The organism is Streptomyces thermovulgaris (assembly GCF_002155915.1).
Taxonomy (GTDB): Bacteria; Actinomycetota; Actinomycetes; order Streptomycetales; family Streptomycetaceae; genus Streptomyces; species Streptomyces thermovulgaris.
Window position 1 is genome coordinate 1 of the sequence record NZ_MUME01000126.1, and the last position, 57,671, is coordinate 57,671.

Sequence of the window (57,671 nt, forward strand, 5' to 3'; positions counted from 1 at the left end):
CGCCCGCCAACTACGCCCAGCGTTCGGGCCGTGCGGGCCGCAGCGGCCAGCCCGCGCTGGTGACGACGTACTGTGCGACGGGCAACAGCCACGACCAGTACTACTTCCGCCGCTCGGAGCGCATGGTCGCGGGCGCGGTGGCCCCACCGCGCCNNGGCCTGAAGCTGGGCCGCGCGATACCCGAGGTCCTGGACGTGTCGTACCCGGACACCGGCGACCGTCCCAACCCGGCGCTCAAGCTGCTGCCCGACATTCTCGCCGCCTCCCTGGACGAGAGCGCGCAGGACCGCACGGTGGACGCGGCGCTGCGGGTGCTCGGCCCGCTGCTGCCGGAGTTCGCCGAGACGACGTGGTGGCACGACGACTGGATCCAGGATCAGGTGCGCACGGTGCCGGAGCGCTTCGACCGCGCCTTCGACCGGTGGCGGCAGCTGTTCCGTGCCGCACTCGAGGACCAGTACATCCAGAACAAGCGGCGCCTGGACTACAGCCTCACCGAAAGCGAGCGCAACCGCGCCAACACCCGCCGCCGCGAGGCGGAGACGCAGCTGACCCTGCTGATGAACGAGAGCGTCGACAGCAAGTCGGTCCTCTCCGACTTCAACCCCTATCGCTACCTCGCCTCCGAGGGCTTCCTGCCCGGGTACAGCTTCCCGCGTCTGCCGCTGGCCGCCTACATCCCGACCGTCGGCCGTCGCCGCGGCGACGGCGACTACCTCCAGCGGCCCCGCTTCCTCGCGATCCGCGAGTTCGGCCCCGGAGCGCTGATCTATCACGAGGGCGCCCGCTACCAGGTGACCCGTATCCAGCTGCCGCCGGACTCCTCCGGCGACCTGGCCACCAGCGAGGCCCGCCGCTGCGCCCAGTGCGGCTACCACCACGACCCGGCCGAGCGCCAGGACCGCTGCCAGATGTGCGACGAGCCGCTGGGCCCGGCCACGCACGGCCTGCTCCAGCTGCACACCGTCTACACCACCCGCCGGGAGCGGATCTCCTCCGACGAGGAGGAACGGCGCCGGGCCGGCTTCCGCCTGCAGACGTCGTACCGCTTCCAGGACCACGGCGCCCGCAAGGGCCGTCTCAACGCGTCCGTCAAGGATTCCTCGGGCGCGCCGCTCGCCGACCTCGCGTACGGCGACTCGGCGACCGTCCGCATCACCAACATCGGCCGGGTGCGCGCCAAGCGGGACGAGCCGCCGGGCTACTGGCTCGACCTCGCCGACGGCCGCTGGATGAACGACAAGGACGCCGCCGAGGCCTCCGGCGACTCCAGCGAGCTGCCGCTGGTCGACGAGGACGGCAAGGAGCGGCGCCGCAAGAAGCGGGTCATCCCCTACGTGGAGGACCGCCGCAACATCCTCGTCGTCACCCTCGACGAGCCGCTGCCCGAGCCGGAGGCGCTGTCCCTGATGTACGCGCTGGAACGGGGCATCGAGGCCGCGTTCGAGCTGGAGGACGCCGAGCTGTCCAGTGAGCTGCTGCCGCCGGACGAGGGCCCCCGCAAGCGGTTCCTGTTCACGGAGGCGGCCGAGGGCGGAGCGGGCGTACTGCGTCGCCTCCAGGCGGAGAAGGACGCGCTGGCGAAGGCGGCCCGGTACGCACTGTCGATCTGCCACTTCGACGAGGACGGCAACGATCTCGGCGGCCCGCACCCGGACCGGCCGTGCGCCCGCGGCTGCTACGAGTGCCTGCTGACGTACGGCAACCAGCTCGACCACGCACTGATCAACCGTCACTCGGCGCGGGAGTTGCTGGTGCGATTCGCCTCGGCGACGGCGGAGCGCGAGGCGCGTGGGGAATCACGGTCGGAGCAGTACCGCCGCCTGCTCGACCAGGTCTCTGCGGAGCCGACCGCGGTCGAGTCGTCGACCGCCGCCGAACTGGCCGCGCGCGGCGACTTCCTGGGCTGGGTGAAGACGAAGGGCCTGCGCCTCCCGGACGAGGCGAGCCCGTTCCTCACCGAGGCCAACGCGATGCCGGACTTCGTGTACCGGCTGCCCGGCGCGAACGTGGCCGTGTTCGTGGACACACCCGACAAGGAAGACAGCACCCTCCGGGACGAAAGCGCCGAGGAGCGGCTGTTCGACGCCAGTTGGGACGTCGTCCGCTTCCCTCACGACGGGGACTGGGACGCCATCGCCGCCGCCAACGCCCGCTACTTCGGCTCTCCGGCCGCCAACTGAGCACTGTCACCCTTCACTCTCCCTGAGGACTCGAAGACACACATGGCACTCACGTACTCCGCCGGTTCCCTGGTGAAGGCCCGCGGCCGGGAATGGGTGGTACTTCCCGAGAGCGAGCCCGACCTGCTCGTCCTGCGCCCGCTCGGCGGCTCGGACGACGACATCGCCGCCGTGTTCCCGGCGCTCGAGACGGTCGAGGAGGCGAGGTTCGCCCCACCGGAGCCGAGCGACCTCGGCGACCAGCGGGCGGCCGGCCTGCTGCGCACCGCCCTGCGCATCGGCTTCCGCTCGGGCGCGGGCCCGTTCCGCTCGCTCGCCGGCATCGCGGTGGAACCGCGCGCATACCAGCTCGTGCCCCTGCTGATGGCGCTGCGGCAGAAGACGGTCCGCATGCTGATCTCCGACGACGTCGGCATCGGCAAGACCGTCGAGGCGGGCCTGATCGCGAGCGAACTGCTCGCCCAGGGCGATGCGTCGGGCCTGGCGGTGCTGTGCTCGCCCGCTCTGGCGGAGCAGTGGCAGCAGGAGCTGCGCGGCAAGTTCGGCATCGACGCGGAGCTGGTGCTGGCGTCGACGGTCAGCCGTCTGGAGCGCGGACTGGACCTGGGCCAGTCCCTCTTCGACCGCTACCCGAACGTCATCGTCTCCACGGACTTCATCAAGTCCCCGCGCCACCGCGACGACTTCGTACGCCACTGTCCCGACCTGGTGATCGTCGACGAGGCGCACACGTGCGTGGCCGCCGATGACGCAAGGGCCGGCTCGCAGAGCCAGCTCCGCTACGAGCTGCTGCGCCGTGTCGCCGACGACGCCGACCGGCACCTGCTGCTGGTGACGGCCACTCCGCACAGCGGCAAGGAGTCCGCGTTCCGCAACCTGCTGGGGCTGATCAAGCCCGAACTGGCCCATGTGGACCTGGAGACGGAGGCGGGCAGGAAGCTGCTCGCCCAGCACTTCGTGGCCCGCAAGCGCGCGGACGTACGCCAGTACCTCACCAAGGAGGACGGCCTGGCCGACGACTCGCTCGCCGAGCGCACCGCGTTCCCCTCGGACCGCTACTTCAAGGACGAGACGTACAAGCTGTCCCCGGAGTACCGGGCTCTGCTGGACGACGCGCTCGCGTACGCGAGCGAGCGGGTGAAGGAGGCGGACAACCAGGGCCAGCGGGAGTACCGCATAGCCTGGTGGTCGGCGATCGCCCTGCTGCGCTCACTGGTGTCCTCGCCACGCGCCGCCGCCCAGACGCTGCGGACGCGGTCGGCGGCGGCGGTCGCGTCCTCGGCGGAGGAGGCCGACAGGCTGGGCGCACCGCTGAACAGCGACGCGGCCGACAGCGACGCGATGGAGGGCATGGACGTAGCGCCGGGCGCGGAGATCGCGGAGAACGACCCGCGCTCGCGCCTCGCCGAACTCGCCGACCGTGCCGAGAAGCTGGAGGGGCCGGAGAAGGACCTCAAGCTGAAGGCACTGATCAAGCACCTCAAGGCGCTGCTCGCCGACGGCTACAACCCGATCGTCTTCTGCCGCTACATCCCGACGGCCAAGTACCTGGCCGAGCAACTGGCGAACGACCCGGAGACGAAGAAGCGCAGCCCCCTCGGCGCCAAGACCGTCGTCAAGGCGGTCACCGGCGAGCTCTCACCGCAGCAGCGCATCGACAACATCGAGGCGCTGGCCACGGAGGCCGGCGAGGACACCGCCGCACGCCGCGTCCTGATCGCCACGGACTGCCTGTCAGAGGGCGTGAACCTCCAGTACCACTTCGACGCCGTGATCCACTACGACCTGGCGTGGAACCCCACCCGCCACGACCAGCGCGAGGGCCGCGTCGACCGCTACGGCCAGCGCCGCGACAAGGTCCGTGTCATCACCCTGTACGGCGAGGACAACGGCATCGACGGCAAGGTCCTCGAAGTCCTCATCAAGAAGCATCGCCAGATCAAGAAGGACCTCGGCATCTCGGTGTCGGTCCCGGACGAGCTGTCGACCGGCGTGATGGACGCGATCGTGAAATGGCTGCTGATGCGCGGTCGCGAGAACGAGGACGCCCTGTTCAGCGCGGACGCCTTCAAGGTGAGCAAGGCGAAGCTGGACAACAACTGGAAGTCGGCGGCGGAGCGGGAGAAGCGGTCCCAGTCCCGGTTCGCGCAGCACGCGATCCACCCGGAGAAAGTGGCCCGCGAGGTCGCCGCGATCCGGGAGGCGCTGGGCAGCACGGGCGAGGTGAGGACGTTCGTACGGGAGTCCCTGGGCGCGCTGGGCGCGGTGCTGCGCGGTACGGCCGAGTCCGACGACTTCACGGCCCAGGTGGGCGGCACCCCGGCAGGCCTGCGGGACGCCCTCGCCACGGCCGTGGGCGCGGAGGTGATCGAACAGGACCGTCCGATCCCGTTCCGGACGAACCCGGCGGTGGCGCGCGGCGAGGCAGCACTGGTGCGCACGGACCCGGTGGTCGGGGCACTGGCGTCGCACGTCCTGAACGCGGCACTGGACGCGCAGGCGGACGGTGCGCGTCCCGCACGCCGCTGCGGCGTGATCACGACGGACGCGGTGACGACCCGGACGACGCTGCTGCTGGTCCGCTATCGCTTCCATCTGACCCTGCCGTCGCGGAACGGCGAGAAGCAGCTGGTCGCGGAGGACGCGCGGCTGCTCGCCTTCGAAGGCTCCCCGAAGAACGCGGTATGGCTGCCGCAGGAACGCGCCGCGGCCCTGCTGGACGCGACGGCGTCCGAGAACACGGACCCGCACTTCGGTGAGCGCATGATGAAGCGCATTCTCGACCAACTTCCCGAGGTCAACGGCTACCTGGAGTCCTACGGCGAGGAGCTGGCCGCCGAGCTGAACGCCTCGCACCGCCGGGTGCGCCAGGCGTCCGGCGAGATCGTCCGAGGTCTGTCGGTGACGGCTCAGAAACCGGCCGACGTCCTGGGCGCGTATCTGTACCTGCCCTCCGCCCCCGCTGCCCCTTCCGCTGTCCCTGCTGCTGTCTCTGGAGCGTCCGCCTGATGTCCGCCACGACTCGCCACCAGGTGTTCACCGCCGTCCACACGGTCGGAGGGCTGCTGCCGGCCGACATGCTGCTGCGCATCTCCGAGGGCAAGGACGTCCCGGGCTCCAAGCCCGCCGACTACGGCCTGCCGTCCTCCCGCTCGGTACGGGACGAGGCGGAGCGCAGCTGGGAGTACCTGAAGCCGCTCTGGCGCGAGCTGCGCAAGCACCTTCCCGAGGGCCGGGAGACGGGCCTGCCCGCCACCGACCCCACAGGCCGCGCGGCCACCGACTGGCTGGCGCCGCTGTGGCAGGAACTGGGCTTCGGCCGTCTGACACCGATCGGCACGGAGGGTGTCCGGGCCGACTCGGACGCGGAGAAGCGGTTCGAGGTCTCGCACCGCTGGCAGCACGCGCTCATCCACCAGACGCCGTGGAACACCGACCTGGACAAGCGCCCGGGCGGTGCGGGCACGGTCCCGCCCCAGTCGATGCTCCAGGAGTGCCTCAACCGGACCGAGGCCCACCTGTGGGGCATCCTGACGAACGGCCGCCAGATACGGCTGCTGCGCGACTCCAGCGCACTGGCCACGGCGTCGTACGTCGAGTTCGACCTCGAGGCGATCTTCGACGGCGAGCTGTTCAGCGAGTTCGTGCTGCTGTACCGGCTGCTGCACGTGTCGCGCTTCGAGGTCGCGGAGGACGCGGCACCGTCGACGTGCTGGCTGGAGAAGTGGCGCACGGAGGCGATCGCACAGGGCACGCGCGCCCTGGACCAGCTGAGGAAGGGCGTCCAGAGAGCGATCACGATCCTCGGCACGGGCTTCCTGAAGCACCCGGACAACCGGGAGCTGCGCGAGACGCTGGACGTGAAGACCTTCCACTACGCGCTGCTGCGCCTGGTCTACCGGCTGCTGTTCCTGTTCGTGGCCGAGGACCGCGAGGTCCTGCTGTCCCCGTCGGCGGACGAGACGGCGAAGAAGCGCTACGCCACGTACTTCTCGTCGGCCCGTCTGCGCCGGCACGCCCAGCGGCGTCGGGGCACGGTCCACGGCGACCTGTACCAGGCCCTGCGCCTGGTCCTCTCGGGCCTGGGCAACGACGACGGCCTGCCGGAGCTGGGCCTGCCCGGCCTCGGCGGCATCTTCGACGACACGGAGGCGGACAAGGTCCTGCACGGCCTGTCCCTGTCGAACGAGCCGCTGCTGGAGGCGGTGCGGGCGCTGTCGATCGTGCGGGACACCAGCAGCAAGCGCAACCGGGTGGTCGACTACCGCCACCTGGACGCGGAGGAGCTGGGCTCCATTTACGAGTCCCTGTTGGAACTGGTCCCCAAGCACAACGCGACCGAGCGCACCTTCGAACTCGTCGAGCTGGCGGGCAACGCCCGCAAGACCACGGGCTCGTACTACACCCCGTCCTCGCTGATCGAGTGCCTGCTGGACTCGACGCTGGACCCGGTCATCGACGACGCGGTCAAGCGCGGCGAGATCCGGGCGACGCGCTCGGGACAGCCGGACCCGCGCCCGGCCATCGTCGAGGAACTGCTGAACCTCACCGTCTGCGACCCGGCCTGCGGTTCGGGCCACTTCCTGGTGGCGGCGGCTCGACGCATCGCGAAGCGAGTGGCTGCGGTGCGAGAGCAGAACCCGGAGCCGACTATCGACGCGGTACGCCACGCCCTGCACGAGGTCGTCGCACGGTGCATCTACGGCGTGGACCTCAACCCGATGGCGGTCGAGCTGGCCAAGGTGTCCCTGTGGCTGGAGGCCATGGAGCCGGGCAAGCCACTGGGCTTCCTGGACGCCCACATCAAGCACGGCAACGCGCTCATCGGGGCTACGCCGGCACTGCTGGCCAAGGGCATCCCGGACGACGCCTTCAAGCCCATCGAGGGCGACGACAAGAAGATCGCGACGGCCATTCGGAAGCGGAACGCCAAGGAGCGCGGCGGCCAGCTGAGCTTCCACACGGAGGAGCGCATCTGGATCTCCAACGCCTCCTTCGCGGCAAGCCTGCGCGACATCACCGCCGCCCCGGCCAACACCCTGCGCGACGTCCGGCTCCAGTCCAGCCGCTTTCGCGATCTGGAACAGTCCGCGGACTATCTCCGGGCCCTGCACATCGCCGACGCCTGGTGCGCCGCCTTCGTCTGGCCCAAGGTCCAGGGCGCACCGACCCCGGTCACCGAGGGCGTCTTCCGCGACCTCCAGAGCGCGGGCGCGGGCATTCCGGTGAGCACGAACGAGGAGATCATCCGCCTCGCCCAGCAGTACAAGTTCTTCCACTGGCATCTGGAGTTCCCGGAGGTCTTCACTGTCTCCGAGACTGCGGACGACGACGTCGATCCGTCCACGGGGTGGGCTGGGGGCTTCTCCTGTGTGCTGGGGAATCCGCCGTGGGAACGCATCAAGCTGCAGGAACAGGAGTTCTTCGCACAGCGCGATGCGGAGATCGCCAACGCCCCGAATGCCGCCGCCCGCAAGCGGCTCATCGCGGCTCTGCCAGAGACGAACCCCGACCTCTTCGCCGAGTTCATCGCAGCCAAGCGCAAAGCGGAGGGCGAGAGCCAATTCCTGCGCTCGTCGCTGCGCTACCCGCTCACCGGCCGAGGGGACATCAACACGTACGCCGTCTTCGCCGAGACCGACCGCATGATGACGGGGCCGCACGGTCGTATGGGCGTCATCGTGCCAACGGGCATTGCAACGGACGCAACGACGCAGTTCTTCTTCAAGGAATTGGTGCAGAATGCGTCGATCGCGGCGCTGTACGACTTCGAAAACGCGGCACCGCTCTTTCCTGGTGTGCATCGCTCGTTCAAGTTCAGCATTCTGTCTCTCACCGGTCGCGGCTTGCGCGAACCATTCGCTCGATTCGCCTTCTTCCTTCACAATCCGACGGAACTGGACGACGCGGACAAAGTATTCACGCTCACTCCCGAGGAGATCACCCTCCTCAACCCCAACACGGGTACGTGTCCGGTCTTCCGCTCCCGCCGCGACGCTGAGATCACCCTCGGCATCTACCGCCGCGTCCCGGTCCTCATCAAGGAGAGTGATCCCAAGGGCAACCCGTGGAACGTGTCGTTCATGACGATGTTCCACATGTCCAACGACTCGCACCTCTTCCGTGCCCGTGAGGAGCTGGAGAGCGACGGCTGGCAATTGGTGGGCAACGTCTTCACGAAGGCGGGGGCTCAGATGCTGCCGCTGTACGAGGCAAAGATGCTCCACCATTACGACCACCGCTGGGCTACCTATGATAGAGATGGGTCCACGCGCGACTTGTCTTTGGAGGAGAAAAAGGACGCGAGAGCTGTGGTGCTGCCTCGCTATTGGGTACCTGAACAAGAAGCGAGCAATACCACAGCAGCCAAGGGGTGGGCGAGAGACTGGTTCATCGGATTCCGGAAGATTTGTCGCGCTACCGATGAGCGAACAGTTATCACTTACGCTTTCCCTAAGGGAGGGCTTGGCGACTCCGGCAACATTCTCATGCCTACCATAAGCAGTTCCCCTGAGCTCTTGTACGCAAACACGACCGCTTTGGTCCTGGACTACATACTGCGTCAAAAACTTGGCGGCACCAACCTAAACTTCTTCCAATTCGAACAGCTACCTTTCCTCACTCCCATAGCAATCCACCCGCACGCTAAGTTTATCGATAGGCGCGTCTTGGAACTGACTTATACCACCAACGACATGCGTTCTTTCGCCGCTGACCTCGGCGATAACGGCATGCCTTTCCGTTGGGATGAGGTCCGTCGCCAAATCATCCGCGCTGAGCTGGATGCTCTCTTCTTCCATCTTTACGGCGTCTCCCGTGATGACGTCGACTACATCCTCGATACCTTCCCTATCGCCAAACGTAAGGACGAGGCTAAGTACGGCACCTACCGCACCAAGGAGCTGATTCTGGCCGAGTACGACCGCATGGCCGCAGCCGGCGTCAGCCTGGAGAACCCGTTGGTGGACGGCGAGAACTACACCTCCACCCTCACCCCACCTCCGGGCCACGGCCCCCGACACCCCGCCTGACAGCTCGCCCCAGAGACAGGAGCACCAGGGACCATGAGTAGCCCTCAACACCCGCAGCGCCCTGATCGGCTTCCCTCGGACTACGAACTCGAGGCATGGCGTGCCATTCAACAGTTCAAGGGGCGCCCACTGTCACGAGTGATGAGAAACGCCGGCGAGCAAGTGGCCAACGGCGTCGCGGAACTCGGCAAGCGTGCCGCGAAGCACCTGGAGAACCACCCACGGGCCCAATCGGCGGTTTCACGCGGACAAGAATTCGTTGCCAAGGGCGCTCATAAGGTCAGCGCCAAGGCTCGCGAAGCCGCCGACGCCCTGCCGGAGTGGAGCGGCACTGCCGTGCAATCCGTACGGCGGACGCTGGGACGGGTCTCACGAGCGGGGCTCTCCTCCAAGCGGGTGGTGGCGCTCCACAAAAAACGCGGGCACGACGTCGCATCACTCTCCGATCTGCGCCGCCTCGACCTCGAACAGGTCGACGCGGTCCGCGGACGGGCGGCGAGCTGGTACTTCCCGGCCGCCGCGGCGCTCTCGGGAGCCGGTGCGGGACTTATGATCTCCGGAGGACAACTCGCCATCGCCGCCTCCGCCGGCGCGGCGGCGGCACCTTCGGGAGGTGCGATCACCGGCGCCTTTGTCGCCGATGCCGCGTTCGTCCTCGGACTCGCGTCCCGCGCCGTCGGCCAGGTCTCGCTGTTCTACGGCTACGACCCCGAAGAGCCTGCCGAGAAGCTCTTCGTGATGTCTGTCGTCAACGTCGGAACGGCAAGTTCGGCCGCCGCCAAGAACGCCGCGATGGCCGACATCTCGCGGCTCACCCAAGCGCTCTTCCGCGGCAAGACGTGGGAGGTCCTGAACGAGACGGTTGTCGCCAAGGTCTCCTCACAGTTCGCGAAGGCGTTCGGCTTTCGTCTCACCAAGAAGGGCCTTGGCAAGGCCGTACCGGCATTGGGGATCGCCGTCGGAAGCACCCTCAACTGGGCCACCCTGGAGGGGATCGTCGATGCCGCCGAGATGGCGTATCGGCGGCGCTTCCTCCTGGAGAAGTACCCGCATCTCGCTGACGAGGAGGCATCCGCACCGTTTCCCGGCGACGACTCGAACGTACCGGACGACGCCGACGAGGAGATCAGTTTGCTCAACGAGATAGCCAAGGCGGGCGGACCCGACCTCCACTGATCCGATGTCCCGGCGGTCTCCGCAGGTGCGGAACCGCCGGGTGCAACTCATGCCTCCGTCACGAACCCTATGAACCGCGACCATCCCTCACGCCCCACCGCGAAGGGCGGGCGCGTCAAGTCCTTGGAGTCCCTTACATGGATGGCCTGTTCGGTGACGGCAACCTCCACGCAGTTGTCGCCGGCCGTGCCGCTGTAACTGGACTTAAACCAGGTCAGTTGGGTGTTGCTCATAGTTCTCCTCTGATCCGCTCCAACAGGCCCACGGAGTCGTGAGGGGCAAGGGCCTGTGCGCGGAGTGTTGCATACCTCCTGTGGAGAACAGCAGCCTGCTTCGGGTCAGTGATCAATCGACCGCTTTCCTGCCCCTCGGAGTACGCCAGGCGTTTCCCCTCCGGGGTCTCCAGCAAGGCGAGCGGACCGTCCAGCCCCGCATGGGTCACCGTGCGAGTAGGCATGATCTGCACGGACACATTGCGGAGTCGGGCGAAGTCCAGCATGTGGTCCAACTGGTCGCGCAGTACCTGGCTCCCGCCAAGAGGCCGTTGCACGATGTGCTCCTCTACGACGAACCTGAAGGAGGTGGTGGGCCGTTCCCGGATGAGGTTCTGCCGTTCCATACGGGCGGCCACCTGTGCCTCCATCTGTTCATCGGACAGCGGTGGGATACGCGTCTCAAAGGCCGCGCGAGTGTACCCCTCCGACTGCAACAACCCCGGAATCAACCGGCACTCATACGTGCACAGGTTCACCGCCTTCCGCTCCAGCCTCGCCCACTGCCGGAACCACGCCGCCAGCCCCACCTCTCCCCGCGTCAGGAACCGGGCCGACCTCCGCAGCGCCCCCGTGTTGCCCAGCGCCTCCTCCGCCCGTTCCACGAACGAGTCGTCCGGCATCCGCCGTCCCAACTCCACGGACTCCACCGTGTGTTTGGAGAAGCACACCAGCTCCCCGAACTCCGCCCGGCTCAGTCCCGCGTGCTCGCGCAGCGCCTGGACGACGGCCCCGAACGTGCGCAAGCTGTCCGACAGACTCGGTTCCCGCTCGCGCTCTCCGCCCGGCACCGCCGGTTCGACGTGTTCGGTCGTCATTCGAGGCCCACCTCCAGGTGTGCACGCGCCAGTTCCCTCTGCTGGAGAGAACGACCAGCGTGACCAACCCGGATTCGTACAGCCCACCGAACGTGTCCGTACACCGACCCAGCGTACGGATCCCCGACCTTAGAACACTCCCGTGCCCTGCGTCCGCGATCCCCGTGGGCGCGACCACACCCCAACTCCCTCACCGCGAAGGCGTTCACGCGGCAGCCACAACAGCACACTTTAAAGTGTGCGTTGACGGCGCTAACACAACTCTTTCATACTCTTCTCGCGCACACTCCCGTCTCGGTCGTTCGCGAGCACCCCACCGGGCCGCCGCTCCATCCGCTTCTGGAGAGCAGTCATGTATCTCGACCTCCTTCACCTGCGTGGATTCCGGTCCGCAGCAGACACCAAGGTCACCTTTCTGCCGGATGTCACCGTCCTCTTAGGTGAGAACAACGCGGGCAAGTCCAACGTGATGGACGGCATCCGGCTTCTTACCCTCCCTCTCGACGGCAAGGGAAACGGCCTGTACCCGGATCGCGACGACCTTCACCGCGACGGTTGCGCGGAGGGCGCGCATGGCGAGAACTGCCGTACGACGATCGAGCTGTCCGCCCGTTACCGGTCCACCGTCCCGGGCGATCTGGACAAGCTCAGCCAGGCCTTCTCCGAGGACGGCCAGACCGCGAGCTACCACCTCACCATCACTCCCCCACCGACCGGTTTCCGGCGCCCCACGTTGTCCTGGCGGGCAGGTGACGGAGCGACCACCGACCTCGACCCCGAGCCGAGGGCCCGTGAGGGAATCCGGCACCTCTACCTCCCTCCACTGCGGGACGCGCAACGGGAACTCGCCTCCAGCAGTGGCAGACGCATACAACTCGTCATCGAGCGGCTGCTGCGCGACGACGACGCACGCGAGGACTTCCTCAAGCAAGTCGGCAAGCAGTTCGAGGAAGTCGGGGCGATCGATCCGCTTCCCCAGGCGGTGAAAGCAGTGCGCACCCGGCTCACCCGACTCACCGAAGGCGCACATCCCCAGACCGCCGACCTGGGATTCGCGGACGCGTCCGTCAGCTCCATCGCGCGTGGGCTGCGGCTGCGCATGGAGCAGGCAGGCCTGGATCCGCGCGACCTCGCCGAATCAGGCCTCGGCTACGCGAACCTCCTCTACATGGCCACCGTGCTCACCCAGCTCCAGGACGCGGCCGAAGCCGACCTCACCTTGCTCCTGGTGGAGGAACCCGAAGCCCACCTGCATCCGCAGCTCCAGACCATCCTCCTCAACCATCTCGCGGAGGAGGCTCGTGCGAGTCGTCAGCGGCAGCCCGAGCCCGGAAACCCCTGGCTCGGCAGAATTCAGGTGATCGTCACGACGCACTCCCCCCATGTCGCCACAGCCGTCGATCCCAGAAACCTGGTTGTGTTGCAGCGTCGCCCATGGCGACCCCGATCGGTCACAAGCGAAGCGAAGCCGACCGTCTCCGAGACCCCCACGTCATCCCGGCCGTCGTACCAGACCACAGCAGTCGCTGTGGACCGTCTTGGGCTGGAGAAACGCGACCACTACAAGATCCGCAGCTATCTCAACGCGACCCGCAACACGCTCCTGTTCGGGCAGCGAGTCCTCCTGGTGGAAGGCATCGCAGAGGCGATCCTGCTGCCCGAGTTCGCCCGGCTCACCCTCACCGACAAAAACCTCCAGCGGTTCCATGGAACGGCCCTCGTGCCCATCGACGGTGTCGACTTCGAGCCCTACCTGCGCATCCTGTTGCAGCCGGACACCGAGAGCGGGTATCGGATCGCCCGACGCGTGGCCGTGATCACGGACGGAGACGCGGGGACGGCCGAGAAAACCGCGCAGGACCGGATCCACAACCTCAACGCGCTCATCACGTCCTCGGGCGCAGGTGGCCTGGCCCGCGTGTTCCACAACGAGTTCACCCTGGAACCCGAAATCCTCAGGGCTGGTGGGCCCAATCGGAGTCTGCTCATCGCGGCGTGGCGGGAGCAGCGCCCCCAGGCGTGGGCCAGGGACTGGCAAGTCGTTGGAGATGGGCCCCTGGACGAGCAGGCCGAAGCACTGAGCAGCCTGCTGCACAAGGTCAAAATCCGCAAGGGTGATCTCGCCCAGGCACTCCTCGCCGAAGCAGCCGCGCAACCGGACGGCTCCCCTCCCTTGGCCGTCCCCGACTACCTTCGCACCGCCCTGGAATGGATCACCGAGGAGCCCGTCCCGTGACACACCTGGAGGCACCGAAGGCAGGAAGGATTGCCGTCCTGCGCGCCGAGGCCGAAGCCGCCCAGCGCACCCTGGTGGACCTGGACACCAGTCCTGGGCGCGTGGTGCGTACACAGGCCTGTCCGGGCGCGGGCAAGACACGGACTGTCGTGGAACGCCACCTCAGCCGCCCGGTACCACCGCGGCAGGGACGAGCCATCCTCTCGTTCACCAAGGTGGCCGGCGCCGAGGTCCGCAAGCGGTGCGCGCAGGCAGGACATCCGGAACTCACCCAGTTCCCGCACTACATCGGAACGTTCGACACCTTCATCTGGCGTCACCTCGTCCGACCGTACCTGCGCCCGGTCAGCGGGAAGACCTGGCATCGTCTGGAGTCCTGGGGCGATCATCCCAGGGCCCGGCATAGGGATGTGACCCTGGACGACTTCCGTTTCGACTATGCAGAGCAGTTCCCGGTACGCGTCGTGAACCCCAGACTCAGACCCGGCGCACTGCCGCACAGGCTCCGCCGGGACACAAAAGCGGTGAGACGTCTGACCTCCTGGGCTTCCCACACCATGCGGGAGCTGTGGGAAGCCGGGTACCTGTCCGGTGACCAGTTGCGCGACATGGCCCTGTATCTGTTGACCCGAAGCAACCGTCGTGACCGCATCGCCAGAGTCCTGAGAGCGCGGTTCGCCGAGATCGTCATCGACGAGGCCCAGGACTGCTCACGCGAGGACCTCCAACTGGTCGACCTGATCCGTAAGGCAGGAGTTCCCCTGCTGCTCGTGGGTGACCCGGATCAGAGCATCTACGGGTTCCGTGAGAGCCATCGGCTCGAGGACCGCAGCCACCCTTCATTCACCTTCGCCATCGCGCCGGACCATCGGTTGAGCCACAACTGGCGCAGTACGCAGATCATCTGCGATCTCGCCCACACCCTGCGTACCTCCGACGCGCCTCCTGACATCGCAACCGGCCCCTACCATGCCGAGGCGAATCCGGTCGTGCTCATTCCCACCACCAAACGCAGAGAATCCGAATGGGTCGGCAACTTCGCCGAGGAGGCGGAAAGGCTCAGCGTTCCCGTGCAGCAGCGGTTGGTCGTGGCGCACGCCAACTCCGCCTTGCCCAAAGGGATAACCGGAACCCGGCGCGTGCCGACGGCCAAGCTCGACCGTCTCATCTGGGCGACAGCCGTCCTGCGCTCCCCGGGCGCTTCGACACGGCAGCAGGAGCTCGCGGGTAGATCGCTGCGCGAGGCCGTGCTGGACCATTGGTACGGCGCGCCACCCGACGAGCCGGAATCCGTCGGCCTTGCCCGTCACCGCCTCACCGACCTCGAACTGCGGCTCGTCCAGCAGTCGTTGATCAGAAATCTCCCCTCTCTGAGCACCCCGCCCCGCGAGTGGAGCCGCTCGGCGTGCAAGCTGCTCCGGGACGAAGCCGCTCGGCTCGGCATCGAGCCGAAGACGACGCGCGCGTACCCGTGCCGGCATTCCAAGGGTGCGGCTTGGGAACTCGTGGGATTCGGCGATCCCACGTCCGCCCGAACCGCCATCGGCAGGGCCGGCACGGTGCACGGAGTGAAGGGCCAGGAGGTCGACGCGGTCCTGGTCGTCATCCCGCCCATCGGCACGGACAAGGAGGACAACCGCTCGGACCGGCTGATCGAGGCGTGGACGGCGGGTGCCGTGACTGGGGACGGTCCCGAGACCGCCGAGGCATTGCGCGTTCTGTATGTCGCTGTCACACGAGCCCGACGGCTCGTCGCGCTGGCGTTGAGCGACAGGCATCTGAACGCGGTGGAGTCCTTCCTCGCAGAACGAGGAATTCCCTGCCGCACCATGAACGACAACGGCGGGGAACAGATCATGCTGCCGCTGTGACACACCGGCGTCCGATGACCGCAGTGAACGGCTGCGGGGAACGTTGTCGAGGCCCGGCGTATGCCGAGTGAGAACGGGACGGACATCAGCCTGTGGGGCGGTTCGCGTCCGGCGTCGACTGCATCTCAAGGGACTTCCGCTCGCCGTCAGGCGACCGAAAAATAACGAAATCACCAAGTGCGGCAAGTGACGCACCACATGCTCCACACTCACCCAGTACAACCGTATGGCGCAGTCCCGCCTCACACTGAGAACCCCTCGTCGGCGGCGGAAACGCACCTCCCCCTCACCCCGTCCCGGGCCACGGTCCCGACACCTGTCTGACAGTCCGGGCCCTCCGGCAGGCACTGCCGGGGCGGGACCAGCCCAGTCCACAACCACAGAAACAAGAACACCAGATGAATCCGTACAACACCCCGGCGTCATCACGCCCCTGGTGGAAGACCACTCCGGCCGCGTTCGGCATGTTGGTCCTGGTGGCCCTGCTCGGCGCGCTCAGCTTCCCTCTCGGCTTCCTCGTGATGATCGCCGCCATGGTGGCGATGTGGGTGCTACCGCCCTGGCGCTGGTTCGCCAAGCTCGGCGCGACGTTCGGAGCGTTCGTGCTCCTGACGGTCGGCGCAAGCCTGGGCGGACAGCTCGACGACAACGGGAAGGACAAGTCCGACGCCAAGGTGCGGAACGAGAAGGGGACGAGCGCCGAAGCCACGTCGTCCTCACCTTCTCCCAAGCCCCTCAAGATCGCTGACTACACGGGCAAACAACTGGACGAGGCGGCACAGCAAGCACGATCCGCGGGATTCACCGCCGGCCACCATGACGCAGCCGACGAAAACCGTTCGATCCTCGTGCTGTCCGAGTGGAAGGTGTGCTTCCAGAAGAACGACGCGGCCGCGAGGACCATTGACTTCGCCGCGGTCAAGACGAGCGAGCCATGCCCGGAGAGGGACGGCGGCCCGCTCCCCTGGCCGGTGATGCCCGACGTCGTCGGCGCCACCTACAACACGGCCGTCAAAGACCTGGAGCAGGCTGGTATCGACCTCGACCGCGTCACGCTTGACGACGTCTACCTCGACATCGACTCCCCCACCGCCGACGAGGCAGCCGAGGACGGCGACGAGTGGCGGGTGTGCTTCCAGTCCCCCGGCGAGGGCACGAAGGTGACCTCCACCACCACGGTCCGTCTCGACCTGGGCAAGTGGTCCGACTACGACCTCGTCCAGCGCTGTCCGGCAGCGAAGAACACGACCTACAAGATCCCGGCCAACGACCCCGATCACGAGAGTGACGACAGCGCCGGCAGGAAACACAGCTCGTCAGGCGGCAGCTCCTCGTCCTCCTCCGGTGGCTCCACCAACGACGGCGGCAGTGGCGGCGGCACGGTGCACCCCGGCTCGTTCTGTTCCCCGCCCGGCGCAACCGGTGTCACGAAGGCAGGGACTCCCATGGTCTGCGGTCCAGGCTCCGACGGACGCAATCGTTGGCGTTCCCCCTGATCCCGTACATCCCCAAGCGCCCCGTCGGCCCGACACCACTGCCGGCCAATCCCACCTGCTCAGGAACCGCTGCGAAACCGTGAACAATTTTCCGGGAAAGCGTTCACGGTTTCGCAGAGTGCATCCCTTGAGCGCGCGGTTGTGCGGGTTCGCCAACACGATCGTCCGACCGACGGGGCTCACACGATCGGGCATCTGCCACGAAGGCCACGAAACAATCCCAAGAAGCCCGGTCGTGTTGCAGCGCTGCCCGTAGCGGCCCGGATCAAGCCCTGGTGCCGGCCACAAATGGAGCGAAGGCAGCCACTTCCGCGCTGTCCCGGCCGTCGTACGGACCACAACGGTCACTGTGGATCGTCTCAGGCTGGGAAGTACGGTCTCTTGACCGCTCGAGCACTCCTGGTCGGCTGCGGGAAACAGAAAAGCGCCCCGATCCAGATCCGTCACTTCGACATGATGAAGTCCAGGGCAAAGCCGGAAGCAGTCGTCCAATAGGTGACGAGCTGACCGTCGTCCGCGTACAACGTGTCGACGGGCATGGGGACGTCGATCGGCTTGCTCACCTTGCTGCCGGGCTTGCGACCCTGGAGGGTGAGGGTGATGTTCTTCACCTCGTACTCGTCCCTGGCACCGCCGCTGACGAGCAGAGCGGCATAGGCCTCCTCACCCGGAGCGATGGTGACAGGCACCCCCGGGTCCGGGTCGCTGTCCTCGATCACGGGGACCGTGGTCTGGCCGTTGCCGAGCCGCACGTAGGGGTAGTGGTGGAGATTGCACTTCTCGTCGCCGACGTTCTGGACGATGATGAGAAGGTGCCTGGCCTCCTTGCTGTCCGCAGGCTCCTTCACGGCGGAGACCGCGAGGCCGTTCTCGGTGCAGGCGGCGATGGTGCCGGCGCCGCCGCTGACACCGCCGTTGCTGTCCCCACTGGTGCTGCCCGAAGCATTGCCCGGCTTCCCCGAAGCCGTCTCACTCAGCTTCGCCAGGCTTGTCGCGTTCAGCTGGTTCGAGGACTTGACCTCACCCGATCCGTTGGCCGCGCTCGACCCACATGCAGTGGTCCCGAGCAGCGCGGCAATCACCGCTGCCCCGATGGCGTAGGACTTCCATCCCTTGGAGCGAACAAGAGCACTCATTGATGTTCCCCCGTGGTCGGCCGTACACGGCCGCTCTTGGACTCTCGGTACGCAAGCAGATCTTTCACCAAGAACCTTTCTCAATACACCCATTGGGCAGTTCTGTTGCTCATCGAGCACAGGGAGGAGACGGTTCCGTCAAAAAGACGATCAAAGCGTGATCGCGTCGTCATTGTGACGCGGTTGCGAGCGTATGGGTGTCCGGGCGCGCCGAAGACCATGCTCGGCTCCGTGTCGTCCTTCGCGGGACAGGCCGACCGTGCCAACGGAGGCGGGAAACCGGACACAGTTGATGTCCCACAGCTCCGGAGCGTCACCGCCCACCGCCGCGGACGCCCGTCTGCCACGGCTGAGCAGCGGATCGAACGTACAGGTCATGGCTGGATGACAGAACAGTTGACGTCACGGCCATGGCACCCGCCTGTCGTCGTATCGAACTCTCCTGTTCAAGAACCGGAATGACGGTTTCTCAGCATCGAGCACCACGTGCTCAGCAGGTCAACGAAGCCCTGTGAGGGGTCCGGTGCGTTTCACGGGAACCACCGCCCCCATCCACACACGTCGTGATCTACGGTGCCATCAGTCACTCATGACACCGCGACGGGGAGGGGCCGTGGAGCAACCCAGAACGGCATTGGCCGAGCGCATAGCCGAACGAAGGGCAGGGATCGGTGATCCACGGGCGTTGGTCGGTGAGATGCGGCGCTCGGTTCTTCTGGTCCCGACCGTCGGCGGCCGCCTCTGGAGCGTGCGCTCGGGTGGGGTGCGGTGGGTGTGCGCCTTCACGGACGAGACGGCGCTGGCCCGCTTCGCGCTTCATCACGGGCCCGGTGACCGGCCGGTGGACTATGCCGCGTTGCTGGGCGCCCGGATCGTGGACGAGATCGTACCGAGTCTGGGCGAGCCCGCCGGTCTGGCCGTGGACATCGCCGGCGAGGACGGGGCGATGTTCTTCCCTCCGGTCACGGGGATCGTTCCCGACGGCGTCGCCGTCGACACCGACGCGGTGAAGGAGGGGAGTGGCCATGAGCGGTGACGGAACGGACCTGCACTTCGACAAGGCGTCGGTCGCGAAGTTCACAAGGGGCGTGGGCGCCACCATCGACGGGCTGGGCGAACTGGGCGGCGCCACCGGTTCGGTGATGGGCAAAGGTTTCTCCGCGTTGTCCATGACCGGAATGGAAGCCGGGCACCACGGTCTGGCGGCCGACTTCGAGGACTTCTGCGAACGCTGGGAGTGGGGTGTGCGCGCCCTGGTGAACGACGCCAGCCAGATCGCGAACCGTCTCGGCCTGGCGGCCGGAACGCAGTGGGAGCACGACCAGTACGTCGCGGGCACGCTGAAGGTGGGGGTCAACGCCCTGATGGGCGGCAATCCGCATGCCTCCGAGGAGGAGATCGCCCGGCAGGACTGGGGTGAAGTGTTCACGCCGGACCACCTGAACCCTGACTGGAGTACCGAGTCGTTCGAGCGGGCGCAGCAGGAGATCGAGCAGACCTGGATGGACACCGGCCGGACGATCCTGACCGAGGGACAGGTCGGCCGGCAGACGGAAAAGATCAACAAGTCGCTGGGCATCGACGACAGCGAGTGGAACCAGGCATTGGACAGGACATTCGGGCCGTCGCCCGAGGAACGCGCCCGGCAGGCGCAGCAGTAGAGCGGTCAGGGCGGCGACGGGGGTAACTGAACGTGGGCATCGGCGATTTCATCAAGGACATCACACCGGACTCGGTGGAGAACGCGGTCGAGGACGGTGTCGAATGGCTCGGCGACCGGGTCGAGGACGGCGGAAAGTGGGTCGCGGACCGGCTGGACGACGTCGGCTGGGAGTCCGGCGCGGACTGGGTGCGTGAGCAGTCGCGTTCGGTTGCGAACCGGATGGGTGCCGAGGTCGACGAGATGGACCTGGGGCAGACCGAGGACAAGACCAAGCTGGTCTACGGCAGCCCGGAGAAGCTGCGTTCCACCGCTCGGAAACTCCGTGCCTTCCAGAAGGCGTTCGACGACGCCGGCGAGGGCCTGAAAGGCCTGGACTCCTCGCGGCTCAAAGGCGAGGCCGCCGAGGCGCTGCGGAAGGTCATGAGCGCCCAGCCGCCGAAGTGGTTCACCGGAGCCGACGCCTGTGAGAAGGCAGCCTCCGCGCTGGAGGCGTTCGCCGACACCGTGGCATGGGCGCAAGGACAGGCGCAGCTGGCGATCGACAAGTGGAAGGAAGGGGTCAAGGCGTCCGAGGAGGCCGCCGACGCACACCGCAAGAAGATCGAGGCCTACAACAAGGCCGTCGACCGCTACAACGCCCAGCCCGCCGATCAGCGTGACCCGTCCACGCTGCCGCCTTGTCCCGCCCCGACGTTCCACGACCCGGGCAAGAAGCTGATGCAGGTGGCGCAGGACATCCTCGCCGAGGCCCGCAAGCAGCGGAACACCGCCGCGGAAACCGCTCGCAGCGCGATCCGCGCCGCCCGCGACATGGCGCCGAAGAAGCCGTCGTACGCCGAGCAGGCGGGCGGCGGTCTGCAGGAGCTGCAGATCATGAGCGACCACGTCGGCGGTGGCGTCATCAAAGGCACGGCCGGCCTTGTGAACTTCGTCCGCTCGGTCAACTTCCTGGACCCCTACAACATCACGCACCCGGCCGAGTACGCCACGAATCTCAACAGCCTGGCCGCGGGCCTGTTGGTGGCCGCCAACGACCCCGTCGGCACCGGCACCCAGATGGTCAAGGACTTCATGAAGGACCCGGCCGAGGGCTTCGGCCGGCTGATCCCCGACCTGGCGCTGACCGTGGCCACCGGTGGCGGCGGCGCCGCGGTGAAGGGGGTACGCCTCGCCGAGGACGTGTCCGACGTCGCACGGGTGCGCAAACTGGTCGACAACGCCCCCGAGGGCACCCACAACCGACCCGACGGCACCCGCACCACCGACGGGACCGACCCCGTCGACCTCGCCACGGGCCACATGTTCCTGCCCCAGACCGATGTGGAGATCCCCGGCATCCTGCCGCTGGTCTTCACCCGCCGCACCGAGTCCGGCTGCACGGTCGGCCGTTTCCTGGGGCCGTCCTGGACGTCCACCGTCGACGAGCGTCTGGAGATCGACCCGGTCGGCGTCGTCCACGTCACCGCCGACGGCCTGCTGATCACCTACCCGCACCCCGTCCCCGGCACCCCCACCCGTCCGGAGTCCGGTACCGCCCGCACCCTGCTGGCCCGCGACGAAAACGGCGACTACACGGTCACCGACTCCGACACCGGCCTGGTCCGCCACTTCGCCGCCCCGCCCGGCAGCGAACCCGGCGGCGACGGAGTCGCCTGGCTGATATCCGTCACCGAACGCAACGGCCACACCGTCACCATCGACCGCGCCGACGACGGCCTGCCGCTGGCCCTGGTCCACTCGGCCGGCCACCAGGTGAAGCTGACCACCGCCGAGGGCCTGATCACCGCCCTCTCCCTGGCCGGCGCCGGCGAGAACGGCACCGACCTGCCGTTGATGGCATACGGCTACCAGGACGGCAACCTCACCACCGTCACCAAACCCTCCGGCGCCGCCACCACCTTCGTCTACGACGACCGCCGCCGCGTCACCGCCTGGATCGACTCCAACAACAGCCGCTACGACTACACCTACGACGACCGCGACCGCGTCATCGCGGAAGGCGGCGAAGCCGGCCACATCAAGATCACTCTCACCTACACCGAACCCGACCCCGAGACCGGTCACCGCACCACCACCCTCACCACCGCCGACGGCCGCATCACCCGCCACCTCATCGACCGCCGCTGCCGGGTGATCGCCACCACCGATCCGCTCGGCCACACCACCCGCTACACCTACGACAGCCGCGGCAACCTGCTCACCCACACCGACCCGCTCGGCCACACCACCGCCTGCACCTACGACGAGAACGGCCGGCTGGTCCGCGTGGCCCGCCCGGACGGCTCCGAACTGCGCGTCATACGCGGCCCTCTCGGGCTGCCGACGGAAGTCGTGGGACCGGACGGCGCCCGCACGACCTACGGGTACGACGAGCGCGGCAACCGCACCGCGGTCACCGACCCGGCCGGGAAGACGACCCATTCGGCCTACGACGACGCCGGCCGCCTCACCTCTGTCACCGACGCCCTCGGAAACACGACCCGTGTGGTGTGCGACGCGGCGGGTCGGATCGTGGAGGTGACCACCCCGTCCGGCGCCACCACCCGCACCGAGCGGGACGGGCTCGGCCGTCCGGTCCGCGTCACCGACCCGACGGGCAGGACCACCCGACTGGAATGGAACGCGGACGGACAACTCGCCCGCCGCACCGATCCGGGCGGCACCGTCGAGTCATGGACCTACGACGGTGAGGGCAACTGCCTTGCCCATACCGACCCCTCCGGCGGTGTCTCACGCTACGAGTACACCCACTTCGACCTTCCGTTCGCCGTCACCCGCCCCGACGGGAGCCGCTACACCTTCGAGCACGACAAGGACCTGCGTCTCACCCGGGTCACCAACCCGCAAGGTCTGACCTGGACGTACGAGTACGACGCGGCCGGCAACATCGTGTCCGAGACCGACTTCGACGGACGCACCCTGACCTACCGCCTGGACGCCGCAGGCCGACTCGTCGAGCGGATCGACGCACTCGGCGGAACCATCTCCTTCGAGCGCGACCAGCTCGGCCGGGTGCTCCGCAAGAACGTCGACGGGAAGGTGACGACCTACACCTACGACCGAGCGGGCCGCCTTCTCGAGGCGATCGGGCCGGACAGCGAGCTCCGCTACCAGTACGACCGCCGCGGGCAGGTCAAGACGGAGCTGGTGGACGGCCACCCGCTCGTCTACTCCTACGACGACCTGGGCCGACGCATCCGCCGGACCACGCCCACCGGCCATGTCACGTCCTACACCTACGACTCCGACGGGCTTCCCGCGCAGCTGACCACGGGTGGCCGTGAGGTCGCCTTCACCCATGACGCCGTCGGCCACGAACTGGCCCGTGCCTACGGGGGCGCGATCACCATGACGTCGGCCTGGGACGAGGCCGGACGGCTTGCCGAACAGCACATCACCGCCGGAGCCCGGGCCGTCAACAGCCGCGCTTACGCCTACCGTGCCGACGGACATCTGCTCTCCGTCACGGACCGGCTGTCGGGCACCCGCACCTTCGACCTCGACCCCATCGGCCGGGTCACCGCCGTCCACGCCCCGGACTGGACGGAGCGGTACGCGTACGACGAGGCGGGCAACCAGACCTCGGCGTCCTGGCCGGCCCACCACCCCGGCAGCGAGGCCACCGGACCACGCGCCTACCACGGCACCCGCATCACCCACGCCGGAGGCGTCCGCTTCGAGCACGACGCCCTCGGCCGCGTCGTCCTGCGGCAGAAGACCCGCTTGTCCCGCAAGCCCGACACCTGGCGCTACGAGTGGGACACGGAGAACCGCCTCACCTCCGTCACCACCCCCGACGGCACCCGGTGGCGGTACCGCTACGACCCGCTGGGTCGCCGCACCGCCAAGCAGCGCCTGGCGGCCGACGGCGAGACCGTGGTCGAGGAGATCCGCTTCACCTGGGACGGCCTCACCCTGTGCGAGCAGACCAGCCACCAGCCCGACGTCCCACACACGGTCGCTCTCACCTGGGACCACCACGACGTCGTCCCGCTGGCCCAGACCGAGCGTCTCCTGACCGCCGACAGCCGGCAGGAGGAAATCGACCGCCGGTTCTTCGCCATCGCCACCGACCTGATCGGCACACCGACCGAACTGATCGACGAGACCGGCGGCATCGCCTGGCGCACTCGCACCACCCTATGGGGCACCACCGCCTGGGCCCGCGACAGCAGCGCCTACACCCCGCTCCGCTTCCCCGGCCAGTACTACGACCCCGAAACCGGCCTCCACTACAACTACTTCCGCCACTACGACCCCGAAACCGGCCGCTACACCTCCCCGGATCCGCTCGGGCTCGCGCCCGCCCCCAACCCGGTCACCTACGTCCACAACCCGCACACCTGGACGGACCCGCTGGGGCTCTCCCCCTATGCACAATCGAAGGGGGCACATGCGGAGATTGATCCCAGGAAGCTCGACTACCTGTTCAACAAAGACATCAAACCGGACCCGCACAACACATCGAGAGCACTTCAGAACGAGCTGGAACTCCTTCGAATCGGCATACCGGACACGCCAGAGATGCGAAAGTACGTTAGCGATCACCTGACCCAGGCCGCCCAACAGCCATTCAGGCGCACATACACCAAGGAGTGGCCCGGAGGAAGCGGCAACTTCGGTGTGACTGATTCCGTTCTGTATGGTCCTCACGGGGCGCTTGGCGTCGAAAGCGCCTGGGAAATCCTGCCGGATGGCGGGCGTAGACTCTCCACGGTCATCTTCCGGGGAAGCGGCCCAAATGTCAGCATCCAAGGCAGCATGGACCACTGGCCGCCATACATCAGTAAGTGGAAGTGAAGGTGCGGGCAGATGTATCTGTATCGAGAATTCCTTACTCCTGACGACGAAGAAGTGTACGACACCTTCGGCGAATGGCCGGATTCAGATGAAAACGGAACGCGAATTCTTACCTTTCAAGACACTTCCGGGCAATCACTGGTATTTTCCTACCATGTACTGGAGAGGTCGGTGAGGGTTCGCTGGATGAACAATCAAGAAGTCACCCTGGTGGATATTTATCGGGAGTGCGCCACGCGCTTGTCCTTCTCCCCCGGAAAATCAACTAGGAATATTTTGATTGAATTCGACATGGGCGAGTGCGCAGGGGTCATGGACATTCAGATCGCCCCACATTTCGCGATCGAGGATCGCCTCCTGTTTCGATAGAACAAGCGCGTGTCTCCTTTCGTTTCAAACATCGGAGCTTGCGGAGGTGTCACCGATGCTTGAGGCGGCAACAGCCCTCGCGAGGGTTCGGATCTTTGCACAGGATCGGTTAATAAGCTTGCCGGCCTGCCGAGATCGTCTTCACCAAGCCGCTGCTTGACAAGGTAAAGGGACGACACACGGCCGCCTTGACCCGGCTCCAGTAGATCCACCAGGCTCTGCGCGCCAGCGTGAGGACCGGCATCGCATCGACGCCCTGCTTTCGCTCATCGACGATCTGGTGGAGGACTACGCGGACCAGTGATGCCCAGTTAAGGAATGGATTCAATAAAGCACAGAGACCCTTGAAAGAGAAATACTTATACCCACGAAGCGCGACCTGGAAGCGCTCCTAAATAAACATGAAGAGGTCACTCGAGGGCCCGACCGGCTAAATGAATTTCTCCACTTTATCGCCCATCGACAATCCTCGCGCGAGATCTGTAAGACGGCAATAAATGAGCGACCGCACCTTCCTTGAACTCTCACTGGAAGAGCTTGAGGGGGATCGATGGCCCGATCCCCCAGCCGACGCGACAGGATTGGTCAAAGCTGTGCATCGCCTGCGGCGTCGCCCCATCGGGAGCCTCGCCGCGCACGAGTTGCGACGACTGATTGGGCAGGATGTCGGACTTCAGTGGCTTCTTCCGCTGGCGATTGAAATTCTCCGCGAAACCGCACCGGAGGAGGCTGAGGAAGGGTTCTATGACGACGACTTGCTGTCGGCGGTTCTGACTCGAGATCCGGAAGTCTGGGCCGCCGCACCGGAGATGGCCCGCGAGGTGAAAGAGATCCTGGCAACACTGCAAGATCTGTCACCCTACATCCAGTCGGAAGCAGAAGAGTTTCTACGGTCGCTCCCGGGCGACCTATGACAAGGACCAAATGACACAAGTACCGCTCGCCTTCAGGCGTGAATTCTCCCCACCTACCGCCCAGGCGGTGGTTCAGTCCCACTTGGCCATAAGGGGCAGGTTCCTGCCAAGGGTGGCTACATGGCTCCAGCAGTTCAGATCAGGCAAGGAAGAATTAATCGTGAAGCTGACCTTCGACGGCGGCTGGCTCGCCACGGTGACGGATGATCCGCTGCCCATCACCCCACAATTCACGGGTGATTCTGTGGTCATCGCGCGCTACATGAACGTGGAGGAACGTGAGCGGTTCTTTGTAACCACCTTCGGCAGCCGAGAGTGGCTGTGGGACGCCCCTGACATCTTCCGGTTCAATTCTGACAGCCGGGAACTGGTCGGGGCCGAATTCCAGATGCCGTATGTGTCCGCTGAAGCCGAGACCACCACCCGTGTGCCCATCATGCCCGCAGTACGTCCGGGCGGACTCCGCGCGGACGAGGTCCAAGGCTTCCGGCATGAGATGTGCACGGTGCTGTGTCGCGTGCCCGGGGACGCCATGCTGACCTGTCTACGCGACCCCGATGTCCTCGATGAGCCGCTGGAGGCCCGCATCGGCATCGCCCCCGACGTTGCGCTCCTCGTCCAGCACGGCACCGTCGTCGGCTGGAGCCTGACCGACCCGGTTCGCTATGTGACCATCGGGTTCAACGCTCCTGACCCCAACCCGCCCTCTCCTTCAACCCGTCGTCTGTTCACCGAGTGCCTGGACTTGATCACCACACCGGTAGCCGACGACGTGGTGGACAGCGAACCAGCCGCCTTGGCCCGTCTACGGGCCGCCGACAAGGCTCTGCGCGCCCAGCCCGAAGATCGGCGCCGGGCCGACGCACTGCTGGAGATGATCTCCTCTCTCATGGAGCTTTACGGGCGGTAAACCTCTTCTGATTCACCTGATCCACGCCGACCGACAGCCAATGGCGTCTCCTGTTCCTGGCAACGGCATGAGTGGAATGAGCTCATGGCTGCAGTGACCGCAATGCTGGAAGAACTCCGGGACATGGTCCCGCTGACCGCCGAGGGCGCGGCGGGAAGGTTCGCGGTCCAGGAGTGGACGCCCGAGGGAAAATCCCGCGACGGTGTGGAGACGTCCTGGCACAAGGACGGCATCCGGGGATGGATCCAGAAGTTCCGCAGCGGAGCGGTCCGTGTCTCGTTCGCCGTCTGGATCCGCGATGTCGACGAGTCCGGTTGCTTCGACGCCCTGGACGCCGTCTACGAGCAGGGCGAGCAGGCGCTGGCCACGTTCCTCCCCGGGATCGAACATTCTCCGCTCACCGGCCACCTTGCCGAGGCTGAGCTGACGGCCACGGACAAAGACGAGTTCATCGCGGCCCGCGAGTGGACCCTCGACGAACGGGTCCTGACCGCCGGTGTGGTACAGCAGGACACCGATCCTCCAGTGATGGTCGTGGTCGTGCTGAGAAACCCGCGCCCGCCTCGGCGTGAGTTCGTTTCAGGTGAAAGCCATTCCTGTACGAGACCTGTACGAGAAGTGCAGACCTGGAACCGCGTGGAAGAGTGGTCTGCCATGATCTTTTCGCAGGCGTGGGACTGGGACTCCCTGGAGACGCTGAGCATTCCGGCGGCCGAACTTCGGACGTACCTGGAACGCCTTCTCGGGCAGGACCCCGATGAGCGAGCCCGTGCCGACCAGGTTCTCCACTGCGAGGTCGCCAGCCAAGGGCACCTGTACAGCGCTGCCGCTTCCCGCGTCGATGCCCTGACGACCCGGGCCGGAGCGGGTGCCCCACTGGCGCCGCAGGCCGTAAGTCTCCTCGAGGCCATCCTGAACGCCAGGAACGCCGGTGTGCGTGTCGGACTGGAGGACGGGTCCGTCGACGTCACGGACTATTGCAGGAACGAAATCCTGGCGGTGCTCCCCCGGTTGCTGAGCCACGCCGACGGCGCGGATCCCGAGTACTTCCACGAGATCTGCCACCTCGTTCCCCAGTTGGCCGACTCATCCGCCGAGGGTGATCGGCTTCCTGCGCAAGTCCGTCTCGACGCTCGAAGGAGAGCTGCGCCAAGCGGCCGCCGACGCACTGGAGGAGGCCGAAGAAGTGGCCAGGGAAGGCCACATGCAGTAGAGCCACCACTAGCCGACGTGGTGGGACGGACTGCGGGCCACCACCCATCTGGTGGTGGACGACGCCGTTCACCGAGGACGACGCCGGCTGAACCACCCCCTCCGCCCCACGGGCGGCCGTACCCCCCACCGCGCTTCCCAGGCCGGCTCCTCTCTCCCCCACGCGGCTTCCAGGCGGCCCCCGACAGCGCCCGGACCGCATTGTCAGTGGCCGCGGTTAGCTTCGATCACGTTCCGCCGAGGTGGCGTGAACGTTCCCTTTCGCATGCCTGGAGATGGTGCGTTGTCGGTGTGGGAGAAGTCGAGCACGGCGCGGGTGGTGCCGTTCTCGCGGCCGCGGAAGCTCGCGAAGGTGCCGTTCGTCGAGTTGGCCGACGGGCGGCTGCAGGGTGTGGTGTCCAGTGGGTCGGACATCGGGCGCGTCTATGTGTCCTCGATCGAGGCGGGGACGTACGCGTTCGCATGCAGCACCAACAACAACCGCCCCTGCGGCGGGGCGCACGGGTGGTTCTGCAAGCACCTTCGCGCGCTCGTCGGTGAGGCCGTGCTGCAGTACGGCGTCGAGCGCGTGGCCCGGTATCTGAAGGTCGAGGTCCCGGACGACGGAGCCGACGCGGCCTCCGTCGTCGACGCCATGACCGCCACGCGCCCCGCGCAGGGCGACCGTTCCGCCGCGGCGCAGGTGTTCAGCCGGTTCCTGCGGCATCTGGCGTATCTCGAACTGGAGCCGGTCACCGTCCCGTTGCCCGAGATGCAGTGGTTCCCGACGACGAGGGCGGTGGCCTGATGCGTGCCGATCTGCTGACCGACGCCGTCGACGGGCTCGACGAGGCCCTCGCGGCCGTGGACGGTTTCGACGAGGTTCTTGTCGCCGGTCTGCTGCGTCCGCAGCCCGCCCAGGCGGACGGGCTGTTCGCGCTCGCCGATGCCGTCGCCGGGTCCCCGCTGGCCTCGCGGGTCGCCGAGGCGGCCGAGAAGGCGGCTGCCGGCGCCGCGGGCGAGGATCACTTCATCGCACTGGCCGCCGCCCGTACCGCCCTGCTCGGTTCCGTGCACGACGCGCTGACCGTGCGGGTGGAGGAGGCCGTCGGACGGCCGCGTGCCGAGGAGGGCACCGACGGGGCCGGCTCCCCGGGTGACGGCGACGAGCACGCCGCCCATCTGCATGTGGCCGCCCGTGAGTGGCTGTGCGATCTGGCGCGGGCCGGCTGGCGGGGCATCGACCACGAGCTCGTCGCCGGGGCCGCACCCGTGGTCTCCGCGATGCTGCCCGACCCGGCGCTGCGCCGCCTGGTCACGCTGCTCGACGGTTTCGCCGCCGAACTCGCCGCCTCCTGTCCGGGGGCGACCCTGGAGCGTGTTCCGGTGCGCCGCTGGGCCGATCTGTGGTCGCGTGCCCTGCTGCTGACCGTGCCCGGTGCGGCCCATGCGCCCGCCACGGCCGAGGTGAGCGGCCGTCTGCTGCCGCTCGGCGTCGACCTGCAGGAACACGCCACCGCCGTACAGGCCCAGGTGCACGCGGTGTTCGAGCCCGCGGACGGCGGTGCGTCCCGGCTCGTACGGGCCTCGGTGTCCGCGCCGAAGCCGGACACGGTCGTCGGGGCGGGGCTGTGGCAGCTGCTGCGGCCGCGCATGTCGCTGCTGGCCGCCGTCAGCGAGGGCCGTGCCATGGAGCTGGACGCGATGCCCGTCACCGCCGAGGGCGACCTGATCTGGGACGACGCCCGGGCCCGTACGGGTGAGCCCGTGGAGATCTTCACCACCGCCCGGGTGGCGCTGCCCACCGCGGCCGCCTTCGCGACGGCGCCCCTGGACCGGCATCCGGCCCGGATCGCGGTGCCCGTCCTGGTGGAGGGGTACGACGTCGAGGAGGAGGACGGCGCGGTCGCCTTCCGGATCGCCGGACAGCGTCTCCCTGTCGACACCGGCCGGATCCCGGCCGCCGGTCCGCTCACCCCGGAGGCCGTCGCCTCCTCCGGCGCGTGCATCGGGCTGCTGCGGTGGGACGCCGGGGAGTTCCTGCTCCAGCCGCTCGCCGTCGAGCGGAAGGCGGGGAGGAAGACCGTCGCCGTGCACGCCGGGGCCTGGGCCGGAGGGACGACGGACAAGGCGGGCGTGCGGGCCGAGAAGGCGGCCACCGACGCCGTCGAGGTGCTGCGTGAGCGCGCCGGAAAGCTGCTGCGGAAATGACCGGACAGACTGCGGAGAAGATGCCCGCGCCCGATCCGTACGACAACCGGCGGCAGGTGCTGTACTGGCGTCTGCTGGCCCGGCTCTTCGACTCCGAGGAGCAGGCCGCCCTGGAGTCGGCGAGTCTCGCCGTCGTCGAGGACATCGGCCTGCCGCCCGCGCTGCTCGACCCGGGGGCGTCCGTCGACTCCGTCGTGCAGCGGCACCCGGAGCTGGCCGCCGAGTTCGAGGGTCTGATGACCCCGAAGCCGGAGGAGGACGGTGCGCGTGACCGGGCCGCCGAGGTGCGGCGCGCGGCGCTCGTGTCGAAGGTCCTGCTGAACGTCTTCGCCCCCACCCCCGGTGCGGTCACCGCCGGGCAGCTGGCCCGCTGGCAGTCCGACGCGGGATGGCTGGAGCGGGCGCTGGGCTGCCGGCCCGGTGAGCTGCGCGGCGGACGCGGCAGACACCGTGTGGGGGCCGGAGGCGGGGTCAGTCCGACCGGCACCGGTGTCGGCAGGCCCACGCCCGACCTCAGCCGGCTCGTTCCCGAGATCGGCCCGGAGCTCGGCGCCATCGAGGCGGACCTGGTCAAGCGGATGCATCTGCGGGAGGTGCTGGCCGACCCGCAGCTGGCCTCGCAGCTGACGCCGAGCATGTCCCTGATCGAGCAGTTGCTGTGGGACAAGGACAACCTCTCCGGGGTGGCCCTGGCGAACGCCAAGGCGCTGATCCGCCGTTACATCGACGAGGTCGCGCAGGTGCTGCGCACCCAGGTGGAGAAGGCCACGGTCGGCGAGATCGACCGGTCCGTGCCGCCCAAGAGGGTCTTCCGCAACCTCGATCTCGACCGCACGATCTGGAAGAACCTGACCAACTGGGACCCGGAGGAGGAACGGCTCTACGTCGACCGTCTCTACTACCGGCACACCAGCCGCAAGACGACGCCGCAGCGGCTGATCGTCGTGGTGGACCAGTCGGGCTCCATGGTCGACTCGATGGTCAACTGCACCATCCTGGCCTCCATATTCGCCGGACTGCCGAAGGTGAACGTCCACCTGATCGCCTACGACACGCAGGCGCTGGACCTCACGCCCTGGGCGCACGACCCGTTCGAGACGCTGCTGCGCACCAAGCTGGGCGGAGGCACCGACGGCACCGTCGCCATGCAGCTCGTCCAGCCGAAGATCGCCGAGCCGCGCAACACCGTCGTGGTGTGGATCTCCGACTTCTACGAGTGGCGCTCCCATGAGCTGTTCGAGAGCATGGCCGCCCTTCACCGCTCGGGGACGAGGTTCATCCCGGTGGGTTCGGTGACCAGCTCCGGCCGGGGCAGCGTCAACCCGTGGTTCCGGGAGCGGTTCAAGGATCTCGGGACTCCGGTGATCTCCGGTCACATCAAGAAGCTCGTGCACGAACTCAAGACGTTTCTCACCTGATCTCACCCGCTCTCACTCGATCTCACCCGATCACCGAGCATGCCTCGCTCGAACCCGTGCCGTTCGAGCCATGTCGTTCGAGCCGCGCCGTTCCTGCCGTTCGCTCGTGATCACCGTACGAAAGGCTTTCCTCTCATGTCCGACCTGCTGCGCGCCCCTGCCGAGATCAAGTACGCCGAGGAGCTCGACTGGCTGGAGTCGATCGACACCAACCCCAAGCCGTTCTCGTGGCGTCTGTCCCCGAAGATGGTCCGTCTGTTCATTCTCGGCTCCGAGCCCTCCGACGGCCTGGACCGTGAGATCCCGCGGAAGTGGTTCGGCGACCGCAGCTTCGTGGAGCGTGCGATCGTCACCCTCGCCTCGGACCGCGGGCTGCTGCTCATCGGCGACCCCGGCACCGGCAAGAGCTGGCTGGCCGAGCTGCTGGCCGCGGCGATCTGCCGCAACTCCACGCTGGTGGTGCAGGGGACGGCCGGCACCACCGAGGACCACATCAAGTACTCCTGGAACGTGTCCATGGTCATCGCCAAGGGCCAGTCGCGGGAGTCGATGATCCCCTCGCCGATCATGACGGCCATGGAGACCGGCGCCATCGGCCGCTTCGAGGAGCTGACCCGCGCCACCAGCGACGTCCAGGACGCGTTGATCTCCATCCTCTCCGAGAAGTACATCTCCGTCCCCGAACTGGAGAGCAGCGGCAGCGACAACATCGTCTTCGCCAAGCCCGGTTTCTCGATCATCGCCACGGCCAACAGCCGTGACCGGGGCGTCAACGACCTGTCCTCCGCGCTCAAGCGCCGCTTCAACTTCGTCCGCATCCCGGTCGTGACGAACAAGAAGAGCGAGGCGGAGATCGTCCGCTTCCGCACCGAGGAGCTGCTGCGCCGGCACGCCATCGACCTGGAGGTGCCGCCGACCCTGCTGGACGTGCTGCTGCAGAGCTTCGCCGATCTGCGGGCCTCCGCCGCGGCGGCCGGCAGCGACGACGAGAAGCTGGAGTCCGCGCTGTCGACGGCCGAGCAGATCGGTGTGCTGGAGGACGCCGTGCTGCACAGCAACTTCTTCGGCGAGCGCACCCTCACCGCCCGTACCCTCGCCTCCTCGCTCGTCGGCTCCCTCGCCCGCCGCGAGCCGGAGGACCTGGCCATCCTCAACAAGTACCTGCACGGTGTCGTCGAGCCGCGCAGCAAGGAGGAGGGCGGGCACTGGACCGAGTTCCTCGAGGGCGGCCGCGACGCGATCGCCACCCTGTCGTGAACGGCGTGAACGTTGTGAACGGCACGCACGCGATGAGCAAGACCACCGGAACCCACGACAGCACGTTCTCCGCGCTGCGCGAGCAACTGCAGCGAGCGGCGGCCGCGTTCGCGGGCGGGCCCGACGCCCTGGAGGAGATCCTGCTCGGCATGGTCGACGACGTCGACCGCGCGGTGCACGAGCCGCTGGAGATCTTCCCCGTCTGCCACCACTCCCCCGCCTCGGCGCTCGCCATGGCCCGGCGCCTGCGCGAGAAGCAGCCCAAGGTCGTCTACCTGGAGCTGTGCGAGGACATGGCACCGCTCCTGACCGAGCTGCGCAACTGCCGGCTGCCGGTGGCGGTGCAGGCGTTCGCCGGGGACGTCGACGGCTTTCCCCGGGAGTGGGCGCCGCTGTCGGTCGTCGCCCCGGTCACCGAGGCGTCCGCCGAGTACCAGGCCATCGCCTACGCGCTCGACACCCCGGGCGTCGAACTGGTCCTGGTCGACCGGTCCGCGGACCACGTCTTCCAGTGGGACCTGCGCGACGGGCGGACGGCGAGGAAGGCCGACGGCGCCCCCGACGCCTCCGCGGACAAGGCGCCCGAGGCGGAGGCCGCGCTGCACGGCGAGGCCGTCGGCGTCGAGATCGGCGACCTGCGGCCGCGCTTCGCCGAGCTGGAGAAGCATCTGCTGCGCCACGGCAAGGTGCGGCACTGGTCGGAGTGGTGGCACCAGTACGTCGAGGTGCCGCTCGGCACCGGCGACCACGACACCTACCGCCAGGTGATGTTCCTCATCGGCAGCCTGTTCCGCCGTCTCGCCCCCGGCGACGTCGGCCGGCTCCGGGTGGACGAGGACCGCGAGCGGTACATGTGGACCCGGATACGCGAGCACCTGACGGCGACCGGCACCGACCCGGAGGACTGCCTGTACGTGTGCGGCGCGTTCCACGCGGTCAGCCGTGTGGAGGAGTTCGGTCTGCACGGCACCACCGGCACGTTCCGGATCCCGCCGCGCACCGGCACCACCTGGCAGTACGGGCTGATCCCGTCCAGCCACGCGGCGATCGAGGCGCAGTTCGGCCTTGCCCCGGGCTCGGTGTCGATCGCCGCGACGGAGTGGGCGAAGGCGCTCAGGCGCACCGGCGTCCAGCCGTACCGGCTGACGGGCCAGGCAGGGGCGAAGAAGCCCTCGGCGAAGAAGTCCCCGGCACCGAAGCCCCGGGGCGGGCAGGCGGCGGTTCCCGCGCAGGAGCCGCCGGCCGGGGACCGGCTGTCCGGCTTCCTGCGCCGGCCGCCCGTCCTCGACGCCCTGGACGAGGCCGAGCTGCTCGGCTGGTCGGTGGACATCGTGCGCGCGGCACGGCGCAACGGCTATCTGGCCTCCACCGCCGACGCCATCGCCGTCTTCGAGACGTCGATCCTGCTCGCCGGAATGCGGGACCGGGTCAAGCCCACGCCGTACGACTTCCAGGACGCGGCGGTCACCTGCATCGAGAAGGACACCGTGCCCGGGCGGCGGGACGTGCGGCGCCTGGTCGAGATCATGATGGGCGGCGACCGGGTCGGCCAGGTGGGCTACGAGGCGCTGCCGCCGCTGGCCCGTGACGTGTACGACCGGCTCGCACCGCTGGGCCTGAAGCTCCAGCAGCGCACCGTGCAGCGGGCCCTGCTGGACATGGCCTCCCGGCCGGAGCTGCGCGCGTGCTCCGACGTCCTGTGGCTGCTGCGGCGGCTGATGCCGCACGGCGCGGCACGGCCGATCATGGGCGAGCGGCGGCTCGGCGAACGGTCGATCCAGGAGTCGTGGGACCTGGCGCTCGGCAAGCACCAGCGGGCCCTCATCGAGCTGGGCTACGAGGGGGTCAGCCTCGAGCAGGTCCTGGAGCAGCGGCTGCGGCGCGAGGCGTACGGACCCCAGGCGACCGTGGCGACCGTCCTGGCGGCGGTCGAGGACGCGCTCCTGTACCTGGACAACCACCGTCTCGCCGACGAACTCGGCACGCACGCGCTGAAGGTGCTCGCCACCGAACGCAGCGTCGACGGTGCGCCGGAGGTGCTGCGCCGGATACGCGGGCTGCTGACGTACTACCGCACCAACGAACCGGCGCTGCCCTCGTGGATCGAGTCGTTCAGCAAGACCGGCTACGCCCACTACTGCACCCTGCTGCCGGTGGCGTTCCGGGACGAGGACGCGACGGTCGGGCAGGTCGCGGCGATGCTCGGCTTCCTGTTCAGCATGGAGGGCCTCGCGCTGTCGCTGGGCTGCGACCGGGCCCAGCTGGAGCTGGCGGTCGCCCAGTCGCATCCCGAGGATCCGTCGAAGACGGCCCTGCTGTGGGCGGCGCAGGTGCAGCTCGGCACACTGTCCCGGGCCGAGCTGCGCAGCCGGTGCGACGCCCTGCTGGACAATCCGCTGGTGGTGCCCGCCTATCCCCGGTACCTCAGCGGCTTCGTCCACGCGCTGGAGCCGGTGCCGGGACTGGCGGACATGGTCGTGGAGGCGGTGTCGAACGCGTTCGGACGGCTGCCCGACGCGGTGCTGCTGCCGTGGCTGCCGCTGCTCATCACCACCTTGCGGTCCAGCGCCGCGGAGCTCGCCCCGCTGCTGATCCGCGAGGCCGGGCGGCTCTTCCCGGGCCGGCTGGCGGACCTGGACGCATGGGTGCCGCCGTGGCGGATGCCCCGGACCCCGCCCGCCGCCCGCCGGACGCGGCCCGCGGAGCACGGCCGCCGGGGCGTCGCACTGCTCCCGGCCCACCCGGCGACCTGCGACGCGGTGGCGGAGCTGCTGGGCTGCCCGCAGGGGTGGACGCAGGCCGACATCCCGTCCCCCTCGGGTGCCGGGTTGCTGGCCGCGCACCCGGCGACGTGCGACGCGGTGGCGGACCTGCTGGGCTGCGACGACCCGTGGGCGGCGTCCGGCTCCTCGCCCTCGGGTGCCGCCCTCACGGCCCGGCACCCGGCCACGGCGAAGGCCCTGGCCGCCCTGCTGGCGCGCACCTGACGGGCCCACGAGCACCCGACAGCCGCGCCTCACGGCACCGGCCGGGTCCTGGGACCGCTCCAGGACCCGGCCGGTACCTGGCTTGCTGGGGATCAAGGTGCCCGATGCACGCGAGAGCCGGAGCCCTTTCGCCCGCGTGGACTGCCCCGCTCCTCCGGATGCGGAGTCGGGCCACGCCCTCCTTCTGATCACCGTCTCGGCCTGACGGTGGGGTACGGAGTCGTACCTGCCCGGCGGCAAGAGGCGTCTGGGCGGAGTTCGACGTACACACCCCCGCCCCGCCCCCTGAGCCGGGGAACCTGGCGGCCGCCCGATCGTACCGATGGCAGCGGCCCCGCCGGGTGTCGCCGCGTCAGCCGCGCTCCCGCCTGGCCAGGCGTTCGTCCAGCCAGTCGAAGACCCGTTGCTCGAACACCGCGCGACCCATCGGTTCGCAGTGCAGGTGGGAGCCCTCGGAGGCGGGGAACCGGATCAGTTCCCTGGGGCCGGGCAGGGCGTCGTACAGGCGCCGGGAGGCGCCGGGCCAGAAGTGCTCGCCCTCGGGGTCGGTGATCAGCAGGGGGGTGGTGATGCGCTGGACCACGGGCAGGACGTTGTAGCGTCCGACCTCGGCGAGCAGATCGTAGGGGGAGTCGATGCCGTAGGGCTTGGCCCGCCAGCGCCATGTCGCGGCCAGGGCCGGGTCGGCCTTCAGCCCTTCGGAGACGACGCTGTCGAAGGCCTCGCGGTCCCCGGAGTCCCACAGCCGGCGCAGGTCGGGGCCGAGGTTGCGCCACCAGCTCTCGGAGACGTCCACGACGCCGGGGTCGGCGACGGCCGCCGCGATGCGGTGCTCGAACGCGAGCGCCCGGGGCACCCAGTAGCCGGCCTGGCTGATGCCGGCCAGGACGAGACGCCCGGCGTCGACGTCCGGGCGGGCGGTCAGGAAGTCCACCACCGGGCTGATGACGTTCTCCCAGTCGGGGCGGAAGGTGAGACCGCGCTCGAACAGCATCGACTGCTGGCCGGGGCCGTCGAAGAGCAGGACGTTGTACCCGCGGGCCACGGCCGGGGCACCCAGGAACGTCCAGGCGGCGCTGATGGGGCCGTCGCTGCCGTTGTTGACGATCACCGTGGGCAGGGGCCCGTCGCGCCGGGGCGGCCGGAACAGATACCCGGGCAGGGACGTGTCCTCGTAGGCGATCTCCACCCGTTCGGCCGGTGGCTCGCAGGCCCGCGCGAACCGCTCGAAGCACTCCCGGTGCTCGGGGAAGACCTCGCGGAGCCGTGCTTCGGGGTCCGTGCAGGCGTCGACCGCCACCAGCGCGGCGCCGGAGTAGGTGGCGGCCCGCAGATATCCGTCCCGTGCGCTGACCGTGCGGCCCCGGGCCGCACTCCGTTCGGCCCGCTCCCGGGCCCGGTGCGCCAGTGCGGTCCACGACGAGAACCAGGCGGCACCGTCGCCCTCGGCCGTGGCGAGCGCGGTCGTCAGCACCTCGCCCGCATCGGCACCGTGCTGCCAGGCGGAGCCGAGGACGGTCATGACCTCGTAGTTGAACTGGTCGTTCTTGTGGAAGCGGTAGACCATCGCGGCTCCCGTCGCCCCGTGCCCCTGCCCCCGGACCGTGTTCGGGCCGTGTGCGCTGCGTTCATGCCGTTCACGCCCGACTCTCACGGTAGGAGTTCCCCGGTGCGGGTGCATCCCGGCGCGGTTCCGCCGCATGTGACCATGCCCTCGTCCCGGCATGATGAGACAAAGGTGGTGCGGCGCACGGGCTCACCGAAAGGCCGGTCACCACGGCCGGCCGGGGAGCGGCAGGGCCGCACACGCGCGGGACGGGAGCTCTCCCATGGAACACCGGACAACGACGCAGGAGCCGCCCCGGAAGACCGTCAGCACCGGCAGCGTCTTCTACTCCTTCGCCCCCTGGATCATCTTCCAGGTCGTGGCCAGCCCCAGCACCTGGGAGTACGCGGCGCTGGCCGCACTGGTCGCCTCGGTCGTCCTCGCGGGCAGGGACATCGTGCAGAGGCATCCGAACGTCCTCGACCTGACGGGCATCGCGTTCTTCGCCGTGCTCTGCGTCCTCGCCCTCGCACTGGACCGCCAGGCGCTCCTCTGGGTGGAGACGTACGCCCAGGTCATCGCCAACCTGGCGGTGGCGGCCGTCGCGCTGGGCTCGCTGTTCTTCGACCCCTTCACCGCCCAGTACGCCCGGCGGACCACACCGCGGCATCTGTGGGACTCCCCCGTCTTCAAGCACGTCAACGTGGTGCTGACAGCGGTGTGGGGTGTCGTCTTCCTCGTCATCGCCGTGCTCACCTGGCTCGCGATACGCCTGCCCGGGGCGAGCGACTGGTTCAACTGGGTCATCCCCATCCTGCTGCTGGTGGGGGCCATCAAGTTCACCCAGCACTACCCGGAGTGGTACCGCGACAAGGCACTCTCCTCCCGAGACTCCTGAGTCTCCGTCCGCGGGGGCCGACGGCGCCGACCGAGCACGCGCCGGGTGGCGACGGCGGTTCAGGCCGGTGTCGGCCCCCAGCGGTAGGCGTCGACGACCTCGTCGTAGGGGCGCAGTAGTGGCTCCAGCTCCGTCCGCACCAGGTCGGCGTCCTTCGAAGGCAGCGTCAGCGATGCCCTGCGCATGCGGACGCTCCAGGTCGCCGGATCGGGAAACACCGACAGCCGCGGCACCAGATCACGCAGGACGAGTCCCTCACGAAACCGTGCCAGGCCGGACAGCCGGAGCCGACAGCCTTCCGTGAAGGCCCGCTCGCCGAAGACGACCGGCTTCTCCAGGAGCCGTACCGGACTGGCGACCGTGGCCCGGCCGATGACACGTCCCAGGTCACGCGTCGGGTTTCGGAAGCATCCCCGCGTGGTGTAGAGGAAGATTTCGTCGCCCTCCTCCAGCGCTCGGGCCGCCCTGGCCCGTCCTGCCGGGAACGCCATCCGCTGCTCGGTCACCACCCAGCTCAGAGCGGCCCGGTCTCCGATGATCAACAGGTGCGTGGACGGCATGCCGTTCACGATAACCGGGCGAAGTCACCCGGCGCCGCGCTGCTCCCCAGACCGGCTCTCGCCGGCACGGGCAACGCCCGTAGCCCGCGCCCTCCGCACAGAACACCTCTGTCCTGACTCGAGCGCTTCCAGACCGACGGAGTGCGGTACAGCGCGTTCATCACCTCCAGCAGCAACGCCGCGCCGAGCCGGTGGAGAAGGCGGAGTCACCGTCTCGTTCTCTGTGCCTGCGGGTAGGAGTTCTTGCTGGTTCATCGTGCCCGTCGGTGGAACCGCCCGCGGACGAACGACCGACCGCTGGATGGCGAACCGGCCTCATCCGGCATCACGACCGCCATGACGGCCGAGGGGGGCGTGCGCGCAGCAGCGGGGAAGTTCGACCGGACGACCGCCACGGTGTCAGCGCCGTCGGCATCCATCAGCTCCTCACCTACAGCGCCGGGTACGCATCCGTTGAGGCGTCGAGAACAGTGATCGCCCATCCTCGGCCCGGCGGGCACGGTCGGCGCACCCTCAGGGTCCGAGGTCCTCAGGGCAGTCCGGGTGTCGTACACGTCCTCGGGATCGACACCCATGCACATCCTGAGCAAGCGACCGAGTGGGCCCGTACCGCGCTGGTGTGAACCCGTGACGGCCACGACCGGGCAGTGGACCAGTGAGGCCTGCGTCAGAGGTCGGTGGCGTTCCGGCCGCCAAAACGTTCAAAACGGCCTGGCAGAAGGTCGCGCGACCGGCTCCGGAGCAACGCAGGACTCTCGCTCCGGCCTGAGTCGAAGCCATCGGTCCGCTTCGCGCTGCCGGGCTCATGATCGGCGACATCGCGCAGGCCGGCACTCCGTGGTGTCCGGCCCGGAACACCCATTCATCGTCGGCTGCCTCACCAATCGTCGGAGCGACCACATGTCAGCACAGCAACTCCACGAGGTCCGTGAAATGTCCCTTGACGACAGTCATCCTCTTCCACGGCGACAGCGAAAGCGGTGGCGAGACCGTGGCCGGCGTCAGCTGCACGGTCACCACACCAAGGAGCACCGAAACCAGCACGTACACAAATTCGACCACCAGAGAATCATTAACCTTGTTGACATTGCTAACACTCGAGCGTCATGCTCAATTCGCAAATGTTCACCCATCTGTCGCACCGGCCTCCCCGGGCGCACCCGGCACATGGACAGAGCATGACGAACCAGCCTTCCGGCGCTCCTGACTCCTCCTCGGCCACATCTGGCTCCCTGCGCAACCACCTCCTCGAGCGCCTGGAGCGCTCCGGTCTCGCCCCCGAGGTACGGACGCTGCTGCGTGAACTGCTCCCCAACGAACGCACACAGAGCAGCGGAAAACGAGCCGGCCCCGTCCAACTGCGGTCCATCACCGCAGCCGGCTGGCGCGGTGTCGGGCCACGCACCACGCTCGAACTGCCGCCAGGTCCCGGACTGGTCGTCGTCGCAGGCCCCAACGGCTCCGGCAAGTCGAGCTTCGCCGAGGCAGCGGAGACCGCGCTGACGGGGGTCAACTCCCGATGGAAGGGGCGGCGCGCCCGTGACTGGCAGGCCGGCTGGCGCAACCTGCACAGCCCCGATGTCACACCCGAGGTCTGCGTCGAGCTGTCCGTCGGCGAGCGCGGGGAGCGCGTCAGCGTGCGGCGGACCTGGTACGGAACCAACGTCGACGAGGCACGGACGCGAGTCCAGGCGGAGGACGGCTCGGAGCGGAAGCTGGAAGAGGTCATCGACGCCGAGGCGCTGGAACTGACCCGGCCCTTCCTGCCGTACAGCGAACTCGGGGCGATGATCAACGGCACACTCGGCGGACTGCATGACGCCTTCTTCAAGCTGCTCGGGCTCGAGCTGCTCGCCGAGTTCGACGCCCGGGTCAAGACTGTCGTGAGCGAGTGCGACCAGGCCGTCAAGGAAAGTGACGCGCTCACTGCGGAGCTGTTGGAGGAGCTGGCCACGCTCGACGACTCCAGGGCCCGTGAGGCCACGGCGGCGTTGTCAGGGGCCAAGCCCGACCTCGCCCGGGTGCGGGCACTGCTGGAGAACCGCACCCCGGCAGCCCAGGGCGAGCTGGCCCGGCTGCGGCAGTACGCAAGCCTGGCCGGCCCCGACCTGAAGGAGGTCGAAGGAGCCGTCGCCCGGCTGCGGGAGGCCGCCGCCGACGCCGAGGAGGCCCGGCACGGCAGCGCCGAGGACGCCCGCCGTCTGGCCCGGCTGCTGGAGGCCGCGCTGGATCACCGGCGTCTCTCCCGGAGCACGGACTGTCCGGTCTGCGGCGCGGAGAACCGGCTCGACCGGGCATGGGCCGAACAGGCACGGGCCGAGGTGGAGCGGCTGCAGATGGAAGCTGTCGAGGCCGAGGCCGCCCGGAAGGCCGTGACGACCTCGGTGCGGGCCGTCCATGATCTTGTTCAGCCGGTACCGGTGTGGCTGCGGGGCGAGACGTCGGCACTCGCCTCGGTCTGGCAGGACTGGGTGGTGTGCCGCGACATCACTCATCCCCGAGAACTGGCGGACCGTGCCGAGCGTGCCGCGGCCCGGCTGGACGACGCCTGCCGGCAGATGCGGGAGGAAGCCGGCCGGCGACTCGCCGAGCACGACGGTGCGTGGCAGCCGATGGCCGTGAGGCTCGCCGAGTGGCTCCGCGTGGCGGAAGCGGCCGAGGCCGCACGCGATCGCCGCGCACATGCGCGGAAAGCCCGTGCCTGGCTGCGGCCGATCATCGACGAACTGCGCGACGAGCGGCTGCGGCCGTTCGCCGAGCAGTCGCAAGAGGTGTGGCAGAAGTTGTGCGAGCACAGCAGCGTCACGCTCGGGTCCGTCACGCTCGCGGGCACACCGGGGCGTGGCCGCGTCGAACTGGACGTCTCCGTGGACGACATGTCGGCGCCCGCTTACAGCGTGATGAGCCAGGGCGAGCTGCACTCTCTCGCACTCTCCCTCTTCCTGCCGCGCGCCACACACGCCGCCAGCCCGTTCGGGTTCCTCGTCATCGACGACCCCGTGCAGTCCATGGACCCCGAGAAGGTCGAGGGGTTGGCCCGGGTTCTCGACGCGTGTGCCCGGGACCGGCAGGTCGTCGTGTTCACCCACGACACCCGGCTCCAGCAGGCCATCGCACACCTGGGTATCAAGGCGACCGTCCTGCGTGTCAGCCGCCAGACCAACTCGGTGGTAAGGGTGGAGACTTTCACCGATCCGGTGAAACAGGCCCTGGTGGAGGCCCGGGACATCTCCTGCGATCCCAACCTGCCGCAGGAGGTGGCCGATCATGTGCTGCCCGCCATGTGTCGGGTGGCTGTGGAGGCTGCCTGCCTGGAGACCGCGCGGCGCAGGCTCCGTGACGAGCAGGGGCTCGGTCTGAAGGACATCGAGGAGCGCATCGCATCCCTGGAGCGCACCAAGCAGTACGTGTCCCTCGCTCTGCTCGGTGACGACCGGCTGTCCGCGCGGGACGCCGTAGAACGCATCAGTCCGGGCGGCTGGGCGTTGATCGACGCCTTCAACTCCGGCGCGCATGAGCCACTGTCCACGGTCGACGCCCGCAAGGACCTGGTCGCCCGGACCAAGATCCTCGCGACGGCGATCCGACGAAGCGCCGTCCGTGGTGCGGGAAGCAGGGGAGGTGCCCGGTGACCGTGTCCCCGGAGGCCCTCGTCACGGCCGCCGGCCGTCTTCTGCGTCCACCGGCGGGCTCGGTCCACACGCTGGCACCAGGTCTGCGCGCCCGAGCCTCCGCAATCCTGCTCCGCATGGCACTCGACCAGGCTCTGGACGACTACTGGCGACGGATCACACGGTCCATGACGCGGATCGGCAAGCACCGGATGCTGTGCCTGGAGTGGTACGCGGGGTCCGACACCGCCCGCAGGTGTCGCACCACCTGGGCGGCGCTCAGTGCGGCGTGTCACTACCGGACGTACGAACTTCCTCCGACTCCGGCGGAGGTCGGCGCCCGGCTGCTGGAGGTCACCGCCCTTCTGGCGGCCCTGCGCGCCGCTCCGGACACGACTTCGGCAGCGCGGAGCGCGAAGCCCTGAGCACGCCTGCCCTGCCGACCGGCATTGGGCCACGCCTGCCCTGGCCTGCCCTGCAAGTCCTTATTGTTCTTGATTGTTCTTGTCGAATGCACTGTGCACGGTGGGGAGAATGATGACGATGGCCGCTGACGGCACGCCGTACCCGGAGTTCCGGCTGCGACTGCCAGGGGGCGGTCCCGAGGCCCGGGGGCGGTTGCTGACCGAGAAAGGGACGAACGGCAGTCAGAAGTTCGTGGTGTTGGCCGGATCTCCGGGGCGGCCATACGTCGTCCCTTCGTTCCCTGTCCGCATGCCGGCGGCATACCGGCTGAGGCAGCGCCTGATCGACGAGGGAATCCTCACGGAATCGACGAGATGGCCGGGGTGGCTGGAGACGACACAGGACGTCGAGTGCAACTCGCCGTCGGCCGCGGCGGAGATTCTCCTCGGTCGCAGTGCCAATGGATGGCTGGAGTGGAAGACGTCCGACGGTCATCCGCTGTCCGATTACCTCGACCAGGTGTGGTGGGGTCCCAGCCGGGCGTGGCTCGTGCGCGGTTCCAACGTCTCCGGCCTCGACCTCGTCCAGCGTCTGTGGTTGCCCGAAGGGCTGGTGACCTTGCAGGCTCGTCACCTGCGGCAGGGCATCGAACAAGGAATCAGCAAGGACAAGCTGCGGACCGCCGTCGAGGAGGACTACGCCTCCACTGCCACATACAACCAGAAGGTCCGGCTGGTGGAGGAATTCCATATGTTCCTCTCCCGTATGCGCCCCGGCGACACCATGTGCACCATCTCGGCCGGCCGGTTGTACGTCGGTGAGATCACGGGAGACGCAGAGCGGTTCGTCTCCGAGGACGGCCGCTCCGACCTGCGTCGGCCGGTGGAGTGGGCGGGCGACGGTCATCTGTACGAGTCCCTGCCGGAAGCGCTCCAGCAGAAGCTCTCCGCACAGCACGACGTGGTCGATCTGACCGCGGTGAAGGATCTCATCGACGGCCTGGGCATGAGCGACGAGGATCTGATCGAGGAGGCCGAAGCCGCCGACCGGGATCCGACCGTGGAGCTTCCCGCGCTCACCGCCCGCCGTGAGCTCGAGCTGCCGGAACCCACCGAGGATCTCGCCGCGGAGCTGCTCGTGCACGACATCGGCTGGCTGCGCGAGGTGCGCGACCTGCTGTGGGACGAGCGTCAGCTGGTGTTCTACGGACCGCCCGGCACCGGCAAGACCTACCTCGCCCTCAAGCTCGCCGAGTTTCTCGGTGGCGGGCCCGAGCAGGTCAAGCTGGTGCAGTTCCATCCGTCCTATTCCTACGAGGACTTCTTCGAGGGGTTCCGGCCCCAGGAGGATCCGGAGACCCGTGAGGTCGCCTTCAGGCTCATCGCCGGCCCTCTGCGCGAGCTCGCCGATCTCGCGGCTCGTGAGGGCAACCGACACATTCCGCACTTCCTGATCATCGACGAGATCAACCGCGCCAATCTGGCGAAGGTCTTCGGCGAGCTGTACTTCCTGCTGGAGTACCGCAACAAGTCGGTGCGGCTGACGTACTCGGGCGACGACTTCGCATTGCCGCCGAACCTGTTCGTCATCGGCACGATGAACACCGCCGACCGGTCGATCGCACTGGTCGACGCGGCGATGCGGCGGCGGTTCGCGTTCGTGGAGCTGTCACCACGCATCGAGCCGACGCGCGGGCTGCTGCGACGCTGGCTGGAGCGGGAGGGCAGGAATTCCGAGCCCGCCGATCTGCTGGATGCGCTCAACTCCCGTATCGACGACCCGGACTTCCGCATCGGGCCCTCGTATCTGATGAAGAAGGGTGTCTACCGGGAAGGCGGCTTGGAGCGGACCTGGCGGACGAAGATCTTGCCGCTGCTGGAGGAACATCACTACGGGGAGGGCGTGGACATCGAGAAGCGGTACGGGCTGACAGCGCTGCGGGAGTCGCTGGGGTGACGCGCATCGTCGAGCTCGTCGAGCACGCGCCCGCCGTCAGCCTCGCCTTGCCCGACGGTGTCGGCCGGGCACTGGCCGCCGGGGACGTCGTCGAGGCGGCGCCCGACCCGTACGCGGCCGGCCGCTGGTCATTGCGGGCGGGCAGCAAGGTCGGCGCGGTCACCCTCACCGCACCGGACGTGGACGAGCCGTTCACCGTACGCATCACGCCCAAGGTGCCCATCGCCCGGCTCTTCTTCCTGCTCGGCCACAGTCTCGATCCCACCGGTGCGTGGCGCGACGGGGAGGTGGACGTGGCCGAACACCGGGATCTGCTGCCCGCTCTCGCCCATGCCGTCGAGCGGCAGGTCGACCGGGCCCTGCGGCAAGGGCTGCTCCAGGGATACCGGACGGCCGAGGAGAGCGCCCTGGTCGTCCGCGGGCGGATTCGGGAGGCCGAACAGATCCGGCGGCGGTTCGGTGCGACACTGCCGGTGGAAGTGGCGTACGACGAGTACACCACCGACATCGCCGAGAACCGCATCCTGCGCACCGCCGTCGAGCGTCTGCTGCGCCTGCCCGGTGTGCCGCGTGACGTACGGCGCCGGCTGATGCACCAGCGGGCCCGGCTCTCCGATGTCACCCCGGTCGTCCAGGGGCAGCGGCTGCCGGACTGGCAACCGACCCGGCTCAACTCCCGGTACCACCACGCCCTGCGGCTGGCCCGTGCTGTCCTCGACGGCTCGTCCGCCGAGCACGCACCTGGCGGGCTGCGCATCGACGGGTTCCTGTTCGACATGAACAAGCTCTTCGAGGACTTCGTGACCGTCGCCCTGCGCGAGTCCCTGCGCGGTTCGGGTCACACGGTCCGACTCCAGGACATGCACCACCTCGACGAGGCCGCCGCTGTCCGCATGCGGCCGGACTTCGTGCTGTATGGACCGAACGGTGCCCCCTGCGCGGTCGCGGACGCGAAGTACAAGGCGGAGAAGCGGAACGGATATCCGGATGCCGACCTGTACCAGATGCTGGCGTACTGCACCGCTCTCGGCCTGGACGAGGGACACCTGATCTACGCGAAAGGCAACGCCTCCCACGCCGCCCACCGGGTGCGCCACGCGGGCGTCCTCATCCACCAGCACGCCCTCGACCTGGACCAGGAACCGGCGAAGCTGCTCGCCGACGTCCAGGAGGTCGCACGGCGGATGAGGAACGGCTGACACGGCCCGGGTGCGCTTCCGGCGCGACTACTGCAGCTTCCACTCGCCGGTCTGGTCGGCGAACCCGGAGTCCATGGTGAACTGCACGGTGTCGATCTTCGACGCCTCGGGAACCTCGAAGACGATCCAGCCGAGGCCCTTGGCGCCGGGCTTGAGGGTCAGGCTGGAGGACATCGACGGCCCAGCGGTGATGTCCGCGATGGTGGAGTCGAACTGCTGCCCCTCGCTGTCGGCGATCCGGGCGCCATTGGACGGGCTGTCGCTGTAAACCGCCTTGCCGGTGTTGACGAGCTTGAACTGCACACCGACGAACCGCTTGCCGGACTCAGGCTCCATGAACTCGTCGGCCGACTTCGCGGGGTCGGCGACCTTGACGACCGTCACGTCGAGCCGACTGCCGTCCTCCATGCCCTTCAGAGTGAGAGTGTCGCCGACCTTGGCGACCTCGGGGGCGGAGCTCTTCTCCTTTGTCCCCTTCGTCGCGTCCTTGCCGCTGTCCGCCTCGGCGGCAGCGTTCCCCTTCGGCTTGTCGACAACGGTGCTGCCGGTGTCGCAGGCGGTGAGGGCGAGCGCACCGATGGCGGCGGCAGCGGCGGCAATTCCGATCCGAGCGTGCATGGTCCCCCCAAGGACAGTGCTGTGTTGTTCACGACACCCCCCACAAGCTTCGCAAGCAGGGGATTCACGCGGAACACTAATCTCGATCCGTTAACATCGTCAACGCGTACCCGATTGAGATTTTGTTGATGCAGGAGCTCGGTAGCGCTCGATGCGTATGATCGGCTCCGGATCGTCCGTCCAGGGTGGGGAGTGGGCCTCGTGCCGCAGCTTGCGTTCGCCAACAGTTTCTGGGAGAGCTATGACGCCCTCGAGAAGCCTGTGAAGGCCGGCGTACGCAAGGCGATGCAGAAGTTCCAGCAGCTCACCGTGCCGGAGCTGCAGGCGGACAAGGGGCTGCACCTGGAGTCCGTCGAGAATGCCGCCGACCGGCGCATGCGGACCATCCGCATCAACGACTTCTGGCGGGGTGTCGTACTGGCCCCGGACGACGGCAGTGATGTGTTCCTGCTGGTCAACGTCGTACGGCACGACGACGCCTACAGCTGGGCGGCGAAGCGGCTGTATACGACGAACGCCGCGACGAAGGCCCTTGAGGTCCGGAACGTCCAGGCGATCGAGCAGCTGACCCCTCAGCTGGAGAAAGCAGCGGCCGCAGCCGATTCGCTGCTGTTCGCCAAGTACTCGGACACGGTGCTACGGGAGCTCGGCATCGACGAGCAGGTGCTGCGGGCGGTGCGCACGATCATCGACAAGCCGCAGCTGGAGGCGTTCGGCACGCTGTTGCCGGAGGACCAGTTCGAGGTGCTGCAGTACCTCGCCGAAGGGTTCTCTCCGGAAGAGGTATACCGCGACGTGGTCGCCGTGCGCCGCCCCGTGAACGCGGGTCCCGACCCGGACGAGAGTCTCGCCGCGGCCATCGCCAACACCACGAGCCGCATCACACTGGTCAATGGCCCGGAGGAGCTCGCCGACATCCTGGAGAAACCCTTCGCGGCCTGGCGGGTGTTCCTCCACCCCTCGCAGCGCAGGGTCGCCTACCGGGTGTCGTACAGCGGGCCGGTCCAGGTCACCGGCGGGCCGGGCACGGGCAAGACGGTCGCGGCTCTGCACCGCGTCAAGCACCTGCTCACGCGCTCTCCCGACAGCCGGATCCTGCTCACCACGTACACCAACGCACTGGCCGCGTCGCTTCGTGAGAATCTCTCCCTCCTCCTCGACGGCGACGAGTCGTTGCTCGAGCGCGTCGAGGTGACCACGGTCAACGCCTACGCACACGGCGTCGTCACCCGCCTCGACGGCAGGGCCCCTTCTCCCATCAGTGACTGGGACGAGCGGCAATTGTGGCAGCGGGTGATCAAGAAACTCGGACTGCCGTGGACGGAGCAGTTCCTGGCGCAGGAGTACCGGCATGTCATCCTGGCCCAAGATCTGCGCAGTATCGAGGCCTACCGCGCGGCCTCTCGGCGGGGCCGAGGCAGCGCACTGCCGCAGTCGAAGCGTGACCAGCTGTGGTCCGCGGTGGAACTGTTCGAGCAGATGTTGCGCGAACGAAAGGTCACGACCCACCTCAAGGTGTGCGCTCGGGCCGCCGACCTCCTGACCGCCTCGGCACCCACCCACGACCACGTCGTCGTCGACGAGGCGCAGGACCTGCACCCGGCCCAGTGGCGCGTACTGCGCGCCGCAGTGGCACCCGGCAACGACGACCTGTTCATCACGGGAGACCCGCACCAGCGAATCTACGATTCCCGGGTCTCTCTCGGTTCCCTGGGCATCTCCGTCACCGGCCGCACCCACCGGCTGCGCATCAACTACCGCAGTACCGAGGAGATCCTGGCCTGGTCCACGGGCATCCTCAGTCCGGTGACGGTCGACGACCTGGGTGGCGAGGGGGCCGACACCCTGGCCGGTTACCGCTCACTGCTCCACGGACGGCGACCGCAGGTGAACGGGTACGGGTCCGAGCAGGCCGAGGTGGCCGCGCTCGTGGAGCGGGTGGAAGAGTGGATCGCGCAGGGCATCCGGCCCTCCGAGATCGGTGTGTGCGCCCGCTTCAACCTGCTGCTCGACAAGGCCCACGACAAGCTGACCGCTGCCGGCGTGCCGGTGGTCCGGGTCAAGGACAACCCGGGGCCGGACGTCGACGGGGTGCGGCTGGCCACCATGCACGCGATGAAGGGGCTGGAGTTCCGCTGCGTGGCCGTCCTGGGAGTGACGGCGAGTGCGGTGCCGTTCGCGCGCGAGGTGACACCGGTCGACGTGGACGCGCTGCAGCACGAGTCCGATCTGCTGCGTGAGCGATGTCTGTTGTTCGTGGCCTGCACCCGGGCCAGGGAGGCGTTGGCCGTGTCGTGGAGCGGGACCGCGAGTCCGTTCGTGCCGAATCGCTGAGGTTCGTCAGTTCTCCGGTTCGAGCGCGCCGTTGGCGAGGCCGTCCCGGGCCAGTTCGACGGCCTCACGGCTCAGTTCGGCGATTTTTCGAGCACGCTCCTCGAACTCCTGGAGAGCGCGGAACGCCGCACCGTACCGGCGCTGCTCGGCGATGTCCATCTGCGGGATGCGCGCGCCCTTGCTGTCGAGGCGGAACGTTCCGCTCGCACTGGTGGACCGGCGGGTGTTGGCCGCGCTGCGCAGGAATCCGCGCAGGAAGTCGGTGTCGAGCTGGTCGCTGATGGACACCGGCTCCGTGTCGCCGTACTCGACGAGGCCGGCCCGGGCGAGATCGGCGACGCTGACGGAGGGACCGTCCGCGGTGCTGTGGCGTTCGCCCGCGGTGAGAGCCGGCAGCAGTTCGGCGAGTACACGCACGTGTTCCGTCAGCTCGCGACGCAGCTTCTGGTACTCGGCCGGATAGTCGCGGTGGGACTCCTCCACATACCGGCCGGGGGTGAGGTCCACGACGTCGTCGAGCAGGTCGATGAGGGGGACGTCCGCCGTCTGGTCCGGCCGCGCGTCCAGGGGGCCGTCCGGATCGTTGCCGGTCAGGTCGACCATACGGACGCCGGTGGCCGCATCACTCGGGGAGTGCGGGCGGCGCAGGTGCCAGATGTGCACGGGCAGCGCATGCGAGGCGGCTGTACCCGGCGGCAGGGCGGTGACCTGGGTGAGAATGCCGCGGCGTACGAGCTCGGCCCGGATACGACGGCCGGCCTTGCGGTAGGCGACCGAGGCGGGCATGACCATCAGCGTCCGACCGCCGGGAGCGGTGTGCGCGTACGCGTGCTGCAGCCAGGCGAGTTCGCTCTCGGCCCGGGACGGGGTGCCGAGTTCCCACCGCGGGTCGAGGAGAAGTTCTTCGCGGCCCCAGTCGGTGTCGCCGACGGGTGGGTCGCAGACGACCAGATCGGCTTTGAGGTCCGCCCAGTGGTCGTCGCGCAGGGAGTCCCCCACGACGATCCGGACATCGGCACGCCCAGTGAGGTCGGCTCGCAGTTGCGCGAAGCGGGCGCTGCGGGAGTCCGCCTCCTGGCCGAACCGTCGCGGCCCCCGATCGGGACCGACGGAGAGCAGGAGGGTGCCGATGCCGCAGGCCGGGTCGAAGATGACGGCGTCCTCGGCGACTTGGCCGGCCAAGTGCCGTACGGCCCGGACGATGCGCGGCGAGGAGACCTGGTCGGATCCGGCGCGTCGTACGGAGTCGGTGAACCGCTCGGCGAGGGCGTCGGCCACCTCACCGGGCGAGCCGCTGTCCGCCAGACGCCGGGTCAGCTCGACGGCATCCTCCGGAAGGGCGGCCGGTTTCTTCTCCCGGGCGTCGGCAAGAACCGCGGCGACATCGGCGAGCGCGGCCACCATGTCCTCGCCATAGGTTCCGCGCAGCACCTGCCAGAGTTTGACTTCCTCCGAGAGGTCCTGCCCCTTGCGCTGCTTGTCCAGCCACGCCTGGACCTCGGCGAGATCGAAGAGCGGACTGTTGGCGCCTCCACCTGCCGGCGCAGGGAAGTCGTCGTACCGCCGCCGCCAATTGGACACCGCGGCCCGGGTGACGCCCGCGAGCCGCGCGATCTCGGAACCGGTGACAAGAGGACCGGCTGATGGAGCGGCGTTGTCCGTCATACGGACAACCGTACACGTCCTCCCGCTCGACCATCAACGAAAAAACGTGTTGACGTGGTACACATCCGGCAAAGAATCCTCCATGTGTACTTCACCCTTTCTGGGGCGGCCGGTGCGTACGCCCGTTTCACGCCGCCCCTGCCGCAGAAGGGGCCATTGGTCCCTATTCAAAAGCCCAGGCAGGGACTGTTCGACCCTACCCGCCCCCCGTACCAGGACGGTGATCATGGGGCGGCGGCCGGGAGTGCTGTCCGGTTTCTCGGCCGGAGCGCCTCCGGGGGCGCCGTTCCATCGACGAAAGAAAGAGATCGGGAGGCACCGTCCGGTGGACGAGGTGCGGATACAACAGGCGGTGGCCGAGCGGCCGCCGGACACGGTCGAGGAGACCGCCCGGAAGGAGGCCGGCAGCCGGTCGAACTGGGTGGACTGGCTGACCACCACCGACCACAAGAAGATCGGGACGCTCTATCTCGTCACCGCCTTCGCCTTCTTCATAATCGGCGGCGTCCTGGCGCTGGCGATGCGGGCCGAACTCGCCCGGCCTGGGCTGCAGATCCTGTCGAACGAGCAGTTCAACCAGGCGTTCACGATGCACGGCTCGATCATGCTGCTGATGTTCGCGATGCCGTTGTTCACCGGTTTCGCGAACTGGCTGATGCCGCTGCAGATCGGCACCCCCGATGTCGCCTTCCCGCGGCTGAACATGCTGGCCTACTGGCTGTTCCTGCTCGGCTCGCTCATCGCCGCGAGCAGCTTCCTCACTCCGGGCGGGGCCCCCGACTTCGGCTGGTTCCTGTACACGCCGCTGTCGGACGCGGTGCACAGCCCGGGGATCGGCGCCGACCTGTGGATCATGGGCGTGGCGCTGTCCGGTTTCGGCAGCATCCTCGGCTCGGTCAACTTCATCACCACGATCATCTGCATGCGCGCACCCGGCATGACCATGTTCCGCATGCCGATCTTCACGTGGAACGTGCTGCTGACCTCGCTCCTCGTGCTGTTCGTCTTCCCCGTGCTGGCGGCGGCCCTGTTCGCCCTGGAGTGCGACCGCAGGTTCGGCAGCCAGATCTTCGACCCGGCCAACGGCGGTGCGCTGCTGTGGCAGCACCTGTTCTGGTTCTTCGGTCACCCCGAGGTGTACATCCTGGCGCTGCCGTTCTTCGGCATCGTCAGTGAGATCGTCCCGGTGTTCTCCCGCAAGCCGATGTTCGGCTACATGGGGCTGATCGGCGCGACCATCGCCATCGCGGGCCTGTCCCTGACGGTGTGGGCGCACCACATGTACACCACGGGCGGGATCCTGCTGCCGTTCTTCTCCTTCATGACCTTCCTGATCGCGGTCCCGACCGGTGTGAAGTTCTTCAACTGGATCGGCACCATGTGGAGGGGCTCGCTCTCCTTCGAGACGCCGATGCTGTGGACGATCGGCTTCCTGGTGACCTTCCTCTTCGGCGGTCTGACCGGTGTCATCCTGGCCGCGCCGCCGCTGGACTTCCACGTCTCGGACTCGTACTTCGTGGTGGCCCACTTCCACTACACGCTGTTCGGCACGGTCGTGTACGCGATGTTCGCCGGCTTCCACTTCTGGTGGCCGAAGTGGACGGGCAAGATGCTCGACGAGCGCCTGGGCAAGATCACGTTCTGGACGCTCACCGTGGGCTTCCAGCTGACGTTCCTGGTGCAGCACTGGCTGGGTGTCGAGGGCTTCCCGCGCCGTTACTCCGACTACCTGGCGGCCGACGGCTTCACCCTTCTCAACACCCTGTCCACGATCGGTTCGTTCCTGCTGGGCCTGTCGCTCCTGCCGTTCTTCTACAACGTCTGGAAGACGGCCAAGTACGGCAAGCCGGTCCAGAGCGACGACCCCTGGGGCTGGGGCCGCTCGCTGGAGTGGGCGACCTCCTGCCCGCCGCCGCGGCACAACTTCCGCTCCCTGCCGCGCATCCGCAGTGAATCCCCCGCGTTCGACCTGCACCACCCGGAGATCTCCGGGGCCGCCGAGGCGGAAGCGACGGCGAGGTAGGTCATGTCGCACGCCGTTGCCGCCCTGGGAACCGGCGCGTTCGCCGTCGCCGGCTGTGTCTGGTACGTGCCGGCCCTCGCCGATCTGCGGGCCGGCGCCGACCGGCCCGACTCCCGAAGGATCGCCGCCGCGGCCTGTGTGACCGGCTGGGCCGGCGTCGGTGCGGTCACCGTGCTGCTGCTCCTGGCGGACGGCTGGTGGGCGCCGGCCGTCGTGGCCGTCGTCGGCGCCGTCGCCTCGGCCACCCTGCACCTGTACGCCGCCGTGCAGCGCAGACGCGAGACGCGGGAGGCCGCGCGGCACTGGACGCGGCTGGGCCATGTTCCGTCCCCGGCCGGGCCGGGCCGCTCCCGGAGCGTCGTCGCCGCCGTCCTGGTCTGCGGCATGGTCGTCTCCGTGCCCGTCGCGGTCTGGCAGGCCGTCTCCGGTCCGGGCGGCGGTGCGGGCTGGGCGGTGGCGGCCATGACGTCGGCCGCCGTCATGGGGGTGTTCCTCGTCGCGGCGGGCCTGTGCGCCCGGGCGACCGACCGGGTGGCCCGTCGCACCGCGGTGACGACCGGCCGCAAAGGGTTCCGGTCCTGACGCGTCGGCGCTGGGGCCGGCGGGCCTGCCCGCCGGCCCCAGCGGCATGCCGGTGCGCGTCATGTGCCGCCGTCGTCACCGCGTCGTCGTGCCTCGGTGAGAAGGGCCTGTCTCAGCTGCCCGGTGTCCATGGCCGCAAGACGCGGTACGGCCTCGTTCCAGCGTTCGGCCATGCCGTCCAGGGTCCGGGTGATGCTCCGGCGCATCCTGCGGCCGGCCAGGGCGAGGATCACGGCGACGACCGGCCGCAGGAGCGAGCCGCCGCGCAGGGAGACGGTGACGCACACCTCCCAGGTGCCGTCGTCCCTCCCCGGGCGGGGCGTGGCACGCACGTCCGCGTGGAGCCAGGGGTGGTCCAGCCGGGCCGAGGCCGGGGCGACGGGTGTGCCGCGTCCGGTGTCCGCGGCGGTCCACCAGTCGTCCAGCCGTATCCGTGCCCGGCCCCGCAGCCGGGACGGCACAAGCGGGATCCCCTCGAACCGGACCCGGCCGTCGGCCTCGAACAGGTGCGGGCGGTCGGGGCTCTTCAGTACGGCGTCCAGGTCGACGGTCCCGTCGTCCTCGGCGACGGCGAGTTCCAGCCGGACGGCGCGACGCCGGTCCCATTCCCTGATCGTGACCCGGGCCGCTTCGCCGGTCCCCGTGTCCTTCCCCTCCCCCGTGTCCCCCTCGTGTCTCTCGTCCCCGGCGCCGTTCTCGTCCCGGACGAGGTAGACCGCTCCCGGCCGCAGATGCCGTCCCCGCACCAGCCGGACGTCCGGCACCGCCCGTCCGTCCGGCAGTACGACCCGCTGTCCCCGCGCACGGCTCTCCTCCGCCAGGGCGCGGACCACGCCGAGGGCGTCGACGAGCCACCGGTACGGAAGGGGTTCGACGACCACCGTGTGACGGACGAAGACCATGCGGACAGCATGACCGGCCGGACGCCGGGCCGTCAGGGCGCGGCCCGGCAGAAAAGTGCCGGGCCGCTTGCCGGGCACCGGCACACCGCGGGCGTACCGGAGGTGCGGCAGGGGCGCCGGAGGCGGCTCAGGTCTCCCGCTTCGGTGCGTACTCGGACTCCTCCAGACCGAAGGTCCAGGCGACGCCCTCGCGAGCGGTCCAGGTGTGCGGCGGCACCCGCAGCCAGTACGTGCGGTGGGTGCCGTCGGGTTCCGGGGTGGAGTTGACCACCTCGACCATCACCAGCGGCTCGTCCCCCTCCAGTTCGATGCGCCAGAGCACGCCCGTCTCGTCGCGGTGCACGGGCTCGGCACCGGACTCCTTCAGGAAGCGGTCGTAGCCGTAGTGCTCCAGCATCACGCGGCGCAGCTCGGCGTTCTCCTCCTCCTGTATCCGCCGCGGGGTCAGCTCGGCGAGTTCGGCGAGGAATTCGGCGGGGACCGGCATGCCGTGCCAGGCGTACAGCGCGAAACCGTCGGGGTAGGCGAGCGCCGGTCCGTCCGAGCGGTCGAGCCGGCCCGCCTCGTCGCGGTGCAGCTCCACGGGGCGTTCACAGATGACGACGGCCTTCTCGTAGGGCCACCACCAGCCCGCGGCGCGGGCGACCGCGGTGATTCCGGCGAGTGCGTCCGCGCCGTCCTGGCCGTCGAAGGCCGCCAGCCAGGCCGCGTCGTGCTGGCCCAGGACCGCGTCGAGCAGCACGAGCCGGACGGCCTGCTCGTCGTTCTCCCCGTTCTCCTTGCCGGCCAGGGCCTCGACCACACCGGTCCGTATGCGCCCGGTCAGACCGACCGTGGTGTCCCACAGCTGAGCACCCGTCAGGGCCCAGTGCTCGGCCCAGCCGGCCGGCCCGAGCCGGTCGAGGACACGGGTGCGTGCGGCGTCCCACGGCCGGGTGCGCACCGCGTCGCGCACACTGGGGCCGGCCGTGCCCTCCGCCGTGAGCCGTGCGGCCAGGGCCGCGCCCTCGCGGGGCGAGCCCGCCCAGACGACACGCTCCGGCTCGGGCAGCCCCGCCAGCCGGTAGGCCAGGCGCACCCCCTCCTCGGCCGCCGTGCGGTCCGCGGGGCCGGTCGCCGCCGCCACCGCGCGCCACCGCGCCGTCGTCTCCTGCCGTGCCGTCTCCGCCGATGCCGTGGGTGTCGTCACCGCTCCGCTCTCCCCGCTGTCCCGATCCGCTGTCCCGGTCGTCCCGGTCCGTCGTTCCCGTTCGTCTCGTTGCCCGGTGGGCTGTCTCAGTCCGCCACGACGCGTACCGCGCCGGGCACGTACTCCCGCTGCCGCACCACGCGGTACCAGCCCTTGGGCAGCGGAATCGCCGCGTGCTCCTCGTGCACCAGCCGTCCCCCGTCCGGAAGGTGGAGGTAGGAGGCTCCGAACGGCCCGCTCTCCCGGACCAGCTTTCCCGGGCCGATCACCGCGTGGGCGTGTCCGGTGACCTCGCCCAGAGCCAGCACCAGCCTTCCCCGTGCGTCCCTCGGCTGCTGCGGCAGCCGGTCGGTGCCCGGCGGCAGATCCGCCTCCGCCACGGGCACGATCAGGACATCCCCCTGCCGGTACATGCGTGTCTCCCTTCCCGTCGGCGCCGCGCCGACCGATGTCCACGACGTTATGCCGAGGGTCTGACAACACCCCCCGGACCACGTCCGGAACGCCGTTCGACCGGGGTTTCGGGCCGCGCCGGAAGCACGGACCCTGCTCGTCCGTTCACCGGCGCTGTCGGAGCCGCTTGGTAGAACTTCTTCGCGAACACCACCGCGTTCGCATCGGTTCGCATCACAGGAGGCCAGCGCCATGCTCCGCTATCTGGAGGAACACGACCTGCGCGTCTTCGACTTCCCCGATCCCGAGGACCAGCAGGAGCTGCCGGAGGCGGGTGCCGTGGCCTGGCGGCTGGCCGTCGACCTCTACGGGGGCCACGAGCGCGAGAGCTTCGACAACAAGTGGAACCGCTTCCTGGACTCCGTGGATCCGGCGGGTGTCCGGGCGATCGTCGTGGGGGCGTGGGGAGAAACGTACGACAACGGCTCCGGCGGCGTCGTGCAGCATCTCGTGGATGCCCGTGACCGGCTGACCTCGCTCCGGGCCGTGTTCATCGGGGACCTGGAGCAGGAGGAGGCGGAGATCTCCTGGATCGAGCAGTCCGATGTCACCCCGGTCCTCAAGGCCTATCCGCTGCTGGAGGAGCTCGGGATCCGCGGCAGTACCGACCTGCGTTTCCCGGCGGTCCGGCACCAGCACCTGCGCACGCTCCGCTTCGAGAGCGGCGGTCTGCCCGGCGAGGTCGTGCGCGGTGTCGCCGCCAGTGAGCTCCCCGCCCTGGAGTACCTGGAGATGTGGCTCGGCGTGGAGGACTACGGCGGTGACGCGACGGTGGCCGATCTCGCACCGCTGCTCGCCCATGGCCGCTTCCCGGCGCTGCGTCATCTCGGGCTCCAGGACAGCGAGATCCAGGACGAGATCGCGGCGGCGGTCGCCTCGGCGCCGGTCGTGGCGCAGCTGAAGTCGCTGGACCTGTCCATGGGCACCCTCTCCGACACCGGCGCCGAGGCCCTGCTCAACGGCCAGCCGCTGACGCATCTCGAGCATCTGAACCTGGAGCACCACTTCCTGAGCGAGGCCATGATGGAACGGTTCCGTGCGGCCTTCGCCTCCGCCGGGACCGAGGTGAACCTGGAGGATCCGCAGGCTCCGGAGCGCTGGGGGGACGAGGAGTGGCGCTATGTCGCCGTCTCCGAGTAGGCGGGCGCCCGGCACCGGCCTTCGGTTCGCCGTCGTCGGCAATCCCGAGAACCGGCGGACGACGATGTTCGCCGACGCCGTTCGCGCGGCGGGCCACACGGCCCCCCGCGTGCTCGCATGGCGGGACGTGCTGCGCGGACGGTACTCCTTCCGGCCCGGTGAGCTGGTGCGGATCGACTCCCCCGGCGAGAACGCCGAGGTCGACCGGATGCTGCGCGACGTCGACGAGCCCACCCGGGTCGAGGGAACGGCTGTGTGGTACCGCCGTTTCACCGCGGCGGTCCGGGAGGTGACCGCCGCGGCGCACCGTGCGGGGGCGACGACGACCGCCGACCCCGAGGACGTCGCGGTCATGTTCGACAAGCGGCGCTGCCATGCCCGGCTCGCCGCCGCGGGCGTCCCGGTCCCGGAAGCTCTGGACGGTCCGGTCACCGGCTGGGACGAGCTCCGGGAGCGGCTGAGGGCCGCCCGCATCCCGCGGGCGTTCCTCAAGCCGGCGCACGGGTCGTCGGCCTCCGGTGTGGTGGCCCTGTCGCTGGCGGGCCCCGGCCGGGTCAGGGCGACGACCTCCGTGGAGACCACGGCCGACGGCCGTCTGTACAACTCCCTCCGGGTGCGCCACTACACCTCGGAGCGCGAGGTCGCCGCCCT

The 57,671-nt window shown here is 68.7% G+C and carries 39 protein-coding genes (1 of these 39 running past the window's edge); 28 read left to right on the forward strand and 11 right to left on the reverse strand.

All coding sequences use genetic code 11. The features are described from left to right. From CCN35_RS12625 to CCN35_RS12640, 4 genes are all read left to right on the forward strand, one after another. On the forward strand, positions 1-2,183 hold a 2,183-nt coding region (locus CCN35_RS12625), incomplete at its 5' end, for a DUF1998 domain-containing protein (protein ID WP_143631523.1). 42 nt (positions 2,184-2,225) lie between these two features. Then, positions 2,226-5,192, forward strand: coding sequence for a DEAD/DEAH box helicase (locus CCN35_RS12630; RefSeq protein ID WP_086792644.1), 2,967 nt, complete (start codon positions 2,226-2,228; stop codon positions 5,190-5,192). Continuing rightward, a complete protein-coding gene (locus CCN35_RS12635) occupies positions 5,192-9,214 on the forward strand; it encodes an Eco57I restriction-modification methylase domain-containing protein (RefSeq protein WP_086792646.1) in 4,023 nt (1,340 codons plus the stop codon). Before CCN35_RS12630 ends, CCN35_RS12635 begins: the two co-directional genes overlap by 1 nt. 33 nt (positions 9,215-9,247) lie before the next feature. Beyond that, positions 9,248-10,390 (forward strand): EcsC family protein, encoded by a 1,143-nt coding sequence (locus tag CCN35_RS12640; protein WP_086792648.1) that lies wholly within the window; start codon positions 9,248-9,250, stop codon positions 10,388-10,390. A 47-nt stretch (positions 10,391-10,437) separates the two neighbouring features. Here the strand turns inward: CCN35_RS12640 and CCN35_RS12645 are convergent, their stop codons facing one another. Further along, positions 10,438-10,623 (reverse strand): DUF397 domain-containing protein, encoded by a 186-nt coding sequence (locus tag CCN35_RS12645; protein WP_086792650.1) that lies wholly within the window; start codon positions 10,621-10,623, stop codon positions 10,438-10,440. Continuing rightward, positions 10,620-11,480: a helix-turn-helix domain-containing protein gene (locus CCN35_RS12650; RefSeq protein WP_086792652.1), complete on the reverse strand. Its 861-nt coding sequence runs from the start codon at positions 11,478-11,480 to the stop codon at positions 10,620-10,622. The genes CCN35_RS12645 and CCN35_RS12650 overlap by 4 nt, the downstream gene beginning before the upstream one ends. Positions 11,481-11,832: 352 nt before the next feature. Between CCN35_RS12650 and CCN35_RS12655 the strand changes: the two genes are divergently transcribed. The 3 genes from CCN35_RS12655 to CCN35_RS12665 all read left to right on the forward strand — a co-directional run bounded on the left by CCN35_RS12655 (position 11,833) and on the right by CCN35_RS12665 (position 17,083). Then, positions 11,833-13,716 carry an ATP-dependent nuclease gene (locus tag CCN35_RS12655; RefSeq protein ID WP_086792654.1) on the forward strand — a complete coding sequence of 628 codons (1,884 nt, stop codon included), beginning with the start codon at positions 11,833-11,835 and terminating at the stop codon, positions 13,714-13,716. Further along, positions 13,713-15,587, forward strand: a complete 1,875-nt coding sequence (locus tag CCN35_RS12660) for an ATP-dependent helicase (protein ID WP_158100397.1) — start codon at positions 13,713-13,715, stop codon at positions 15,585-15,587. The genes CCN35_RS12655 and CCN35_RS12660 overlap by 4 nt, the downstream gene beginning before the upstream one ends. Positions 15,588-15,985: 398 nt before the next feature. Then, on the forward strand, positions 15,986-17,083 hold the full coding sequence (locus CCN35_RS12665) for a PASTA domain-containing protein (protein WP_067397471.1): 1,098 nt from the start codon (positions 15,986-15,988) through the stop codon (positions 17,081-17,083). A 443-nt stretch (positions 17,084-17,526) separates the two neighbouring features. Here the strand turns inward: CCN35_RS12665 and CCN35_RS12670 are convergent, their stop codons facing one another. After that, positions 17,527-18,219, reverse strand: coding sequence for a DUF4232 domain-containing protein (locus CCN35_RS12670; protein ID WP_086792658.1), 693 nt, complete (start codon positions 18,217-18,219; stop codon positions 17,527-17,529). Positions 18,220-18,916: 697 nt separating this feature from the next. Here CCN35_RS12670 and CCN35_RS12675 point away from each other — a divergent pair. The 11 genes from CCN35_RS12675 to CCN35_RS12730 all read left to right on the forward strand — a co-directional run bounded on the left by CCN35_RS12675 (position 18,917) and on the right by CCN35_RS12730 (position 35,939). Continuing rightward, the gene (locus CCN35_RS12675) at positions 18,917-19,255 is read left to right on the forward strand and encodes a hypothetical protein (RefSeq protein WP_067397502.1); all 339 of its coding nucleotides are present in this window, start codon (positions 18,917-18,919) and stop codon (positions 19,253-19,255) included. After that, positions 19,245-19,880, forward strand: coding sequence for a hypothetical protein (locus tag CCN35_RS12680; RefSeq protein ID WP_067397472.1), 636 nt, complete (start codon positions 19,245-19,247; stop codon positions 19,878-19,880). The genes CCN35_RS12675 and CCN35_RS12680 overlap by 11 nt, the downstream gene beginning before the upstream one ends. A gap of 32 nt (positions 19,881-19,912) precedes the next feature. Next, a complete protein-coding gene (locus CCN35_RS12685) occupies positions 19,913-24,682 on the forward strand; it encodes a putative T7SS-secreted protein (protein ID WP_086792660.1) in 4,770 nt (1,589 codons plus the stop codon). A gap of 12 nt (positions 24,683-24,694) precedes the next feature. After that, the gene (locus CCN35_RS12690) at positions 24,695-25,051 is read left to right on the forward strand and encodes a hypothetical protein (RefSeq protein ID WP_236560749.1); all 357 of its coding nucleotides are present in this window, start codon (positions 24,695-24,697) and stop codon (positions 25,049-25,051) included. Positions 25,052-25,548: 497 nt separating this feature from the next. After that, on the forward strand, positions 25,549-25,965 hold the full coding sequence (locus tag CCN35_RS12695; RefSeq protein WP_067397473.1) for a contact-dependent growth inhibition system immunity protein: 417 nt from the start codon (positions 25,549-25,551) through the stop codon (positions 25,963-25,965). A 160-nt stretch (positions 25,966-26,125) separates the two neighbouring features. Continuing rightward, positions 26,126-26,875 carry a hypothetical protein gene (locus CCN35_RS12700; protein ID WP_086792662.1) on the forward strand — a complete coding sequence of 250 codons (750 nt, stop codon included), beginning with the start codon at positions 26,126-26,128 and terminating at the stop codon, positions 26,873-26,875. A 1,477-nt stretch (positions 26,876-28,352) separates the two neighbouring features. Next, positions 28,353-28,874, forward strand: coding sequence for a hypothetical protein (locus CCN35_RS12710; RefSeq protein ID WP_086792664.1), 522 nt, complete (start codon positions 28,353-28,355; stop codon positions 28,872-28,874). Beyond that, positions 28,874-30,277 (forward strand): hypothetical protein, encoded by a 1,404-nt coding sequence (locus tag CCN35_RS12715; RefSeq protein ID WP_086792695.1) that lies wholly within the window; start codon positions 28,874-28,876, stop codon positions 30,275-30,277. Before CCN35_RS12710 ends, CCN35_RS12715 begins: the two co-directional genes overlap by 1 nt. Then, positions 30,274-31,695: a vWA domain-containing protein gene (locus CCN35_RS12720; protein WP_086792669.1), complete on the forward strand. Its 1,422-nt coding sequence runs from the start codon at positions 30,274-30,276 to the stop codon at positions 31,693-31,695. The genes CCN35_RS12715 and CCN35_RS12720 overlap by 4 nt, the downstream gene beginning before the upstream one ends. A 135-nt stretch (positions 31,696-31,830) precedes the next feature. Further along, positions 31,831-32,952 carry an ATP-binding protein gene (locus CCN35_RS12725; RefSeq protein WP_086792671.1) on the forward strand — a complete coding sequence of 374 codons (1,122 nt, stop codon included), beginning with the start codon at positions 31,831-31,833 and terminating at the stop codon, positions 32,950-32,952. 32 nt (positions 32,953-32,984) lie between these two features. Further along, positions 32,985-35,939 (forward strand): DUF5682 family protein, encoded by a 2,955-nt coding sequence (locus tag CCN35_RS12730; RefSeq protein ID WP_086792697.1) that lies wholly within the window; start codon positions 32,985-32,987, stop codon positions 35,937-35,939. 352 nt (positions 35,940-36,291) lie between these two features. Here CCN35_RS12730 and CCN35_RS12735 read toward each other — a convergent pair whose 3' ends face one another. Continuing rightward, positions 36,292-37,506, reverse strand: coding sequence for an alpha/beta hydrolase family protein (locus CCN35_RS12735; protein ID WP_086792673.1), 1,215 nt, complete (start codon positions 37,504-37,506; stop codon positions 36,292-36,294). A 262-nt stretch (positions 37,507-37,768) separates the two neighbouring features. On the opposite strand from CCN35_RS12735, the gene CCN35_RS12740 reads away from it, so the two are divergent. Further along, complete coding sequence (locus tag CCN35_RS12740) at positions 37,769-38,383, forward strand: DUF3159 domain-containing protein (protein ID WP_086792675.1); 615 nt, start codon at positions 37,769-37,771, stop codon at positions 38,381-38,383. Between the two features lie 59 nt (positions 38,384-38,442). Here CCN35_RS12740 and CCN35_RS12745 read toward each other — a convergent pair whose 3' ends face one another. Together CCN35_RS12745 and CCN35_RS28350 are read right to left on the reverse strand one after the other, a co-directional pair. Further along, positions 38,443-38,943, reverse strand: a complete 501-nt coding sequence (locus CCN35_RS12745; RefSeq protein WP_086792699.1) for a hypothetical protein — start codon at positions 38,941-38,943, stop codon at positions 38,443-38,445. A 903-nt stretch (positions 38,944-39,846) separates the two neighbouring features. Beyond that, positions 39,847-40,005: a hypothetical protein gene (locus CCN35_RS28350; protein ID WP_158100398.1), complete on the reverse strand. Its 159-nt coding sequence runs from the start codon at positions 40,003-40,005 to the stop codon at positions 39,847-39,849. Between the two features lie 116 nt (positions 40,006-40,121). Here CCN35_RS28350 and CCN35_RS12750 point away from each other — a divergent pair, with 116 nt between their 5' ends. The 4 genes from CCN35_RS12750 (at position 40,122) to CCN35_RS12765 (ending at position 46,114) form a co-directional block, all read left to right on the forward strand. Continuing rightward, complete coding sequence (locus CCN35_RS12750; protein WP_086792677.1) at positions 40,122-42,575, forward strand: AAA family ATPase; 2,454 nt, start codon at positions 40,122-40,124, stop codon at positions 42,573-42,575. A 116-nt stretch (positions 42,576-42,691) separates the two neighbouring features. Continuing rightward, positions 42,692-42,979: a hypothetical protein gene (locus CCN35_RS12755; protein WP_143631526.1), complete on the forward strand. Its 288-nt coding sequence runs from the start codon at positions 42,692-42,694 to the stop codon at positions 42,977-42,979. A gap of 118 nt (positions 42,980-43,097) precedes the next feature. Then, complete coding sequence (locus CCN35_RS12760) at positions 43,098-44,915, forward strand: DUF4357 domain-containing protein (protein WP_086792701.1); 1,818 nt, start codon at positions 43,098-43,100, stop codon at positions 44,913-44,915. After that, positions 44,912-46,114: an McrC family protein gene (locus tag CCN35_RS12765; protein WP_086792681.1), complete on the forward strand. Its 1,203-nt coding sequence runs from the start codon at positions 44,912-44,914 to the stop codon at positions 46,112-46,114. Before CCN35_RS12760 ends, CCN35_RS12765 begins: the two co-directional genes overlap by 4 nt. Positions 46,115-46,141: 27 nt before the next feature. Here the strand turns inward: CCN35_RS12765 and CCN35_RS12770 are convergent, their stop codons facing one another. Then, a complete protein-coding gene (locus CCN35_RS12770) occupies positions 46,142-46,732 on the reverse strand; it encodes a DUF4352 domain-containing protein (RefSeq protein WP_086792683.1) in 591 nt (196 codons plus the stop codon). A 201-nt stretch (positions 46,733-46,933) separates the two neighbouring features. Here CCN35_RS12770 and CCN35_RS12775 point away from each other — a divergent pair, with 201 nt between their 5' ends. Next, complete coding sequence (locus CCN35_RS12775; RefSeq protein ID WP_086792685.1) at positions 46,934-49,066, forward strand: UvrD-helicase domain-containing protein; 2,133 nt, start codon at positions 46,934-46,936, stop codon at positions 49,064-49,066. A 6-nt stretch (positions 49,067-49,072) separates the two neighbouring features. Here the strand turns inward: CCN35_RS12775 and CCN35_RS12780 are convergent, their stop codons facing one another. Beyond that, the gene (locus tag CCN35_RS12780) at positions 49,073-50,731 is read right to left on the reverse strand and encodes an N-6 DNA methylase (RefSeq protein ID WP_067397500.1); all 1,659 of its coding nucleotides are present in this window, start codon (positions 50,729-50,731) and stop codon (positions 49,073-49,075) included. A 352-nt stretch (positions 50,732-51,083) separates the two neighbouring features. On the opposite strand from CCN35_RS12780, the gene ctaD reads away from it, so the two are divergent. Together ctaD and CCN35_RS12790 are read left to right on the forward strand one after the other, a co-directional pair. Beyond that, on the forward strand, positions 51,084-52,754 hold the full coding sequence (gene ctaD / locus CCN35_RS12785; RefSeq protein ID WP_086792703.1) for an aa3-type cytochrome oxidase subunit I: 1,671 nt from the start codon (positions 51,084-51,086) through the stop codon (positions 52,752-52,754). Positions 52,755-52,757: 3 nt separating this feature from the next. Next, a complete protein-coding gene (locus CCN35_RS12790; protein ID WP_211285515.1) occupies positions 52,758-53,336 on the forward strand; it encodes a hypothetical protein in 579 nt (192 codons plus the stop codon). Between the two features lie 59 nt (positions 53,337-53,395). Here CCN35_RS12790 and CCN35_RS12795 read toward each other — a convergent pair whose 3' ends face one another. From CCN35_RS12795 to CCN35_RS12805, 3 genes are all read right to left on the reverse strand, one after another. Further along, positions 53,396-54,238 carry a hypothetical protein gene (locus CCN35_RS12795; protein WP_143631529.1) on the reverse strand — a complete coding sequence of 281 codons (843 nt, stop codon included), beginning with the start codon at positions 54,236-54,238 and terminating at the stop codon, positions 53,396-53,398. Between the two features lie 127 nt (positions 54,239-54,365). After that, positions 54,366-55,427, reverse strand: coding sequence for a DUF6745 domain-containing protein (locus CCN35_RS12800; protein WP_067388877.1), 1,062 nt, complete (start codon positions 55,425-55,427; stop codon positions 54,366-54,368). A gap of 86 nt (positions 55,428-55,513) precedes the next feature. Next, positions 55,514-55,840, reverse strand: coding sequence for a hypothetical protein (locus CCN35_RS12805; RefSeq protein ID WP_067388878.1), 327 nt, complete (start codon positions 55,838-55,840; stop codon positions 55,514-55,516). A 232-nt stretch (positions 55,841-56,072) separates the two neighbouring features. Between CCN35_RS12805 and CCN35_RS12810 the strand changes: the two genes are divergently transcribed. Together CCN35_RS12810 and CCN35_RS12815 are read left to right on the forward strand one after the other, a co-directional pair. After that, the gene (locus CCN35_RS12810; protein WP_067388880.1) at positions 56,073-57,020 is read left to right on the forward strand and encodes an STM4015 family protein; all 948 of its coding nucleotides are present in this window, start codon (positions 56,073-56,075) and stop codon (positions 57,018-57,020) included. Next, a protein-coding gene (locus tag CCN35_RS12815; RefSeq protein WP_169721350.1) for an STM4014 family protein crosses the window boundary here: on the forward strand, positions 57,001-57,671 show its 5' portion. 604 nt of this gene lie beyond the right edge of the window; the window shows 671 of its 1,275 coding nt (coding positions 1-671); it begins with the start codon at positions 57,001-57,003; the stop codon falls past the right edge of the window. The genes CCN35_RS12810 and CCN35_RS12815 overlap by 20 nt, the downstream gene beginning before the upstream one ends.

Coding starts and splice junctions, on each gene's coding strand:
- CCN35_RS12650 (WP_086792652.1), bottom strand. CDS start 11,480: ATGACGACCGAACACGTCGAACCGGCGGTGCCGGGCGGAGAGCGCGAG.
- CCN35_RS12760 (WP_086792701.1), top strand. CDS start 43,098: ATGGCCGCTGACGGCACGCCGTACCCGGAGTTCCGGCTGCGACTGCCA.
- CCN35_RS12695 (WP_067397473.1), top strand. CDS start 25,549: ATGAGCGACCGCACCTTCCTTGAACTCTCACTGGAAGAGCTTGAGGGG.
- CCN35_RS12640 (WP_086792648.1), top strand. CDS start 9,248: ATGAGTAGCCCTCAACACCCGCAGCGCCCTGATCGGCTTCCCTCGGAC.
- CCN35_RS12715 (WP_086792695.1), top strand. CDS start 28,874: ATGCGTGCCGATCTGCTGACCGACGCCGTCGACGGGCTCGACGAGGCC.
- CCN35_RS12635 (WP_086792646.1), top strand. CDS start 5,192: ATGTCCGCCACGACTCGCCACCAGGTGTTCACCGCCGTCCACACGGTC.
- CCN35_RS12710 (WP_086792664.1), top strand. CDS start 28,353: ATGCCTGGAGATGGTGCGTTGTCGGTGTGGGAGAAGTCGAGCACGGCG.
- CCN35_RS12655 (WP_086792654.1), top strand. CDS start 11,833: ATGTATCTCGACCTCCTTCACCTGCGTGGATTCCGGTCCGCAGCAGAC.
- CCN35_RS12645 (WP_086792650.1), bottom strand. CDS start 10,623: ATGAGCAACACCCAACTGACCTGGTTTAAGTCCAGTTACAGCGGCACG.
- CCN35_RS12665 (WP_067397471.1), top strand. CDS start 15,986: ATGAATCCGTACAACACCCCGGCGTCATCACGCCCCTGGTGGAAGACC.
- CCN35_RS12680 (WP_067397472.1), top strand. CDS start 19,245: ATGAGCGGTGACGGAACGGACCTGCACTTCGACAAGGCGTCGGTCGCG.
- CCN35_RS12630 (WP_086792644.1), top strand. CDS start 2,226: ATGGCACTCACGTACTCCGCCGGTTCCCTGGTGAAGGCCCGCGGCCGG.
- CCN35_RS12780 (WP_067397500.1), bottom strand. CDS start 50,731: ATGACGGACAACGCCGCTCCATCAGCCGGTCCTCTTGTCACCGGTTCC.
- CCN35_RS12740 (WP_086792675.1), top strand. CDS start 37,769: ATGGAACACCGGACAACGACGCAGGAGCCGCCCCGGAAGACCGTCAGC.
- CCN35_RS12810 (WP_067388880.1), top strand. CDS start 56,073: ATGCTCCGCTATCTGGAGGAACACGACCTGCGCGTCTTCGACTTCCCC.
- CCN35_RS12735 (WP_086792673.1), bottom strand. CDS start 37,506: ATGGTCTACCGCTTCCACAAGAACGACCAGTTCAACTACGAGGTCATG.
- CCN35_RS12675 (WP_067397502.1), top strand. CDS start 18,917: ATGCGGCGCTCGGTTCTTCTGGTCCCGACCGTCGGCGGCCGCCTCTGG.
- CCN35_RS12750 (WP_086792677.1), top strand. CDS start 40,122: ATGACGAACCAGCCTTCCGGCGCTCCTGACTCCTCCTCGGCCACATCT.
- CCN35_RS12790 (WP_211285515.1), top strand. CDS start 52,758: ATGTCGCACGCCGTTGCCGCCCTGGGAACCGGCGCGTTCGCCGTCGCC.
- CCN35_RS12745 (WP_086792699.1), bottom strand. CDS start 38,943: ATGCCGTCCACGCACCTGTTGATCATCGGAGACCGGGCCGCTCTGAGC.
- CCN35_RS12720 (WP_086792669.1), top strand. CDS start 30,274: ATGACCGGACAGACTGCGGAGAAGATGCCCGCGCCCGATCCGTACGAC.
- CCN35_RS12730 (WP_086792697.1), top strand. CDS start 32,985: ATGAGCAAGACCACCGGAACCCACGACAGCACGTTCTCCGCGCTGCGC.
- CCN35_RS12690 (WP_236560749.1), top strand. CDS start 24,695: ATGTATCTGTATCGAGAATTCCTTACTCCTGACGACGAAGAAGTGTAC.
- CCN35_RS12805 (WP_067388878.1), bottom strand. CDS start 55,840: ATGTACCGGCAGGGGGATGTCCTGATCGTGCCCGTGGCGGAGGCGGAT.
- CCN35_RS12725 (WP_086792671.1), top strand. CDS start 31,831: ATGTCCGACCTGCTGCGCGCCCCTGCCGAGATCAAGTACGCCGAGGAG.
- CCN35_RS12770 (WP_086792683.1), bottom strand. CDS start 46,732: ATGCACGCTCGGATCGGAATTGCCGCCGCTGCCGCCGCCATCGGTGCG.
- CCN35_RS12795 (WP_143631529.1), bottom strand. CDS start 54,238: ATGGTCTTCGTCCGTCACACGGTGGTCGTCGAACCCCTTCCGTACCGG.
- CCN35_RS12755 (WP_143631526.1), top strand. CDS start 42,692: ATGGCACTCGACCAGGCTCTGGACGACTACTGGCGACGGATCACACGG.
- CCN35_RS12670 (WP_086792658.1), bottom strand. CDS start 18,219: ATGAGTGCTCTTGTTCGCTCCAAGGGATGGAAGTCCTACGCCATCGGG.